Source organism: Enterococcus sp. S183_ASV_20, from assembly GCF_018919685.1.
Lineage (GTDB): Bacteria > Bacillota > Bacilli > Lactobacillales > Enterococcaceae > Enterococcus > Enterococcus faecalis.
Genome location: NZ_JAHLRI010000019.1, coordinates 1 through 50,261 on the forward strand (window position 1 = coordinate 1; position 50,261 = coordinate 50,261).

50 protein-coding genes, 4 pseudogenes and 1 other annotated feature are annotated in these 50,261 nt (G+C 37.1%); of the genes and pseudogenes, 35 read left to right on the top strand and 19 right to left on the bottom strand.

The window, feature by feature from the left end:
• Nucleotides 1-103: pseudogene (locus KQI94_RS08395) on the top strand (IS30 family transposase); the annotation flags it as partial.
• A 58-nt stretch (nt 104-161) separates the two neighbouring features.
• Here the strand turns inward: KQI94_RS08395 and KQI94_RS08400 are convergent.
• From KQI94_RS08400 to KQI94_RS08425, 6 genes are all read right to left on the bottom strand, one after another.
• Nucleotides 162-491, bottom strand: a complete 330-nt coding sequence (locus KQI94_RS08400; protein ID WP_002363104.1) for a TcpE family conjugal transfer membrane protein — start codon at nt 489-491, stop codon at nt 162-164.
• Between the two features lies 1 nt (nt 492).
• Nucleotides 493-711 carry a hypothetical protein gene (locus KQI94_RS08405; RefSeq protein WP_002363105.1) on the bottom strand — a complete coding sequence of 73 codons (219 nt, stop codon included), beginning with the start codon at nt 709-711 and terminating at the stop codon, nt 493-495.
• 521 nt (nt 712-1,232) lie between these two features.
• On the bottom strand, nt 1,233-2,213 hold the full coding sequence (locus tag KQI94_RS08410) for an ornithine cyclodeaminase family protein (protein ID WP_002363108.1): 981 nt from the start codon (nt 2,211-2,213) through the stop codon (nt 1,233-1,235).
• Between the two features lie 12 nt (nt 2,214-2,225).
• Complete coding sequence (locus tag KQI94_RS08415; protein WP_002381227.1) at nt 2,226-3,104, bottom strand: sulfite exporter TauE/SafE family protein; 879 nt, start codon at nt 3,102-3,104, stop codon at nt 2,226-2,228.
• A gap of 15 nt (nt 3,105-3,119) precedes the next feature.
• On the bottom strand, nt 3,120-3,920 hold the full coding sequence (locus KQI94_RS08420; protein ID WP_002363110.1) for a helix-turn-helix domain-containing protein: 801 nt from the start codon (nt 3,918-3,920) through the stop codon (nt 3,120-3,122).
• A gap of 254 nt (nt 3,921-4,174) precedes the next feature.
• Nucleotides 4,175-4,345, bottom strand: a complete 171-nt coding sequence (locus KQI94_RS08425) for a hypothetical protein (RefSeq protein WP_002392643.1) — start codon at nt 4,343-4,345, stop codon at nt 4,175-4,177.
• 560 nt (nt 4,346-4,905) lie between these two features.
• Between KQI94_RS08425 and KQI94_RS08430 the strand changes: the two genes are divergently transcribed.
• From KQI94_RS08430 to KQI94_RS08490, 12 genes and pseudogenes are all read left to right on the top strand, one after another.
• On the top strand, nt 4,906-5,076 hold the full coding sequence (locus KQI94_RS08430) for a hypothetical protein (protein ID WP_002384869.1): 171 nt from the start codon (nt 4,906-4,908) through the stop codon (nt 5,074-5,076).
• 116 nt (nt 5,077-5,192) lie between these two features.
• Nucleotides 5,193-5,967, top strand: a pseudogene (locus KQI94_RS16535) (PTS system mannose/fructose/sorbose family transporter subunit IID).
• Nucleotides 5,968-6,096: 129 nt separating this feature from the next.
• Nucleotides 6,097-6,723, top strand: coding sequence for a heparinase II/III family protein (locus KQI94_RS08445; RefSeq protein ID WP_002363114.1), 627 nt, complete (start codon nt 6,097-6,099; stop codon nt 6,721-6,723).
• Between the two features lie 70 nt (nt 6,724-6,793).
• Nucleotides 6,794-7,276 (top strand): heparinase II/III family protein, encoded by a 483-nt coding sequence (locus tag KQI94_RS08450; protein WP_010717298.1) that lies wholly within the window; start codon nt 6,794-6,796, stop codon nt 7,274-7,276.
• A gap of 1,086 nt (nt 7,277-8,362) precedes the next feature.
• Entirely contained in the window at nt 8,363-9,238 is an 876-nt protein-coding gene (locus tag KQI94_RS08455; protein ID WP_002404091.1) for an aldo/keto reductase, read from the top strand.
• 22 nt (nt 9,239-9,260) lie between these two features.
• Nucleotides 9,261-9,743, top strand: coding sequence for a VOC family protein (locus tag KQI94_RS08460; RefSeq protein WP_216454366.1), 483 nt, complete (start codon nt 9,261-9,263; stop codon nt 9,741-9,743).
• 165 nt (nt 9,744-9,908) lie between these two features.
• Nucleotides 9,909-11,354, top strand: a complete 1,446-nt coding sequence (gene cls / locus KQI94_RS08465; RefSeq protein ID WP_002361214.1) for a cardiolipin synthase — start codon at nt 9,909-9,911, stop codon at nt 11,352-11,354.
• Between the two features lie 291 nt (nt 11,355-11,645).
• Nucleotides 11,646-11,860 (top strand) — a binding site (T-box leader).
• Between the two features lie 191 nt (nt 11,861-12,051).
• Nucleotides 12,052-13,308, top strand: a complete 1,257-nt coding sequence (gene tyrS, locus KQI94_RS08470; RefSeq protein WP_002355444.1) for a tyrosine--tRNA ligase — start codon at nt 12,052-12,054, stop codon at nt 13,306-13,308.
• A 298-nt stretch (nt 13,309-13,606) separates the two neighbouring features.
• A complete protein-coding gene (gene tdc / locus KQI94_RS08475) occupies nt 13,607-15,469 on the top strand; it encodes a tyrosine decarboxylase (RefSeq protein ID WP_002355450.1) in 1,863 nt (620 codons plus the stop codon).
• A 202-nt stretch (nt 15,470-15,671) separates the two neighbouring features.
• A complete protein-coding gene (gene tyrP / locus KQI94_RS08480; protein WP_002355453.1) occupies nt 15,672-17,090 on the top strand; it encodes a tyrosine-tyramine antiporter in 1,419 nt (472 codons plus the stop codon).
• A 124-nt stretch (nt 17,091-17,214) separates the two neighbouring features.
• Nucleotides 17,215-18,621, top strand: a complete 1,407-nt coding sequence (gene nhaC, locus KQI94_RS08485; protein ID WP_002364855.1) for a Na+/H+ antiporter NhaC — start codon at nt 17,215-17,217, stop codon at nt 18,619-18,621.
• A gap of 356 nt (nt 18,622-18,977) precedes the next feature.
• Nucleotides 18,978-19,895 (top strand): hypothetical protein, encoded by a 918-nt coding sequence (locus tag KQI94_RS08490; RefSeq protein ID WP_002380063.1) that lies wholly within the window; start codon nt 18,978-18,980, stop codon nt 19,893-19,895.
• A gap of 51 nt (nt 19,896-19,946) precedes the next feature.
• Here the strand turns inward: KQI94_RS08490 and KQI94_RS08495 are convergent, their stop codons facing one another.
• The 3 genes from KQI94_RS08495 to KQI94_RS08505 form a co-directional block, all read right to left on the bottom strand.
• Complete coding sequence (locus tag KQI94_RS08495; RefSeq protein WP_002364853.1) at nt 19,947-20,396, bottom strand: YehR family protein; 450 nt, start codon at nt 20,394-20,396, stop codon at nt 19,947-19,949.
• Between the two features lie 138 nt (nt 20,397-20,534).
• Nucleotides 20,535-21,041 carry a phosphatidylglycerophosphatase A gene (locus KQI94_RS08500; protein WP_002355457.1) on the bottom strand — a complete coding sequence of 169 codons (507 nt, stop codon included), beginning with the start codon at nt 21,039-21,041 and terminating at the stop codon, nt 20,535-20,537.
• Between the two features lie 131 nt (nt 21,042-21,172).
• Nucleotides 21,173-22,126, bottom strand: a complete 954-nt coding sequence (locus KQI94_RS08505; RefSeq protein WP_002358635.1) for an L-lactate dehydrogenase — start codon at nt 22,124-22,126, stop codon at nt 21,173-21,175.
• A 167-nt stretch (nt 22,127-22,293) separates the two neighbouring features.
• On the opposite strand from KQI94_RS08505, the gene KQI94_RS08510 reads away from it, so the two are divergent.
• Both KQI94_RS08510 and KQI94_RS08515 read left to right on the top strand, forming a co-directional pair.
• The gene (locus tag KQI94_RS08510; RefSeq protein ID WP_002380064.1) at nt 22,294-22,656 is read left to right on the top strand and encodes a DUF4809 family protein; all 363 of its coding nucleotides are present in this window, start codon (nt 22,294-22,296) and stop codon (nt 22,654-22,656) included.
• Between the two features lie 15 nt (nt 22,657-22,671).
• A complete protein-coding gene (locus tag KQI94_RS08515) occupies nt 22,672-23,082 on the top strand; it encodes a DUF4809 family protein (RefSeq protein WP_002361221.1) in 411 nt (136 codons plus the stop codon).
• A gap of 46 nt (nt 23,083-23,128) precedes the next feature.
• Here KQI94_RS08515 and KQI94_RS08520 read toward each other — a convergent pair whose 3' ends face one another.
• The gene (locus KQI94_RS08520) at nt 23,129-23,956 is read right to left on the bottom strand and encodes a LysR family transcriptional regulator (protein ID WP_002358639.1); all 828 of its coding nucleotides are present in this window, start codon (nt 23,954-23,956) and stop codon (nt 23,129-23,131) included.
• 141 nt (nt 23,957-24,097) lie between these two features.
• Here KQI94_RS08520 and KQI94_RS08525 point away from each other — a divergent pair, with 141 nt between their 5' ends.
• Nucleotides 24,098-25,066: a TDT family transporter gene (locus KQI94_RS08525; protein ID WP_002380065.1), complete on the top strand. Its 969-nt coding sequence runs from the start codon at nt 24,098-24,100 to the stop codon at nt 25,064-25,066.
• 20 nt (nt 25,067-25,086) lie between these two features.
• Nucleotides 25,087-26,046, top strand: a complete 960-nt coding sequence (locus KQI94_RS08530; RefSeq protein WP_002380066.1) for a GDP-mannose 4,6-dehydratase — start codon at nt 25,087-25,089, stop codon at nt 26,044-26,046.
• 13 nt (nt 26,047-26,059) lie between these two features.
• On the opposite strand, the pseudogene KQI94_RS08535 reads toward KQI94_RS08530, so the two are convergent.
• A pseudogene (locus KQI94_RS08535) lies at nt 26,060-26,406 on the bottom strand (helix-turn-helix domain-containing protein).
• A 111-nt stretch (nt 26,407-26,517) separates the two neighbouring features.
• Here KQI94_RS08535 and KQI94_RS08540 point away from each other — a divergent pair.
• Nucleotides 26,518-27,135 carry a nitroreductase family protein gene (locus KQI94_RS08540; protein WP_216454367.1) on the top strand — a complete coding sequence of 206 codons (618 nt, stop codon included), beginning with the start codon at nt 26,518-26,520 and terminating at the stop codon, nt 27,133-27,135.
• Nucleotides 27,136-27,321: 186 nt separating this feature from the next.
• Nucleotides 27,322-28,335, top strand: a complete 1,014-nt coding sequence (locus KQI94_RS08545) for a lipoate--protein ligase (RefSeq protein WP_002381234.1) — start codon at nt 27,322-27,324, stop codon at nt 28,333-28,335.
• 70 nt (nt 28,336-28,405) lie between these two features.
• Here the strand turns inward: KQI94_RS08545 and KQI94_RS08550 are convergent, their stop codons facing one another.
• Both KQI94_RS08550 and KQI94_RS08555 read right to left on the bottom strand, forming a co-directional pair.
• Nucleotides 28,406-29,260: a M48 family metallopeptidase gene (locus KQI94_RS08550; protein WP_002384882.1), complete on the bottom strand. Its 855-nt coding sequence runs from the start codon at nt 29,258-29,260 to the stop codon at nt 28,406-28,408.
• Nucleotides 29,261-29,442: 182 nt separating this feature from the next.
• Complete coding sequence (locus KQI94_RS08555) at nt 29,443-29,778, bottom strand: hypothetical protein (protein WP_002355470.1); 336 nt, start codon at nt 29,776-29,778, stop codon at nt 29,443-29,445.
• A 114-nt stretch (nt 29,779-29,892) separates the two neighbouring features.
• Here KQI94_RS08555 and KQI94_RS08560 point away from each other — a divergent pair, with 114 nt between their 5' ends.
• The 8 genes from KQI94_RS08560 (at nt 29,893) to KQI94_RS08595 (ending at nt 37,327) form a co-directional block, all read left to right on the top strand.
• A complete protein-coding gene (locus KQI94_RS08560) occupies nt 29,893-30,177 on the top strand; it encodes a hypothetical protein (RefSeq protein WP_002380069.1) in 285 nt (94 codons plus the stop codon).
• Nucleotides 30,178-30,181: 4 nt separating this feature from the next.
• Nucleotides 30,182-31,117 carry a LacI family DNA-binding transcriptional regulator gene (locus KQI94_RS08565; protein ID WP_002361227.1) on the top strand — a complete coding sequence of 312 codons (936 nt, stop codon included), beginning with the start codon at nt 30,182-30,184 and terminating at the stop codon, nt 31,115-31,117.
• Nucleotides 31,118-31,287: 170 nt separating this feature from the next.
• The gene (locus tag KQI94_RS08570; RefSeq protein ID WP_002355475.1) at nt 31,288-31,884 is read left to right on the top strand and encodes a nitroreductase family protein; all 597 of its coding nucleotides are present in this window, start codon (nt 31,288-31,290) and stop codon (nt 31,882-31,884) included.
• A gap of 42 nt (nt 31,885-31,926) precedes the next feature.
• The gene (locus KQI94_RS08575) at nt 31,927-32,772 is read left to right on the top strand and encodes a VOC family protein (protein WP_002358647.1); all 846 of its coding nucleotides are present in this window, start codon (nt 31,927-31,929) and stop codon (nt 32,770-32,772) included.
• A gap of 128 nt (nt 32,773-32,900) precedes the next feature.
• Nucleotides 32,901-33,662 (top strand): DeoR/GlpR family DNA-binding transcription regulator, encoded by a 762-nt coding sequence (locus KQI94_RS08580; RefSeq protein WP_002375902.1) that lies wholly within the window; start codon nt 32,901-32,903, stop codon nt 33,660-33,662.
• Nucleotides 33,663-33,674: 12 nt separating this feature from the next.
• Nucleotides 33,675-35,075 (top strand): aminopeptidase P family protein, encoded by a 1,401-nt coding sequence (locus KQI94_RS08585; RefSeq protein ID WP_002384885.1) that lies wholly within the window; start codon nt 33,675-33,677, stop codon nt 35,073-35,075.
• Nucleotides 35,076-35,161: 86 nt separating this feature from the next.
• Entirely contained in the window at nt 35,162-35,812 is a 651-nt protein-coding gene (locus KQI94_RS08590) for a uracil-DNA glycosylase (protein ID WP_002361229.1), read from the top strand.
• 174 nt (nt 35,813-35,986) lie between these two features.
• Complete coding sequence (locus tag KQI94_RS08595; RefSeq protein ID WP_002404086.1) at nt 35,987-37,327, top strand: MATE family efflux transporter; 1,341 nt, start codon at nt 35,987-35,989, stop codon at nt 37,325-37,327.
• Nucleotides 37,328-37,351: 24 nt separating this feature from the next.
• Here the strand turns inward: KQI94_RS08595 and KQI94_RS08600 are convergent, their stop codons facing one another.
• Nucleotides 37,352-39,178, bottom strand: coding sequence for a M3 family oligoendopeptidase (locus KQI94_RS08600; RefSeq protein ID WP_002384889.1), 1,827 nt, complete (start codon nt 39,176-39,178; stop codon nt 37,352-37,354).
• Between the two features lie 127 nt (nt 39,179-39,305).
• Between KQI94_RS08600 and KQI94_RS08605 the strand changes: the two genes are divergently transcribed.
• The 3 genes from KQI94_RS08605 to KQI94_RS08615 all read left to right on the top strand — a co-directional run bounded on the left by KQI94_RS08605 (nt 39,306) and on the right by KQI94_RS08615 (nt 41,113).
• Nucleotides 39,306-39,815 (top strand): VanZ family protein, encoded by a 510-nt coding sequence (locus tag KQI94_RS08605; RefSeq protein ID WP_002366143.1) that lies wholly within the window; start codon nt 39,306-39,308, stop codon nt 39,813-39,815.
• A gap of 130 nt (nt 39,816-39,945) precedes the next feature.
• A complete protein-coding gene (locus KQI94_RS08610) occupies nt 39,946-40,674 on the top strand; it encodes a YebC/PmpR family DNA-binding transcriptional regulator (RefSeq protein WP_002361233.1) in 729 nt (242 codons plus the stop codon).
• A gap of 52 nt (nt 40,675-40,726) precedes the next feature.
• Complete coding sequence (locus tag KQI94_RS08615) at nt 40,727-41,113, top strand: C-GCAxxG-C-C family (seleno)protein (RefSeq protein ID WP_002404085.1); 387 nt, start codon at nt 40,727-40,729, stop codon at nt 41,111-41,113.
• A gap of 75 nt (nt 41,114-41,188) precedes the next feature.
• Here the strand turns inward: KQI94_RS08615 and KQI94_RS08620 are convergent, their stop codons facing one another.
• Both KQI94_RS08620 and KQI94_RS08625 read right to left on the bottom strand, forming a co-directional pair.
• Nucleotides 41,189-41,362, bottom strand: coding sequence for a hypothetical protein (locus KQI94_RS08620; RefSeq protein WP_002355495.1), 174 nt, complete (start codon nt 41,360-41,362; stop codon nt 41,189-41,191).
• 112 nt (nt 41,363-41,474) lie between these two features.
• Nucleotides 41,475-42,449, bottom strand: coding sequence for a ring-cleaving dioxygenase (locus KQI94_RS08625; RefSeq protein ID WP_002363135.1), 975 nt, complete (start codon nt 42,447-42,449; stop codon nt 41,475-41,477).
• 30 nt (nt 42,450-42,479) lie between these two features.
• Here KQI94_RS08625 and KQI94_RS08630 point away from each other — a divergent pair, with 30 nt between their 5' ends.
• The gene (locus KQI94_RS08630; RefSeq protein ID WP_115357838.1) at nt 42,480-43,052 is read left to right on the top strand and encodes a phospholipase; all 573 of its coding nucleotides are present in this window, start codon (nt 42,480-42,482) and stop codon (nt 43,050-43,052) included.
• Nucleotides 43,053-43,193: 141 nt separating this feature from the next.
• On the opposite strand, the gene KQI94_RS08635 is transcribed toward KQI94_RS08630, so the two are convergent.
• Together KQI94_RS08635 and KQI94_RS08640 are read right to left on the bottom strand one after the other, a co-directional pair.
• Nucleotides 43,194-43,616 (bottom strand): cytidine deaminase, encoded by a 423-nt coding sequence (locus tag KQI94_RS08635; protein WP_002380075.1) that lies wholly within the window; start codon nt 43,614-43,616, stop codon nt 43,194-43,196.
• A gap of 128 nt (nt 43,617-43,744) precedes the next feature.
• Nucleotides 43,745-45,265 (bottom strand): UDP-N-acetylmuramoyl-L-alanyl-D-glutamate--L-lysine ligase, encoded by a 1,521-nt coding sequence (locus KQI94_RS08640; protein ID WP_002380076.1) that lies wholly within the window; start codon nt 45,263-45,265, stop codon nt 43,745-43,747.
• A 203-nt stretch (nt 45,266-45,468) separates the two neighbouring features.
• Here KQI94_RS08640 and KQI94_RS08645 point away from each other — a divergent pair, with 203 nt between their 5' ends.
• The 4 genes from KQI94_RS08645 (at nt 45,469) to KQI94_RS08660 (ending at nt 49,888) form a co-directional block, all read left to right on the top strand.
• Nucleotides 45,469-47,118, top strand: coding sequence for a polysaccharide biosynthesis protein (locus tag KQI94_RS08645; protein ID WP_002364837.1), 1,650 nt, complete (start codon nt 45,469-45,471; stop codon nt 47,116-47,118).
• A 108-nt stretch (nt 47,119-47,226) separates the two neighbouring features.
• On the top strand, nt 47,227-47,961 hold the full coding sequence (locus KQI94_RS08650) for a pseudouridine synthase (RefSeq protein ID WP_002380077.1): 735 nt from the start codon (nt 47,227-47,229) through the stop codon (nt 47,959-47,961).
• Between the two features lie 133 nt (nt 47,962-48,094).
• A complete protein-coding gene (gene pepV, locus KQI94_RS08655; RefSeq protein ID WP_002358655.1) occupies nt 48,095-49,510 on the top strand; it encodes a dipeptidase PepV in 1,416 nt (471 codons plus the stop codon).
• 144 nt (nt 49,511-49,654) lie between these two features.
• Nucleotides 49,655-49,888: a hypothetical protein gene (locus tag KQI94_RS08660; RefSeq protein ID WP_002380079.1), complete on the top strand. Its 234-nt coding sequence runs from the start codon at nt 49,655-49,657 to the stop codon at nt 49,886-49,888.
• Nucleotides 49,889-50,070: 182 nt separating this feature from the next.
• On the opposite strand, the pseudogene KQI94_RS08665 reads toward KQI94_RS08660, so the two are convergent.
• Nucleotides 50,071-50,261: pseudogene (locus KQI94_RS08665) on the bottom strand (hypothetical protein); the annotation flags it as partial.

Below are 50,261 nucleotides of genomic sequence, written 5' to 3' on the forward strand. Positions count from 1 at the left end.
CAATCAACGTAATCATATTCCAAGAAAATCATTGAATTACAGAACACCAATTGAGATATTTTTGAGCTATGTACAAGAAGCATTTTATTCTAACTTAATTTGACAAATCATATTACGTGTATATATATTTGATTTATTATCATAGAATCCTCATGGCCAACTCAATCCATGATCGCTTTCAAAGGATAACCCTTTTCAGCAAGCCAAGAAATATGAGTGTGATGAAAAATATGAGAAGAAATATGAGAAGACAAACTTTGAAATTGTTTTCGTGTCATTAAAAAAGCAAATAACCACGGACAAAAAATTTGTCGAGTAATCGTATGTTCCATAACAAATGGAAAAATTCGAAAAATCCCCCCAAAAAAGCTAATCCCAAACCATATCGCAAATGTTTGTGTTACGGGACGAGGTAACGCGACCCTATCCCACAATTTATAAAACACTCGCTCTATATACCAAATCTTTGTCCAATTGCGTATATCGCTCATTTTATCGCCCCCATGACCGCATGCGATCCAAAATCCAATTGAATACGTCAGACGTATCTCCAACTAACCAAACAGCTACTGCCAGCACAAGAATCAATGGAATGGCTTTGCTTGCTTTCCGTTCAAAGGCAATATAGGCCGCACCATCAAGCATCGCCAACATAATCAAATACTTAAAATCCCCAACAAAATCGGTAAACACATTTTGAAAAAAATTCATTTGCTTTTTCCTCCCTGTTAATACACATTGAACTAATGACAATACACAACACCACAGAGCACAACTGATAAAAATTTCACTTGATATTCCTCATTATGCATTTGTTCTGTTCCTTGATTGCTGTTTTTTACGTAAGAATTATAAATAATTTCTCACACGGCGATACATTACTTTTACAGGAACATGCGTACAATAAATCCGGTGCTGCTTACTTTTCTTTGTTTTAGGATCAAGTTTCATAGAATAGAAATCATAAAAATATTTACCACTTTTTTTATCGTATGTTCCTTCAATCACCAGTGAAAAGCTAGGGTGGTAAATCCAACAAATACAATTGATACTTCCCTCTACTGGATAAAGGGACAAAACCAAGTACCTTTAAATGGTCCGATACAGTCATAAACACGATCTATCTCCTCCCAAATAAAACAAAAAAAGGCTGTAATCGCATTTTGATTACAGTCTTTTTTGTTCTCTTTTTGTAAATGTATTAATTAAAGGTTTACTTCCGGTCTTTTTATTTAATAAATCAATTTTCCCAAATTATTTTCTTTAGCTTTCTTAACGATTTCTGTCGCAACTACCACATCTAATACAGCCGAACCAACTGTTTTGAAGATCGTGATTTGTTCTCCACTTGTCCGACCGACCAATTCTTCATTGATCAGTTGGCCTAGTTCCCCATGATAGCTGTCTCTTTGAATATACCCATCTTGCAGCGGTGAAATGAAGTCCCCAGCTTCTTTTAGAACACCGTCCATGGTATCAAAAATAACAATATCTGCGGCTTTGATTATTTCTCGTGGAATTTCACACATTTCCGGTGTGTAAGCACCGACTCCATTGATGTGCGCACCTTTTTTGACCCACTCAGCAGAGAATGTCGCACGTTTTGAAGTGGTCACACTTGTGATGATGTCTGCTCCTTCAACGCATTCTTGATTGGTTTTTGTTGGGCGCATCGTTACAGAAAATTGTTGCATCATTTCTTCAGCAAATTGGCTGGCACGCTCAAAATCAATATCAAAAATCCGAACTTCTTCTAATTTACGAACGGTCAACATTGCTTCTAATTGTGACTGTGCTTGTCCGCCGGTTCCAATCAGCGCGCCGATTTTAGCATCTTCTTTTGCAAGAAGTTCTGTTGCTGCTCCTTGAACAGCGCCTGTTCTTAATTGTGTCAAATAAGTACCATCTAAACAAGCGGATACCATACCCGTTTCTGGATCCAATACGATCATCGTTGCTGGTACACTTGGTAAGTTTTTCTTGATGTTTTCAGGATACACGGAAACGATTTTGACACCTAGCGCGCCTTCGCCACCTTCTACATAAGCTGGCATATATAAGCTTTGTCCGTTGCTTTTTGGCACATCGATATTGGTGCGAAGAGGCACACTTGCCTTTCCTGCTGAATACAATGACAATGCTTTTTTGTCCGCATCGATGGCTTCTCTCATTGAAAAACTTTTGATAATATCTTCTTTTTTAAGAAATAACATTTGAATCGCTCCTTAATTAGTTGCTGTAGCTTTTTTTAATTGACTGCTCAACATCGTATATGCACTGTATAGTAAGACCAAAATCACGATCCATTTCAGAATATAGGTATCTAAAGATTTGACTAGGAATACAGCGACCAATACCCCTAATACACCGAAGGTTGAAGTGAAAAGTGTGATTTTTCTGCTGTATTCATCAAATTTAATGAATTGAACACTGCCGATCGGTACTGAGAATGTACAAGCCCCCATCATAATAGGAAAGGCTGCAACTGGATTCAAGCCTAGCAAGTAGACAGTTACCATTGTTAACGCATAAGAACCAATGCCGATATTGTTCAATGCGCCATAGACAAAGAGTAAAAATCCTGCCAAGATTAATTTTCCGCCATACAATTCACTGGCTGTTCCGTTTGAGGGAATCCAATTCATTTGTCCCATAAAAATTAAGAATGCAGCAATGACCAATCCTATGCCGACAAACAGTTTGATCGTTTTCTCTGGTAACTTCACGACAAATCTTGGTCCTAAATATGCACCGATAATTTGGCAGATAATACAAACAGCTAATGTCTTGATCCCTACGTTGATAGCAGTGATATAAGACAATGCCATGACGGCTACCGGTACTACACATTGGGTATTCAACGTTCCGGGTAGTTTTTTCATGCTGACCCATTTCAACTTTGGATAAAGGACGGTTCCGATAGCAAAGTCGGAAACGCCAAATGTTGAAAGAAAGAAGGTGATAAATGACGTGAAGGGCAACAGACGCATATCCCCTGGTTCTTCTTTGAAATTTTGTTTGTTTTTGAAAAGGTCTCTTAGAAAGTAAATAATAAAATATAGATTGATTGCGACAATTAGTGCCAGCAAAATATTCCGAATCATAAAAATTTCCTCCTACTAGTAAATCTTTCTGATTCCCTCAAAGTCCTCACCATATTTTGCTTTAAGTTCTTCAGAAGATTCTGCAATCACTTTTAGTGTATATGCATCATGTTTGACATATTCTTTTGCTAGATTGACCATGGCGTGGTTTTTTGTCCAAGTGACATCGGTTGATTGCAGTTCTTCATTAATGGTGCCAAACACGACTTCTTGCTCATCAGCGACGATGTTGATCCATCTTGCCCCAAAGTCAGCGAGTTTGTCTGTTTCAAAACCATGAATGTAATACTTTTCTAAGGGAAGATCATATTCATGGGTAGAACTGAATAAAATCAGTACAAATTTATCGACTCTTTTTTCGGCCTGCTGCAACGCCTTTAGCAGTGAATCCGTGAGATTCTCATGCCAAACTTGGATGAGCAAACTTTCTTTTGCGTTTTTCACCAAATGCTCTGCTTTATCCAGAACATACTCGATGCCATCAACTTTCCACAGCATGTCTTCTTCATCTTTTTCTTTTATCATCCCTAAATTCTTGGTAAGAAAAGAAAGATCATTTTTAACACTTTTTTCTAATTTCTCTAAAAACTCATTTGCCGAGATGGCATGATAAAGTTTAGGTTCTGATTTATTGACGACAATCAAATTCTTTTTTAATAGTTTTTCCAAAATGTTATATACTTTCGAGCGTGGCACACCTGAGATTTTACTTACTTCATATCCTGTAAGATTACCTTTTTCTAATAGGGTGGTATACACTCTTGTTTCCATCTCTGAAAAATCATATTTTTTCATGATTTGAATAATCGTTTCCATTGATTAATCCTCACTTTTATTTTTAGTAGCTACTACGGTAACAACTATAAATTCTTTTTGATTATCTGTCAAGAGTTAGTTCAATAAAACACATATAAGAATTAGCTTAAAAACAATCTTTTTATTAAAAAGAAATATTATAATATAAATATTTGTGAAAAAAATACTAAAACTTAGTTATTCTTTACAACGATTTATAGAAAAACAACCTCTTTAAATATAAAAGATACGGGATACAGATTACTTGAAAATCTTTACGTTCCAGTTTTATTCTTTCTAAAAAACGTACTCACTTTTTTCTTAGACTTCTTTTTTTGATTCTCCTCTTTTAGGTCTTGTCCTTTTTTGCCTTCAAAATATTTAAATAAACCCCTTTCAAAAGTATTTCTAGGTTTTGGACAATAAGGAATCCCTTTTTTCTTCATATAAACACCTCATTAAACTATTTTATATCATCACATTATCAAATTAACAAATGTATTAAAAGAAAGTTTTTTATTAAAACCATCTTGTCCTTTTGGGAGATTTCAGTGTGATTTCTTTTTATTCCAATACTTTTTTGTTGGTCACTTTCGTATACCCAATCTAAGCGATCATCGGCGACAATGTTTTTACAACGAATGGTAGGACAAAACAATGGGCGAAAAAACTTTTTTGCCCATTTCATAAAAAACTTTTTCTACAGCAATCCCTTGTTTTCACCTACCACACGTTGTGAACCCAAAGCACGCCGACGAACGCTTAGTTATACGAAAATGACCTACCAAAAACAAAAAAAGTGAGGTGAATAGAAACAAAAAGAAATTGAAATCTCCCAAAAGGTCGTCCACCTCGGAGACAACTTGCTGCCGAAAATAGTAGTTGGGGCTATGAACAAACCAACGTTACTTTTTGGCAAATTATTAAATTAACCGAAAAAACAGCATGGTTTCGCCCCATCAAAAAGCAAACTGTAAAAACATATACTTCTATGAGTGGAGAAACTATGCCAATACCAAATCAATTTATCGATTATCCACTTGCACGAATCAAAGACAGCATTGTTAGAAAACAAATTAATCCAGCCTTATATCCCAATAAATTATACGGTAATCGCAGTTGGGATACATTTTACCGCTATGATAATCAACTGGTTTATGAAAGCAGTTATTACTAAGAGGGAATTTCCCTCTTAGTTAGCGTTAAAAATAACAAAAATAAAAGGAACAAGAACAATGAAAACAATAACTCTATATGAAATCTTAGGTGAAGAAGGGTCTGACAAATACATTTCTGTATTCAAATCTTTAATTGTTTCCAATTTTACAGAGAATGAAGACATTTTATCAAGGTGTCAGCTATTTATACACAATAATGCCAGCGCTGAAGAAAATTTATAAAGATGAACCAGAAAAACTGAAAGAGACGGCAAGCGCAAACTTAGAATTTTATAACACGAATCCACAAATGTTGCCATTTATTACCAGCATGCAGTTGGCGATGTATGATAATGATCAAAGTGTCTCAGATACACGCAGCATTAAGATGGCACTTATGGGACCCCTATCAGGAATCGTAGACTCGATTGCTTAATTTGGGATTGCCCCCTTATTTTCAACAATATTTGCAGGATTAGCGATGGACGGTCTGGGATTTGCTCCGATGGGTTTTTGGTTATCGATGTTAATCTCAATGCTAGTCATCAAATTATTAATGGGATATTTAGGATTTAAACTTGGAACGAGTGTGATCGAAACCTTAAGTGATAAAATTGGTAAAATTTCTTCAGCAGCAAATATTGTCGGAGTGACTGTTATTGCGGCATTAGCTACTTCTTTTGTTAAGGCAAATATCGCCATTAAGTATTCACATAATGTAGAATCTGGTGAAAAACAAGTAATTGCTATTCAAGATATTTTAGATAAGATTACGCCCAAAATGCTTCCAGTCATTTTAACTATTTTAGTTTTTTATTTGATCAAGAAAAGAAAATGGAACACGTATCAATTATTAATTTTTTTTATTTGTGATTGGGATTCTAGCCTCTGTCTTAGGGATTTTAGCATAGTAAGTGAGCGTAGTAAGGGGCAGGGTTTTCGATTTCGAGTAAACCTTGTTTCCTTATTTATAAGTTTTCTGAGTGATGGGCATAATATTTTTTCAGTTAACGGAAATAAAATTTGAAAGCGAGAACACGATGAATCTTCAAAAAATCGAAAACTATCAACTAAAGTTTTATCAGCAAGATTGGCTTTCAGGATATTTGGAAAAACATTCAAAACTTTTGGAACCACTTTTTGAACGTACTTATTTTCTATTAAAAGATCAGATTATTTACAATGATGCGATGGATATGGAAGCCTGTTCTATTCCGTATTCTCTAAAAGAATATACATGGAATCGATATCCTGGAGATGACCCAGAATGGCTCTTTATGTTGAGTCGACAAAGTTTTCTTCTAGATTTATCACAGGCATACGCGTTAACAAAAGAAAAATGCTATTTACAAAAATGGCGCAGTCTGCTTCTTGATTTTATTCAAGAGGAAGGCGAACCAAATTCTACTAATAGGAATGTTTGGCGACCCCTTGATGTTGGAATTCGAGTGATGAACTGGCTGAAGAGTTTGACTTATATTTCTATTGCTGATTATAAACAATTGGGAATTGATAAAGTGTTGCGAAACGCTTTGCTGGTTCATCTCGAGTATTTGGAGAGGAGCTATATCGATAAGTACAGACTTAGTAATTGGGGAGTATTGGTAACTGGTGGAATGGCTGCTATGGATCTATTTCTTCCAGAACTAGTGAACAGAGTAAACTAATATGGGACCGGTTAACTGAGCAACTGACTTACAATTTTATTCAGATGGCATTCATTAGGAACAGAGCGCATTGTATCAATATGAAGTTTTGATGACGTATGTATATCTATTACAGATTTCTGAATATCTTGAAATATCATTGCCATTGGATCTTCGAACGAAATTGAAGATACCTATCTTATCTACCTACTATATAGCGGATAATCAAGATGTTCTGAATCCTATCAACGATAGCGATCATGTCAATTTTCGATATGTATATGATAGCTATCGTAATATGAAGAAAGAACTTGGAAAACACTGCAGCCAGAGAAACTTTTTTCGTGGTGAATCAAGTGGTTTAATGTTTTATAAAACAGAGGATATTTATTTTACGCTTTTTAATGGATTGTATGGAAGCTCACATGGTCATGTTTCTACAGGGAGTTTTACGCTACAATTACAGGGTGATGATTTGATATCTGATAGTGGTTGTTACAGTTATGTCAACAAAGCAGAGTGGCTTCAACCGAAGGAGTGTGATTCGCATAATACAATGTTTATTAAGGATTGATGATGCGGAATTCTGGTATTGAGCCGTTTGAACTTGCCAAATCAGTGGTAAAAGTTGGAAAAAGTAATATTGTGCTTTTTGAAAAAAATAATGAAGCTGAAGAACTATCAGAAGAGGGAATATAAAATAATAGTTGTATAGCGATTATCTAAAGTGACTGGTCAAACGTTTCTAATCGTATATCAGTCATTCAGTGAGTATAATTTAAACCATAACCTACCAATTGCCAAGGAAATATAGCGTATTTTACTCTTGTCAATTGACAGTTTATAGTTTAGAGATGGCTATGCCAAACAACTAATATATGAAAAAGGGAACTAAACATCATTCCTCTATTGGAGCAATTTCTTCTTTGATGGCTTATAAAATGTACTAATACTTCATTTGAGGCAGTAGAAAGTTGAGAAATAGTTGTTTCTTGTGCTGTTTTTGTCGTTATTAAGTTTGCCAAAAAGCAACTTTCAACCAACATTTTTGTTTCTTATCATATCAAGAACCTGTTTTTTATTTTTCTATAAAAAATGTCGACATTATTAAGTTATCGACATGATTTTGTTATATTTAAGATAAATTAGTCAAAATTTTTGCCAATATTTTTTCCAAATTTTTCTTTATTTTTTTCTTTCCTTACCTTTTTCAATTAATATCATTTGGTGTTAATATATCTCTGATAATACAAAAAAACATTGACCTATCATAAGATAAAGAGTGATAGTTTAATACTAAAAGAGGTATATTAATTTTATTTAAAAATTGACATTAATGACTCTTAATCAGAGGGTCTAGGGTTCGAATCCCTATGCCCCCATTGGGTGCCAAACCCACGAGAACGGTATTCTGTCGGCGTCTTAGGACGTTTCGAAGACGGAGTACGCGTTCTCTTTTTTTGCATAAAATGTCGTGTGTCGTGAGGGATACACTAGTTAAATCATTTAAAGAATGCTACGCTTAGAAGAGAGAAAAAGTATGTTATATAAAAAAAGTTAAAAATTTTTTAGGCTAAAAAAGCGAATTTAACAAAAAGCGCACTTTTTGGTTCCTATGAAACGAAAAAGTACGTACTATACAGCATGTACGGCACGGTATATGATGATATCAGAAAACGTTAAAGGAGCGAATCAAATGATTACATCACTAGCAGATACAGTAACATTAAACAACGGCACTAAAATTCCAGGAATGGGTCTCGGGGTATTCCAAATACCAGATGAAGAGACAGCAAAAGTGGTCGAAGAAGGGATTATCAATGATTATCGTTTAATCGATACAGCGCAAATCTATGGCAATGAATCTGGCACAGGAGCGGGAATTAAAGCAGGCTTAGCGGCAACTGGTTTGAACCGTGAGGACTTATTTGTTACTTCGAAAGTTTGGAACGCACATATTTCCTATGATGAAACAATTCAAGCTTTCAATGATAGTTTGGAACGTTTAGGTTTAGATTATTTAGATTTGTATTTAATTCATTGGCCAGGAAATAATTCTTACAAAGAATCATGGCAAGCTTTAGAAACTTTATACGCCGAAGGAAAAGTGAAAGCAATTGGTGTCAGCAACTTCCAAGTTCATCATTTAGAAGATTTACTTTCTTATGCAAAAGTTGTTCCGGTAATTAACCAAGTGGAACTACATCCAAAATTGGATCAAAAAGAAGTGCGTGATTTCTGTGAAAAACATGATATCAAAGTCCAAGCTTGGTCACCATTGATGCAAGGCCAATTATTATCTAATGAAACCATTTTGGCGATTGCTGAGAACCATAATAAATCAGCAGCCCAAGTGATTTTACGTTGGGATATTCAACAAGATATCTTATTAGCCGTGAAATCTGTCCACAAAGAACGGATGATTAGCAATGCAGCGGTCTTTGATTTTGAACTAAGTGCAGAAGAAATGGCACAAATCAACCAATTGAATGAATCGTTACGTGTGGGACCAGATCCAGACACGTTTGATTTCTAAAAATTAACTAGGAGGAGATACAATGAGTGAAGCAGTTAAAGGTTTTTCAGTAGTCAACCACGTGGGGATTACAGTCAGTAATTTGGATGAATCAGTGAAGTTTTATGAAGCATTAACAGGAACAAAAATCGCAAATCGTGATGAAATTGGTGGAAAACGGATGGCCCAAACACAAGGGTTAGATGATACATTAATCAAGTATGCCAATGTGCATCTAGAAAACATCAATATTGATTTATTAGAATATGTTAAACCAAAATCAGAAAAAGCTTCTTATTCCAACGAACAAATTAGTGCAATTCATATGTGTTTCGAAGTGGAAGATATTGATGCAGCTGTTGCACGTTTAAGAGCGATTGGCGTAGAACCTGATGGAGAGCCGATTACATTCCAAGAAGAAGATGGCTTGAAGAGCGGTTTTGGTACAGGGGTTGCTTACTTTACCGATCCAGATGGTACAAATTTAGAATTGATTGCTCCTAAAGGTCCATTTACACGAAATTAAGTTAAAAGACTTTCAAACAAACATCAAAAAGAACCCCTCATTCTAGTATCACTAACTAGGATGGGGGCTCTTTTTATTTTTTGAGACAGAAGCAGCTAAAGAAAAGATATTCCAAATCCGTAATTGATGGTATACTAAAACGTAACAAATAAAGGAGGAAGACAATTGATTCTTAGTGTCTTAACAGTTATTTATTTTATTAATGCAATTATTGCGGGAATTACCATTTTGTTAAAACCTCGAGATGTAGCAGCAATTTGGGCATGGCTACTCGTACTGATTGCTCTACCCGTTTTTGGTTTTTTCTTATATTTATTCTTTGGGCGCGGTTTAACCGACAAAAAGAAATTTTATTTGCAACAAAGTGATTTGCGGGAATTAGAGAATTTTCAGAATTTCCAAGAAGAAAGTTTTGAACTTTATAGTCAAAAGATGCCGACGGAGGAGCAACAACAGTTTACAGACTTTTTTTCCTCATTAAATAGGATGCCTCTGACTAAGAAAAATGATGTTGAAATTTTTACGGATGGTACGGAAAAATTCAATGCGTTGATGGCGGACATAAAAAAAGCTCAGCACTCCATTCATATTGAATATTATGCCTTTGTAACGGATCATATCGGCACCAAAATTTTGAACTTATTAGAAGAAAAGGCGGCTGAAGGGGTTGAAGTGCGGTTGCTTTACGATGCCTTTGGCTCAAAGGGCACCAAGGTTCATCATTTGAATGAATTGAAAAAAAACGGCGGTTTTGTCCAAACATTTATTACTTCTCAAAAAGCACTTTTGAAGTTTCGTTTGAATTATCATGATCACCGGAAAATTGTTGTTATTGACGGAAAAGTAGGCTACATTGGCGGCTTTAATGTTGCCGATCAATATGCCGGAACGACTAAAAAGTTTGGCTATTGGCGGGATACGCATTTACGGATTCAAGGGCCAGCAGCCTCATTACTGCAAATGCGTTTTTTAATGGATTGGAACGTCTCTTCCCCCGAGAAAAATCGTGTGGCGTATCAATTGGATTATTTCTTTAAACTTGAAGCATTGGTGCCAGAGGCAAATACATCCATTCAGATGATTGCCAGTGGTCCTAACAGTGACCGTGAACAAATTAAATTGGCCTTTATTAAATTGATTACTTCTGCCAAGAAAAGAGTCTGGATTCAAACGCCGTATTTAGTTCCTGATGATAGTGTCTTGGCTGCTTTAAAGGTTGCTGCGGCTTCAGGAGTAGATGTTAAAATTATGATTCCAGATAAGCCCGACCATCCGTTTATTTATCGAGCAACACAGTATTACGGCCGCTTATTGATGAAAGAAAATATTGAAATTTTAATTTATAACGGTGGTTTCTTACATGCGAAAACAATGATTATGGATGATGAAGTCTGCACAGTTGGTTCAGCCAATCAAGATATCCGAAGTTACAAATTAAACTTTGAAGCAAATGCTGTGTTATATGATAAAAAAATCATTGATCAATTAGAAGCAATTTTCTTAGAAGATCGAAAAAAATGTACAACAATGACTCCAGAAGTTGTTCGCGACATGTCAAAATGGTTGATTTTTAAACAACAAATTTCACGATTATTTTCACCAATTCTTTAAAACTGTTTTTCACAAAATGACGAACTTCTGATCCGAAGTTCGTCATTTTTCTTCGGGAATTTTATAAAAGTATAGAAAATCACAAAAAAAGTCAAAAAATTTTTAAAGAATATTTTTTAAATTTTTTCGTTATTTTTTTATCTGTAGTTGCTGTTAAAATAAATAAATCTTATTGTGAATTCGTTATTTTATTTTTGTGAAAAAGGGACATCTTTTATAAAAGTAAAAAAAATTAAGCAAAGAGTGTTGACAAAAAAAACGAAAAGGAATATGCTACATGTACAAGTTAAATACAAAGCAATGACAGAAAAGCAGTAGAGAAATAACCACTGTTACAGAAAGCTAGTGGCGCTGGAAACTAGTACACGTTATTTATCGAATTACATTCTTGAGCTTCTGCCTACAGGGCACGGGTAACAGCGTTATTTGTTAAGAGGTATATAGTATTTTAAATAAACTAAACTATGTATAAATTTGGGTGGTACCACGAGAAATTCGTCCCTAAGTCGTTTTGACGGCTTAGGGATTTTTTGTATTCTTTTTTTGAATACGTGGCAGACCAAAGAAAATTTCGTGAACCCGTGTATACATAGAAATAAACACGGGATATCGTGTAAAAACAAGTGTGTTAATCGTTTATTTCGTTAAATGAACGATTTCCTATAAAGAGATAATTATAAATATGGAGGGTGATAACATGAATATCATTGACGAGCTAGCATGGCGTGATGCAATCAATCAACAAACAAACGAAGAAGGACTAAGAGAACTTACAGAAAATACGAGCATTTCGCTATATTGCGGTGTCGATCCAACTGGAGATAGCATGCATATTGGACATTTAATTCCTTTTATGATGATGAAACGATTCCAATTAGCAGGTCATCACCCATACATTTTAATTGGTGGCGGAACTGGAACAATTGGTGACCCAAGTGGACGAACAACTGAACGTGTTTTACAAACGATGGAAGCTGTGCAACATAATGTGGACAGTCTTTCAAACCAAATGAAAAAATTATTTGGTAAAGATGCTGAGGTAACAATGGTGAACAACTACGATTGGTTATCAGAACTATCTTTATTAGATTTTTTAAGAGATTACGGGAAAAACTTTAATGTCAACACGATGTTGGCAAAAGACATTGTCGCTAGTCGTTTAGAAAGTGGCATTTCCTTTACAGAATTCACATACCAAATTCTTCAATCAATTGACTTTTACACATTGCATAAAAAACATAATATTCAATTGCAAATTGGTGGCGCTGATCAATGGGGCAATATCACTGCAGGATTAGATTTGATTCGTAAAAAAGAAGGACCAGAAGCCAAAGTATTCGGGTTAACCATTCCTTTAATGCTAAAAGCAGATGGTACAAAATTTGGGAAAACAGCGGGTGGCGCTATCTGGTTAGATCCTAAGAAAACCTCACCATTTGAATTCTACCAATTCTGGTTAAACCAAGATGATCGTGATGTCATCAAATACTTGAAATTCTTTACTTTCTTAGATAAAGAAGAAATCGATGCGTTAGCTGAAAAAGTTGAAAAAGAACCAGGTAAACGTGAAGCACAAAGACGCTTAGCTGAAGAAGTGACACGATTTGTTCACGATGATGCAGCATTAGAAGAAGCGCAAAAAATTTCAGAAGCTCTTTTCTCAGGCAATATTAAAGACTTAACGATTGAGGAAATCGAGCAAGGGTTAGAACATGTGCCAACTGTTGAAATTACCAAAGATGCTAAAAACATCGTAGATTGGTTAGTTGACACAGAAATCGAACCATCAAAACGTCAAGCTCGCGAAGATGTGAGCGGAGGAGCTATAAGTATTAACGGTGACCGAGTTACCGATTTAGATTTTGCAGTCGATCCAACACAACATTTCGATGGGAAATTCGTTGTTGTACGGAAAGGGAAGAAAAATTACTTTTTAGCAAAAGTAATGGATTAGAAATTGATAATAATTTCACGAAGAGAAGACGTGTGATTATTTGATCAAAGTTAAAATTCTATTTCTCCTTACAGGTAGTGGTGAAACCGTTAATACACCTAATAAGAGTGGGATTGTACACACAATCCCACTCTTATTTTTTTATATAATGGTTCTGACAAGACACCTTGTGAAAAAATTATAAAATTAAAGAGCTATGATAACCATTGTTATTTTTCTTCTTTACACTTTAGCCGTTTGGGTGTAAGTTGTGAATGCAAAATCTAATTCATTAAAATTTGTAAGGAGGAATTTTCGTATGAAAAACGAAAAATTAGCAAAAGGCGAAATGAACCTTAATGCACTATTCATTGGGGACAAAGCCGAAAACGGACAATTATATAAAGACTTGTTGATCGACTTAGTAGATGAACATTTAGGATGGCGTCAAAACTACATGCCACAAGACATGCCAGTTATCTCTTCTCAAGAACGCACATCTGAAAGCTACGAAAAAACTGTCAACCATATGAAAGATGTATTGAATGAAATCTCTTCTCGCATGCGTACACATTCAGTTCCATGGCATACAGCAGGTAGATATTGGGGACATATGAACTCAGAAACATTAATGCCTTCTCTATTAGCTTACAACTTTGCAATGCTATGGAACGGGAACAACGTTGCCTATGAATCTTCTCCAGCAACTTCTCAAATGGAAGAAGAAGTAGGACATGAATTTGCTCACTTGATGAGCTACAAAAATGGTTGGGGACACATCGTTGCTGATGGTTCTTTAGCTAACTTAGAAGGCTTATGGTATGCCCGTAACATTAAATCATTACCATTTGCTATGAAAGAAGTAAAACCAGAATTAGTTGCTGGCAAATCAGATTGGGAACTATTGAACATGCCAACAAAAGAAATTATGGACTTATTAGAATCAGCTGAAGATGAAATTGATGAAATCAAAGCTCATTCAGCTCGTTCAGGTAAACATTTACAAGCAATCGGTAAATGGTTAGTTCCACAAACTAAACACTATTCTTGGTTAAAAGCTGCTGATATTATCGGTATCGGTTTAGATCAAGTTATCCCAGTACCAGTTGACCATAACTACCGTATGGATATCAACGAATTAGAAAAAATCGTTCGTGGCTTAGCAGAAGAACAAATTCCAGTGCTAGGTGTTGTCGGTGTAGTTGGTTCTACTGAAGAAGGTGCCGTTGACTCAATCGATAAAATTATTGCTTTACGCGATGAATTAATGAAAGACGGTATTTACTATTATGTACACGTGGATGCTGCTTATGGTGGTTATGGACGTGCCATCTTCTTAGACGAAGACAACAACTTCATCCCTTACGAAGATTTACAAGATGTTCACGAAGAATACGGTGTCTTCAAAGAGAAAAAAGAACACATTTCAAGAGAAGTGTATGATGCATATAAAGCAATCGAATTAGCAGAATCAGTAACAATTGACCCTCATAAAATGGGTTATATCCCTTATTCAGCTGGTGGTATCGTTATCCAAGATATCCGTATGCGCGACGTTATTTCTTACTTCGCAACTTACGTATTTGAAAAAGGTGCCGATATTCCTGCGTTACTAGGTGCTTATATCCTTGAAGGTTCAAAAGCTGGTGCAACAGCTGCTTCTGTATGGGCTGCACATCACGTTTTACCTTTAAACGTTGCAGGTTATGGTAAATTAATTGGTGCTTCAATTGAAGGCTCACATCATTTCTATAACTTCTTGAATGATTTAACATTCAAAGTTGGCGACAAAGAAATCGAAGTCCACACATTAACTCATCCAGACTTCAACATGGTTGACTATGTGTTTAAAGAAAAAGGCAACGATGATTTAGTAGCAATGAACAAATTAAACCATGATGTATATGACTATGCATCATACGTTAAAGGAAATATTTACAACAACGAATTCATTACTTCACATACTGACTTTGCTATTCCAGATTATGGCAACAGCCCATTAAAATTTGTAAACAGCTTAGGATTTAGTGACGAAGAATGGAACCGTGCAGGTAAAGTAACTGTGTTACGTGCTGCTGTAATGACTCCATACATGAACGATAAAGAAGAATTTGATGTTTACGCTCCTAAGATTCAAGCTGCTTTACAAGAAAAATTAGAACAAATTTACGACGTAAAATAATTGAATCTTAAACGGAAAAAAGAAATGGTAACCGAATGAGGGAACGTTCGTCTGATTGATTTATTTAAGAGATAAATCAACCAGACGGCTAACCTCTTAACCAATTCTTTGTCTGGGTAAGAGGCAGTCGAATGACTGTTTTACTCAGCGTATAACAGTCATTCATGCTCCTTATCCAAAATCTTATAAGGAGTGTACAAAATTGGATAAACAACAAGTTAAAAAAATTGAATTAGGTACTTTTATCGGTTTAACAATGGCATTGTGTGCAACTGTACGTAGTATCCCAACACTTGCTGCTGTTGGTTGGACATTAATTTCTTACACAATTTTCGCGGTCTTATTCTTTGCTGGTCCAATCGCATTGATATCTGGTGAATTATCTACGATGCTTCCTCAAGAAGGTGGCCCTCAACTTTGGGTTAAAACTGCCTTAGGTAGCAAATGGGGTTTTGTTGTCGCTTGGTTACTATGGGTGCAAATGTTCCCAGGAATGGTAATGGTTGCTTCTACATTAGGCCCTTTGCTAGGTAATACATTTGGTAATGTTCATTTAGGTGAAAATCATTGGTTCGTATTAGGTTGTATCTTAGTGATTTACTGGATTATTACAATCTTGAACTTGAAATTTGACATGGCGAAAGTTGGCGGAAATATTGGTGTTTGGCTAGGTGTTTACATCCCAGTATTAGTTATGTTTGTTTTAGGTCTTCTTTCAATGATTAAAGTAGGCTTAACACCTGGCGGCTATTTAGGTGCCTTCTCTTGGTCAAAAGTTTTACCAAACTTAGAAAATATGGACACATTTAAATATCTAGCAGGGATTGCATTTATCTTTGTTGGGATTGAAATGTCTTCTGTTTATATTCCTCGTTTGAAAGATGCAACAAAAAATTATACAAAAGGCGTTTTCATTTCATTAATTGGTTTAGTTTTATTAAACGTTATTAATGCAATGTTTGTTGCTAATATTGTTCCAAATGGCAAAATGGAATTGTCTAACATTACACAACCAATTTTGCTTTATTGTGACGTTTTAGGTTTACCAACAATTATTGGTAATATCTTTAGTTTCATGGTCTTCTTAGGTGTGTTATTACAATTATCTGCTTGGGTTACTGGACCATCAAAAACAATTATTCAAGTTGCTCGTGATGGCTTATTGCCACCAAAATTTGGTTTCCATCGCGAAAATAAATATGGCGTTTCTCGTAACGTTGTGTTAACACAATCTGTGGTTATCTCATTATTCGCTTTACTTTATGGGGTAATGGATGATGTCAACGCTGTATTCTTAACTTTAACAAATGCAACAACAATTATTTATAGTATTGTGTATGTATTGATTGCGATTTCCCTAATTAAATTACGTAAATCTCAACCAGATACACTACGTCCTTACCGAATTGGTAAAAAAGGTAATGGCTTAGCTTATTTAGTGGCAGCAATGTTAATTTTTAGTGTTATCATTGTTATTTTCGCCACATTAGGTACAACAACCGTGACTGATGCAGTCTTAGTTGCATTAATCACTATTGTTATGTTTGTGATTCCGTTAATCATTAATCGCTTTAAAAAAGCAAGTTGGGCAACGGAAGTAAAAGAAGATTTAGGTGAATAAAAAGGCCAGCAATTATTTTGCTGAGTGCCTCTTCATCTGATGACTATAGTAAATTGTCGTTTGGAAACTGAAGCAAGTTCGATTATTGCTTCAGTTTTCGCTTTCCATAAAAGGAGGTTTTCATATGAAATCAACGAAACCCACTGTTTCGTTCGCTGAAAGTTTAGGCATTTTGGTTGCCTTGTTAGCGATTCTCGGGTACTTAATTATTGGTCAAAAATTAACCCCTCACATACCGATTCTTTTTGTATTCATGTTGTTGTTGCTTTATGGCAAATGGAAAGGATTTTCTTGGGATGAGATCCACGAAGGCATTGTGGAAGGGATTAAACCAGGGATCATTCCGATTATTATTTTCTTGTTGATAGGTGTCTTAGTTGCTACTTGGATCTTGTCTGGGACGATTCCAACAATTATGGTCTATGGTTTTAAAATTATCTCAGTGAAGTTCTTCTTACCAACCGTTTTTGTGGTCTGTGCACTAGTTGGTGTGACGGTAGGGAGCTCCTTTACGACTGTTTCAACTATGGGGATTGCCTTTCTAGGTATTGGACATATTCTTGGATTCGACAATGCGATGACAGCTGGTGCAGTTGTTTCAGGTGCCTTTTTAGGGAACAACATTTCACCGTTATCTGATACAACAAACTTAGCTGCTGGAATTGGTGGCGTGAACCTTTTTGAACATATACTAAACATGATGTACACTGTTATTCCGGCGTTTATTATTTCGATTGTCGGCTATATCTTCTTGGGGCATCAATCTGGTTCAGCGGATTTACAATCGGTTGATGCAATGGTCCAAACGTTACATCAAGGATTCTGGATTTCACCGATTACATTGTTGCCAGTAGCGGTTTTATTCTTATTCGCCTGGAAAAAGGTACCGGCTATTCCAACGTTACTAGTCGGCTCTACAGTGGCGGTCATCTTAGCTTTTATAAATGATCATCACCTAAGTTTAGCGAAAGTTTCTACCATCTTAATGAGTGGTTATGTGGCAGATACAGGGGATCAAAGTATTGATACACTTTTATCTCGTGGTGGGATTGAAAGCATGTTAGGTTCTGCTGCGTTGATTATTTTGGCATTAGGTTTGGGCGGCTTGTTGATTAAGTTTAACATCGTGGCTACTTTAATTGATAAAATTAAAGGCTATGTGAATAATCCAGCCAAATTAATCGCTTTAACTGCCTTAAGTTCTGTGGGAATTAACTTACTAGTTGGCGAACAATATTTGTCAATTATTTTACCAGGGGAAACATTTAAATCCTCATTTACTCGTTTAGGTATTGATAAAAAATATTTAACTCGTACTTTGGCAGATGCTGGGGCGGCAGTCAACTCGTTAATTCCTTGGGGAGTTAGTGGTACCTTCATTATGGGAACGTTAAAAGTTGGTGCACTAGAATACTTACCATATGCCTTTTTCCCATTGCTTTGTCCCGTTATCACCGTCATTTTGGGGATATTCTTAAAAAAACAACAAGGGGAAAACAAAAAAGCACCAGGGACTAACGTTGAATTGTGAGTTTTTTCAGATAATTAAACAATTGGTTACGATTGAACCTCAGTGTATCTACTGATTGGTTCAATCGTTTTTTCGTCACAGATTTTTTACAATTCTTCATATAATCTTTGAAGCTCCTTAAAGGCAATTTAATTATTCTAAGTTATGATACAAAGGATCAATCAAATAGGTGGATGAACGTGGTGTTAAACTCATAGAGACTAACAGTAGTTTATTCTTGCTCAATGTTGAGGTGTAGGTTCGAATCCTACCGTCCACTTTCTGTTATTTAAACCAACTTAGAACGAAACACAAACAAGTGACGGATACACATGATTAAGGTACAATAAGGGCAGGGAAAACAAGGAGGAATTCTTATGAAAAAGATAGGGCTTATTTCTAGTGCTTTTCTTTTAACCCTTGCTTTAGCAGCATGCGGCGGCGGAAAAAGTACAGAAAATACGGATAGTCGTTCCAGTGCTGCGGAAAGTACCACAGTCGAGAGTACAAAAGCATCTGCTACAAAAGAATCAAGTAGCAAAGCAGCAACAAAATCTAGTGATGCGAAACCGTCAGGAACAACAACAGCTGATTCGAAAGCAACAGCTTCTTCTACGAAGGAAGCGGCAAATAATGGCTCAGCAGAGAAGCAATCACCAGCGAAAAATGCGAATCCAGATGACCAAGCCAACCAAGTGCTTAACCAGCTAGCAAACATGTTTCCTGGTCAAGGCTTACCGCAGGCAATTTTAACGAGTCAAACGAATAACTTTTTAACTGCAGCGACAACATCACAAGCGGATCAAAACAATTTCCGTGTTTTATATTATGCAGAAAAAGAAGCGATTCCAGTGAATGATGCACGTGTTAATCAGTTAACGCCAATTAGTTCTTTTGAGAAAAAAACATATGGCTCTGATGCCGAAGCAAAAAATGCAGTGAACCAAATCATTGACAATGGCGGTCAACCAGTAGATTTAGGTTACAATATTACTGGGTATAAACAAGGGGCGGCAGGTTCTAGTTACTTATCTTGGCAAGAAGGCAATTGGAGTTTAGTCGTACGGGCCTCAAATATCAATGGTGAATCGCCTGATGATTTAGCGAAAAATGTTGTCAACATTTTGGAACAAGAAACGTTGCCAGCACCGAATACCGTTGGTCAAATCACACTGAACGTGGCAGGAACAACTGACTATAATCGCAACTCAGTAGTTTGGCAAGCCGGTACAGTCGTTTACTCTGTCCATCATTTTGACCCAATTCAGGCAGTGAAGATGGCAACATCGATTTAAATAATCAAAAGAAAGCGTGCAACAATGCCCATTGTCGCACGCTTTCTTTTATTATTTTTGTTCTGTATAACCTTCTGACTCCACCAATTCTTGGCTTTTCTTCATGCTAATTCCCTTAGAAGAATCTCCATCAATCTGGATACCATCCACTTTTTTTGCTTTATCATAATCAAGTTTTTCATAATTAATCGTCAATTTTTCGATGGCTTGTTTGTCCTCATAGGTCAGTTTGTAATCAAGCCCTTTGATGTCCTCGTATTGTTTAGAAACGGGTTCCAACGCTGTTTTTGCCTCTTCTTTTGTAATCCCCAATTTGTCATAAGAAACAATGTTTTTAGCCGTTTGCGTTAAGACTTTATCTCCTTGGTACGTATAGGTTAAGGTGGAATCAATCCCATCTTGTGGCGAACCTACAAAGGTTTTTGTCTCTATTTTTGAACCGCAACTTGCAAGAAAGAATACCCCAATAAAAATTAAAAATACGCGTAAAAACTTTTTCATTTCTAGATAACCTCCTTTAGCTGTTTATTCTTGACTGTAACATAACACGGCAAATAATTACTGTTAAGTAGAAAGCTTGTGAGAAGTCCAGCAAATAAAAAACTTGCCTCTTCTCATAAAAATGAAGAGGCAAGTTTTTTATTTAGTAATATCACTTAAATCTGGTTGTGAGTGGGCCAACCGACTGGCAGCCGCAGCCGCAATTGCGCCCACGATATCATCCAAGAATGTGTGGACATGTTCGCCATCATGCGCATTTAACTCTTTTAAAATGCCTGGTTTTACCTTGTCGATATACCCATAGTTCGTAAAACCGATAGATCCATAAACATTTACAATGGAGAGCGCCATAATTTCATCAATGCCATAAAGCCCTTCATCTTCCGTTAAAATTTCTTGTAACGGTGAAAGTAGCTTGTTTTCTTCCGCCAGAATATCCAGTTGGACACCTGTAATAATCGCGTTGTGTACTTCACGCTTTGTTAACACGGCATCAACACTTTCTAAACAAGTATCTAATGTTAAATTGTCAATATAATCTTTTTGTAAAAATAACACAAGTTCAGCTAAATCATTCATTGTTACGCCACGTTCTTGCAATAAACGACGTGCGCTATTTTCTAACGTATCTCCTTGGATTACCATTTTTTGTCCTCCTAATTTCTGCTTTAGTTGAAGTTCTTCTTTCATGGTACCAAAAAGAACGATAAAGGGGAATTAGAATCTATTTTGGTAGAGAATAATTTAGTTGAAGTGTTATTTTTAGTTAAAAATTACTAAGCGTTCGGTTGTAACGATGCCATCACTTGTTTTAATTGTGTCACTGATTTTTGGAAGAGTTCTTTTTCAGCGGCATTCAGATTCAATTCAATAATGTCAGTCACACCTTGATTGCCAACGACTGCAGGAATCCCTGTAAATACATCTTGTTGCCCATATTGCCCATCTAAGTAAGCTGAGACAGGTAAAATAGCTTGTTCATTATTTAAAATGGCTTTAACAATGCGTGCAGTACTCATACCAATCCCATAATAGGTCGCTTGTTTGCGATCGATAATTTCATAAGCTGTATTTTTCACTTTATCAGAAATGATTGGTAAATCGTCACTAGTTAAGCGCTCTGTCGTATCCACAATTTCTAAAATAGGTTTGGTACCAATCATGGTATGAGACCAGACAGCCACTTCAGAATCCCCGTGTTCGCCAATAATATAGCCGTGAACATTGCGTGGATCAATCGCTAAACGTTGAGACAGTTCTTTGCGGAAACGAGTTGTGTCCAAAGTTGTACCAGTTCCAATTACTCTTGAAACAGGTAAACCAGAAGCTTGCCAGGCCACATAAGTCAGTACATCGACAGGATTTGAGGCAATCACTAAAATTCCATCAAAACCAGATTTCATGATATTGTTAACAATTGTTTTCATAATTTCTGCATTGATTGAAACCAAATCTAGACGACTTTGCCCAGGTTTTTGATTAGCGCCAGCTGTAATCACGACGATATCGGCATCTTGGCAGTCTTGATAGTCGCCAGCCCAGACGTTTACATTTTCTTGACCCCAAGACACACCATCTAATAAGTCAATTGCTTCGCCTTCAGATTTGGCTTTGTCAATATCAACTAAGATTAATTCATTCGCAATCCCTTGGTTGATCATGGAATAGGCAATACTTGTGCCAACAAAACCAGTACCAATAATTGCGACTTTTTTGTTAAATACTTTCATCGTTCATCTCTTCTTTCTGTAATATTTCTTTCTTAGTGAATTATATCACGAATTTTTCAGGTGTGGTTATACTAATCTGTAATAGTCTTTATTAACAATTTAAATAAGGGAAGCGTGCTTTTTTTGTTATGATAAGAGTAGGAAAATAGAGGAGATAAGGAGGCAAAATGACAACGACAACAGTGTATTATGCAAGCAATAATGAAAAACAGCCGAACTGTTTTCAACTAGTTATCGGTAGCTGTAGCTATGAACTTCCAAAAATAGAAATCTACGAAATCCTGGAATGTGTCGCTTCAGCATATGGCTATCAAAAAGAACCATGCATTGAAGAACAAACAGAATGTTTTGTTAAAGGCAACCGTTGTATACATGTTTCCCAACAAGCGATGACGTTGACTTTTGTTGTGAATGATCTGCGTTTAGTAATGGAAAAACAATGCCGAAATCACGAAGAAGTCTTTCAAGAAGTCAATCATATTTTATTGAATATTTTTGAGGAGACCCCTTGTGTTTTTCTCGAAAAGTAGGAAAGAAGGATTAAGATGAAACAGGTGAAAATAACAACTACCTCAGACTTGATTAATGGCGGCTGCAATGCCTGTCCGAATGTGAAGTGTACGAATTATCTTGTTCATGTAGAAGATGAAACAATTGCGTTAGAAACGCTAACCGTTGCAGATTTAGTAACCTTATTAGCACTCAAAGAAGGGTTTCGTCAAAAATTAGTTATGGAAATGTTCGAAGAATATACGATGTTTGAAAGGGAAACTCATCAAGTTGTATTTAAGGAAGAGGAAACGAGAATTCTTTTTCAATCAAAAAAACAGACCATTCAAAGCACTCTTTTGTCTAAAGAACCACAACAAGTGTTCCAAGAAACCCAGCAAATTTTACACCAACTATTTGAGTTAGAACCTTTTGAATTTGAATTGGTAGAGGAAACTGATAAATAAAAAACAGGAAAACGATTTAGCGAAAGCTAAGTCGTTCTCCTGTTTTTTAGGTTTGTCGTTCACGAATTTTTTCAACGATTCGGTTATAAACTTCAGAGAAGGAAGTATTGGCATGGTGATCGGTCTGGACAATGAAAATTTTTCGAGAAGCAAAGGACTGATCAATTGGTTGCCAAGGGATCTCATCGGAAATAGATAATCGAGAAACAATTGATTGCCCAATGTTATTTTTTAGCAATTGTAACAGGACTTCGTTGTTGTTTAATTCGATAATTGGTAAGTTGATACTGTGTTCATTGAGATAAAGCTCATTGAAAAAACGTAAGCCAGAGTTCTTTTCTCTTAAGAGCCAAAATTTTGAAGCGGCATCTCCTGCTAGAACTAGTTGATCTTCATAAACAATTTCTTTGTGTAAATTTTTGGTTTCAATGGGTTTTTCAATTAGTCCAATGTGGGCATGATTATTTTGAACCATATCCACGACTTCGTTTGAATTCATCAGTTGAATCGAAAAGTTGATGAGTGGAAAAGCGGTAACCAAACTCTCCATAATATCTGGCAGTAAATAAATAGCAACTGTATTTGAAGAGGCTATAATGCAGTCTTCTTTAAAATTCTCTTTTTCTGCAGCTTGCGCAAAAGAAGTAGTTAAGCTTTCAATAATCGAGAGCATTTTTGGATATAAAAAATCAGCTTCTTTGGTAGGAATAACCGATTGTTTTCCATTACGATAGAACAGCTTGATCGAAAAGTGTTGCTCTAATTTCTTGATTTGCAAAGAAACAGTTGGCTGAGAAATATACAATTGTTTGGCCGCCGCACTAAAATTTTTGGTTTCATACACAGCAATAAATGTTTTGATCCATTCGAACATAAAATCGCCTCTTTCTATTTACTATCTTAATAGTTGTTATTGCAAATATTTATTTTACAAATATAAATATTTCATTTAGTATAATAACATACTTTTGATTAATATCAATAATAATAAATAAAGACGGAGTGTGACTACATAATGGTAGAAAGTGCGAAAAAATTCTTGCGGAAAGTCCCGATTCCCATTTGCGGACTAATTTTAGGGATAGTTTCTTTGGGGAATTTACTTTATTCCTTGGGATATGCAACAATTGGGACCATTTATTGTGTACTTGGCAGTCTCTTAATGATTTTAGTTATTTTAAAAATTATTTTTACAATGAAACATGCATTAAGCACCTTAGATGATCCAATTATTGCTTCGGTATCACCAACATTTACAATGGCTTTAATGGTTATCTGTGTTTTCTTAGATCGGATATTTACCAATGCTGCTTGGATTAACGTGTTGTGGATTGGCGCAGTGATTTTACATTTTATTTTAATGATTTATTTTGTAGCGGTGCATATTTTTCCAACAAAAATCGAACTGGAACATATTTATCCAAGCTGGTTTATTACGTTTGTCGGCATTGGCGTTATTCCTAATACTTCTCAATTGTTTATCAATGAGTTGGGAAAAATTGTTTTTTGGGTAGCGTTGTTCTTTTATTTACTCTTGTTACCAATTTTAATCAAGAGAATTACGAAGTCGAAAGAAATGCCTGAATCGACCATTCCTTTATTGACGATTATGACAGCGCCAGGTTCGTTATGTTTAGCTGGCTATATTTCAATGGGTGGTCATTTGTATATGCCATTAGTTGTTTTCTTGCTAATTTTATCTCAATGTATTTATGGGATTGTAGTAGTGAATCTATATAAAATTATGCAAGTGACATTCTATCCAAGTTATGCTGCCTTTACATTCCCATTAGTGATTTCTGCGACAGCATTAGTCAAAGTTAAACCTTTATTTGCAGAAAAGGTAGGCCTAACGAGTCTGTTAAATATTTTGTCTACTTTTGAACTCTTATTAGCTGTGGCTATTGTAAGTTATGTGTTCATTCGATATTGCATTTTTTTATTCCAAAGAGAAAATAACACGAAAAAAGTGGAATTAAATTAAAAAAGAGAGGAAGCAAAGAGGTGAAGAAACTATTAATTACTGGAGGAGCTGGCTTTATTGGTTCTAATTTGGCTAATTTTTATAGTCAACAGTATCAAGTTTTTGTGATTGATGATTTGTCCATGGGGCGAGTGTCAAATTTGCAACAAACTGAGCAGTTGGTTTTTATTAAAGGAAGTGTGACGGATCAGCAATTATTGGACGAAGTACTTTCAAAGCATTCGTTTGAGTATATCTTTCATCTTGCGGCCGTGGCAAGCGTGGCAAGTTCTGTGGCACAGCCTCTAGAGACACATGAGGTCAATTTTTTAAGTGTATTGAAAATATTGGAATCAATAAAAAAATATCAAAAAGAGCTCAAACGTTTTGTTTTTGCTTCGTCGGCAGCCGTTTACGGTGCAGAGCCAACGTTGCCTAAAAGAGAAACTTCGGTGATTTGCCCTTTGAGTCCCTATGCTATTGATAAGTTTGCTGCTGAACGTTATGTTCTCAATGAATACCATTTACATGGGGTACCTACAAGCGCAGTTCGCTTCTTTAACGTCTATGGTCCCAATCAAAATCCTGCTTCCCCCTATTCTGGTGTCCTGTCCATTTTGATGGATCGTTATATCCAATTAGAGCAAGGGCAAGCGAGCCAATTTCAAATATTTGGAGATGGTCAGCAAACACGTGACTTTATCTACATTGAGGATGTCCTAACTGCATTAGATTTAGTAGCAACCAAAAGTGAAGCGTTGGGACATGTTTATAATGTGGGTACCGAAGTTGCCATTTCCCTTAATCAATTAATTGAAGAAATGAACCAATTAGTGGGACTTTCTTTGCCAGTTTCTTATCAAAAGGAACGAGATGGCGATATAAAATATTCTCTTTCAGATAGTTCTGCTTTGAAAGGCTTAGGTTTTTCACCCGTTTATTCAATTCAAGAAGGACTTCAAAAATATCTTAAGTTTACCCATAATACCCAAAATAGATAAAAAAAGACGAGACTTATTTGTTAAGTCTCGCCTTTTTTTGTGCAAATGTTTCGCCCCAATGGCAAAGTGAAGAGAGGGCATCGTAAAGAGCATATCCTTCCGGAGTGAGCGTATATTCCACACGAGGGGCAGTTCGTTAAAGGATTCTCGATGGACTAGGCCATCTTTTTCCATTTCTCTCAAGCGATCTGTCAGGACGCGCTGAGTGATTCCGTCGAGCGCACGCATCAATTCACCGTTGCGCTTGGTCCCTTGGAATAATTCATCCATTAATGATAATTTCCATTTGCCGTTAATGGTGGAAAGGGCTAAGTTGATACTGGTTTGTTTATCAGTTGTCATAGTTTCTCCTTGTGACACGTAATGGTTACTTTTTTCTTCCTAGGTGAATAAAAAGTGCGTACTTTTTTTCTCCATCATAGTGAGTAATAATAACTATGTCAAGTAAGGCAAGAGGAAGGAAGAAGAAATATGATGTATCAAGATGTTGTTCGCAGCCGCCGCTCAGTTCGGGATTTTATGCCAGATGTTGAGATTCCTAAAGAGGAATTAATGGCCATAATTGAGGAAGCGATGTTCGCGCCAAATAGTACCAATTTAAATTCATGGCGTTTTTTAATTGTCACAGAAAAAGAACAAAAAGAGGCCCTTTACGAAGTTTCGATGCAACAACCAGCAGTTAAAGGGGCAGCGGCGGTGATTATTTTATTAGGTGATTTGACTGCTTATACAGTGGCCAATGCAGATGAAATCAGTGCTAAAGCTGTCGCACAAGGAACGATGACGGAAGAAATTCGTCAAGGAATTAATGAAAATGTTTCTTGGTACTATGATGTTAGCGAAGAACAAAAAAGAGAGTGGCTAATGTTAGACCAAGGCTTAGTTGCGATGCAGCTGATGCTTTCTGCAAAAGATCGAGGCTATGATACTGTGGAGATGTCTGGTTTTAAAACAGAAGCGGTTCGCAAGTTATTTAATATTGAGGATCATTTAGTGAACGGACTGATTATTCCGATTGGCAAAGCTCAAACACCCGGCTTTGAAACAGTCCGACGAGATGTTTCAGAAGTAGTAACTTGGTTAGATTAAAAAGCTAAACAGTTCTGCAATTGCTGTTTATTAGATTTTGAGCGTGGAACAAACATCCAAAGTGATTGTTGTCCCACGTTCTTTTTTTGTTGATCATCCGCTTTTGAGAATGGCCAGAGAAGACGTTTAGTGAACCAATTTTGAAAGAAAGTGATACACTAGAAGAAAAAGAAGTGGGGCGACCTTATGCGTTATGTCATAATGCAGTCACGAGATATTCGTGAAAATTTAGCAACGGAAGATTATCTATTAAACACTCTCTCTTTTGAAGAGCCCTTAGTGTTGTTCTATATTCAGGAACCCTGTGTTATTTTAGGCCGAAATCAAAATGCTTATGAAGAAATTGACTTAGCTTATGCTAGAGAGAAGGGAATCGTTATTACTCGCCGTTTATCGGGCGGTGGTGCTGTTTATGATGATCTCGGGAATGTCAGCTTTAGTTTTGTTGTTCAGGAAGGACATCAAGCTTTTGGGGATTTTAAAGCGTTCACTAAACCAATTATTGAAGCATTACATAAAATGGGCGCAACGGGGGCCGAGATTAGCGGTCGCAATGATTTATTAATTGATGGGAAAAAATTTTCTGGCAATGCCATGTATACAAAAAAGGGGAAGATGTATACTCATGGTACCTTGATGTATGATGTTGATTTGGCAGAAGTTCAACGTGTTTTAACTGTTTCTAAGAAAAAAATTGAATCAAAAGGGACAAAATCTGTTCGGGGACGCGTAACCAATTTACGGCCGTACTTAGACGAAAAATATCAAAAATTAACCATTGAGGAATTTCGCAATCGTTTACTGATGGAGCTCTTTGATGTCGAATCTCTAACTGAAATTGCGGAGAAAGAATATGTCCTAACTAAAACAGATCAACAGGAAATTAGGAAATTGGTCGCTGAAGTGTATGGCAATGAAGCTTGGATTTTTGGTGAAGCGCCTAAATTTACAATCAAAAAAGAAGAAAAGTTTAAAGGCGGCATTGTGGATGCACGTTTGACTGTTGAAAAAGGTAAAATAATTGAGTTAACGATTTATGGTGATTACTTTGCCAAAAAAGAAACAGCGGAAATCGTTGCGGCTTTATTAGGTGTGGACTATCAGTATTCATCAATTTGGCAAGCATTAGCAGCGTTTAACTTTGAAGACTACTTTGTAAATATCACCAAAGAAGAATTTGTTCATTTATTGGTGGATTAATAAACGTGCTGGGACAAAAGTTAAAGAATCTTTTGTCCCAGCACGTTTATTTAATGATGGTTGGCTCTTGCTAGAAAAATTTTCCATGAACGTCCCAATTGCCAGTATCTTTGGCTTTTTTCAATGTTTGCATTCGACGGAAGCCAACAGGATGATCGGATAAGAAGTTACTCAATTTAAGCCAGATGGTATCATCATGTAAATCAATACTGTGAAAGTATTCTTCTAAATCCACACGACTGCCCATATATTTTCCTGAAAATAAATAAATCATGCTTAAAGCACCTTCTTCTGCGTAGTATAAACCTGCGCGATCAGCGGTATATTCTTGCGTTCTTGTAAAACTTTTATCTAACGCAACTGGTTTCAAAATAATGGATAACATTAGCCGCCATAAATTAGTGTGCCCACATTTATGGTGTCCTAGCTCGTGTGCCAAAATAAAGCGAATCAGCGAAAAATCGCCTGTATTGTACGCGATGTCCAACAAATCACTGTGAATGACAACATAGCGTCTGTGTAAAGAGCATTTTGCCGCAAAAGCGTTTAAGACACCATTCCCGTTGATTAAATAAAGACGTGGCATCCTTAATTTTTTAGTGCCAAAGCCCATTTCTTTTGCCAAATCAATATATAAAGAATAAATTTCTGGTAACTGATTTTCTGTAATTTCCACTCCGTTAGAAGCAGTATCCATGTACATATAACGAATGGTAAAAAAAGCAATGACTGGCGCAATTGGTGCAATTAAGACAATTAATAACCAGTCAGGAATCGGCAAATCACTCAATATCAATAAAGCAACTAACCCCAATGCTAAAAACAATAAAACAAAACCAATGATAATCATTGGTAATTCAAAACGATAACGTAACTTAGCAACAGAAATTTCTTTCTTTTTTTCCTGCGGTTGACACATAAACATTCCTCCCCAAACATTTCCCAAACACTTTTTCAAATAAAATGACTTATCTGTTACTTCTAATATACCATTGGTTAATCGATAATGACAATGGTGGGAACTTGAATAAAGGTAATTATATCAAGTGATTAATGAAAGGGACTCGTTGTACGCGGGGAATTGGTCTATCTTGATTAAATAAAATTTTAATAATCTAACTGTTTTAGACGTAATAAAGTAGTTTCTGGAGTTAATTTTTTAATAACATACAAACGCAAAATCGCATGTTCAATTTTTTGTTCTTCTGGCGATAGCTCCGAATTTATATAGGATAACTTCTCGATTAAATAGGTTAAAAATGAGCCAGCACCTTGGCTGCCCACTAAAAAGCCCATTTCTTCCGTTTCGGTTAATTGTTGTTTTTTTAAGTGGTAAATTTCTTGTGCAAGTGCCCCCGAGATAATGATTTCATCTGTTTGCTTGTTCAAATTTGTTAGTAAGTCGCTTTTTGTTGCTACTGTAACCGTTTCCATTGCACTCATCCTTTGCTTTTATATGATACATCTAGTATAACATGGCCTCACTTTTTTTATTTTTCCTCTTGCTCTGGTACGCGTTTCATAAGGTAAGCTAGGTGTATCAAAATATTGGAGGGCATGAAAATGAATGTTATAGTGGAGATAAGCGATAGACTTGGTATGGATTACTATTTTGTCTCGGTGACTACGACGGCCAAAAGTCTGCAGTTAAATAGTCCCAAAAAATACTATAAGATTTGGCATCAAGAAATTCCGTACCATCAGATAACGGAGTGGCACTTGACACAGCAGGAGGATATTCAGGAAATTTCTTTTGCTTGGCAGGAGACCTTTTATCGTTTTATTGATTACGGGACAGGGATTGTGCCTTATTTAACTCAATTTTGTAAAGTAATGGGGTGAAAGTATGACAACAATTCGAGAAATTGCGCGCCTTTCAGGATCTTCAGTCACGACTGTTTCGCGTGTGATTAATCATCATCCGTATGTTTCTGAAGAAAAACGACTGAAAATCCAAGCAATTATCGATGAGTTGGGCTATAAGCCCAATATATTAGCGAGAAATCTTAGCTTTGGGAAAAGTAATACATTAGGTGTCATGGTTCCTTATACGAATCAACCTTATTTTGATGCTATTTTAAGTGGGATTATCCACCAAGCATTTCAGCAAGGGATGATGGTCAGTTTATTACCAACGGATTATGATAAAGAAGTTGAAAAAAGTTACTTGGAAAAAATGGCCACGGGTGCGTTTGATGGCATGATTGTTTTGTCAAAGGCAAATCCTTTAAGTGTGTTTGCTCCATATAAAGAGCAAGTTGTTTTTTGTGAAAAAATAGAAGACCCTAGTTATGCTAGTATCTATATCGATCGTTTAACCGTTTATCGGCGGGTCTTCCAAGCATTGAAACAACAAGGATGTAGTGAAGTGGCAATTACGATTAACCGTGCACCAGAAAAAAGTACAAGCGCACGCTATTTAGTTGACGCATATCAGGAAATTTATGGAGCGATTCCTGAAAATCGGTTATTTAAGGACTGTTTAACCTATGAAGATGGGTGTGAAGTAGGACGTCACTGTGGGCAAGATCCAACGCTCCAAGCGGTTGTGACCAACGGTGATGAAATTGCCGCAGGGATTCAAGCCGTTATTGAAAGACCACTCTTTTTAGTGGGACAGGAACAAACTTTATTAAGTGAAATTTTAAATTTTTCAACAATCTGTCATCCATTAATGGAATTAGGGGAAAAAGCCACACACTTATTTCAAGAAAAACGGCCGAAAACGATTCAATTGACTTCTACATTTATTAATCGACAACCAGATTTTTCTTTTTCTTAGAAAAAAGCTGGTTGTTTTTTCTTTGGTAGAATAAGGTTTTTCACTAAAAAATAAAAAAACTTACAAAAAGTAAGACAAAAAGCTTTGCTTACTTTTAGTAAGGTAGTATAGTAAGCATGTAAACAAAATTAAATGAATTTACTGAGGAAATTCGAAAGGATGAACATATTATGTCAAAATTTACTGAAATGATGAAAAACCGTCGTTCAATCTATGCTTTAGGAGAAAACTTACCAATTTCAAAAGAAGAAGTAACTGCTTTAGTAAAAGAAGTTGTTAGAGAAAGTCCAACAGCTTTTAACTCTCAAACACAACGTGTTGTGTTCTTATTCGGCGATGCTCACAAAAAATTATGGGCAATGACTGAAGACGCCTTAAAACCATTAACTCCAGCAGAAGCATTTCCAAACACACAAGCTAAATTACAAGGTTTTGCAGCTGGTGCGGGCACAATTTTATTCTTTGAAGATACAGATATCGTGAAAAACTTACAAGATAGCTTCCCATTATATGCGGATAACTTTCCTGTTTGGTCTGAACAAGCAACTGGTTTAACACAAGCGAACGTTTGGACTGCCTTAGCGCAAGAAAATATCGGCGCAAACTTACAACACTACAACCCAGTCATTGACGAAGCGGTTGCTGCAGAATGGTCAATTCCTGCAAACTGGAATTTACGTGCACAAATGGTCATTGGTTCCATTGAAGCGCCAGCTGGCGAAAAAGAATACATGGAAGATAGTGCTCGTTTTAAAGAATTCAACTAAATCATTGCTTTAGTAAAACGAAGAGGAAAGGAGTGAAAGCAAATGGTTCAAGCATTACCAAGTAATATTGGGATTCAACAAGTCACTTTGAAAGTGGCTGATTTAGATAAAATGGTAAACTTTTATACGAAAACAATTGGCTTAAAACTTTTAAAACAAGGAGAGGGACGTGCTTGGCTAGCGCCACAAGGCACCAACGATGCAATTCTTGTCTTAAAAGAACTAACAGCTGGGGAAGAAAATCAGGGGACCACTGGCTTGTACCATATTGCTTTCCTGCTACCAACCCGCAAAGATTTAGGCAATATGTTGCTGTGGCTTTTGCAGGAAAATGTGCAAATTGGCGCAGCAGATCATGGCTATAGTGAAGCCCTTTACTTAAGTGATCCAGAAAATAATGGCATCGAAATTTATTGGGATAAACCAGAAGAAGTCTGGGATATTCGTCCAAATGGTGAAATTATCGGTGTGACAGAAGAATTAGACGGTGATAGTTTAGCTGCAGAAGCTGACGGTCACTGGCTAGGAATTTCCGAAGGTTCTAAAATTGGGCACATTCATTTGAAAGTGGCCGATTTAGATGCCACTGAAACGTTCTATAAAAACTTAGGGTTTGGCTTAAAGTCTAACTTTGGTCAACAAGCGAAGTTTTTTGCAGCGGGTCAGTACCATCATCATATTGGGACAAATACATGGAGCGGCAAACAGCTGCCAACGATTCAAGAAAATCAATTTGGCTTAGAAAATTACACCTTCCGTTTACCAACTGCGGCAGATTTAGAGATCGTCCAAGCCAATGCGGAAGAAGCAAAGTTACATTTTATTGCCAAAGATCATTTACTTGCGTTAGAAGATCCTAGCGGCATGATTATTCAATTTACCTATTAAAACCACTCTCAAACTAGCCCTTCGTTAGAAAATGAAGGACTAGTTTTTTTGTCTTGTTTGCATTATTTTGCATTTGTTTGCAAAATAATGCAAAAGATGCTATCTTTACTTAGAAGAGGTGAGGAAATATGTTGATTGAAGAACGTTTAGCCAAGATTCAAAAAATAGTGAATGAACAAAAAAGTATTTCCATGGAAGCTTTAGCGGAGCAAGTCTCCGTTTCAAAAGATACTATTCGACGAGATTTAATTCGTTTAGAAAAGGAAGGACATTTAAAGAGAACGCACGGTGGCGCTATCTCAGTGCAGTCTGAAGCAACTATTTATGATTATGCTCAACGAATAATGAAGCATCCAGAGAAAAAACAAGCCATTGCCCAAAAAGTTTGGGCAAATATTCCCAAACAAGCGTCCATTTTTTTTGATTCATCAACCACGGTGGAAGCAGCTATTCGAGCGATGGAAAATAGTCCGATTCACGCGATAACGAACTCTCTCAGTCATGCGCTACTTCTAGCGCAAATGGATCAGACAAAAATTACAGTATTACCTGGGCAACTGCATAAACAACAACTCTTTTTGTTTGGGGCAGAAACAGTCGCTAAGGTTGGGGAATTTGCCCCCGACTATACATTATTAGGTGTGTTTGCGTTATCTGAACAAGGATTATTTATTCACACAGAAGAAGAAGGTCAAGTCAAACGGCGAATGATTCAACAAGGCAAACAAGTCATTGCCTTAGCAGACCAAACGAAATTAAACAAAACGGGTTTATTTAAAATTTGCGAATTAACAGAAATTGATTGTTTAGTGACAGATACACGACCTGATGAAAAATTCTGTGAACAGTTAGCGCAAGCAGGCGTAACGTTGATTGTCGCAGATGAATAATGGAGGATAATAATGAAGCGAAAAATTAATTATACACATATTGCTGAACCTACTGTTTTTGAGAATGTTTTTCCAACGTATTTGACGAATGAAACGATGATGGCGCGCAAGCAGAAAGTATTACAACGAATGGAAACAGAAAAATTCGATCAATTAGTTTTCTATGCAGACAAAGAGCATGGCAGTAATTTTGAATACTTAACTGGCTTTATTCCGAGGTTTGAAGAAGGACTCCTTGTGTTAAATAAGGATGGTATGGCGACACTTATTTTAGGTAATGAAAATTTAAAACTGTGCCAACATGCACGCATCTCAGCCGATTTAATTCATTATCCAGCTTTTTCGCTACCTAATCAACCAATGGATGGAGAACAAAAGTTGTCGCAGATTTTTGAAACGCTTCTCGATGAAACTGCTCAAAAAATAGGTATCGTTGGTTGGAAAATGTTTACGACACAACAGCAAGAACCCGCTACTATGTTTGATGTGCCACATTTTATTGTCGAAGCACTGAAAAAAGCGCTGCCGAAAGAAGCTCGTTTACTAAATGGGACCCACTTATTGATTGGAGCAAAGGGGGCCCGCACAACAAATAATGCTAATGAATTGGCGCACTATGAATATGGGGCGAATTTGGCTTCTCGCAGTATGTTAAAGGCCTTAAATGCAATTGAAGTAGGACAGCGTGAAACGGACATTGGGGCTTTGTTAAATGATGAAGGTCAAATGCCGACGGTAGTAACCATTGCGGCAACTGGTCAACGTTTTGAATATGCAAACATGTATCCGACTGCCAAAGAAATTCAGTTAGGTGATGCCTTATCATTAACTACAGGCTACAAAGGCGGCTTGTCTAGCCGAACAGGTTTTGTTATTGAAAACGAGCAGCAATTGCCAGAAGCGCAACGTGATTATTTAGAGCGCGTAGCAAAACCCTATTTTCAAGCTGTCGTTCACTGGCTTGAAACCATTCGAATCGGATTGTTAGGGCGAGAAATGTACCAAGCGATTGAAGAACAGTTACCAAAAGAAATCTATCACTGGCATTTGAATCCTGGGCATTTAGTTTCGGATGATGAATGGATGTCGTCGCCTATTTATCCAGATTCAGCCATTCGCTTGGAAAGTGGCATGCTCTTTCAAGTGGATATTATTCCTTCTGTACCTGGTTATACAGGGGTGAGTGCAGAAGAATGTGTGGCTTTGGCTAATGAAACATTGCAAAAAGAGATTCAGCAAACTTATCCAGACATGTGGCAACGGATTGCGACACGCAAAGCCTATTTAAAGGAGACATTAAAGATCGATTTACCATCGGAGGTTTTACCAATGTCTAATTTAGTTGGTTACTTACGGCCTTTTTATCTAGCTAAAGACAAAGCTTTGTGTGTAGAAAAACCAGCTCCTAAATGAGTAGGCTCCTTTTTTGAGTTTCTTTTGGGCCTTATTTATAATCAATATAGCAAAGGAAGAACACCAGAAGAGAGGCGTGATGGTAAATGCACTATCCTGAACATCTGAAACAAGCAGTTTTAGCTAAAGCGAAAGACTTACCATTAGAAGGTTTTGTAGAAGGACAAGGCCCGCAACAGCCAAAAGTGATGCTGATTGGGGAAGCCCCTGGAAAAGAAGAAATTAAAGAAAACGTACCATTTATAGGGCGTTCAGGTCAATTGTTGATGGAACAATTACAACAAGTTGGCTTAAGTCGTGAAACGGTGTATATCACCAGTGCGGTTAGGAGTCGACCTTTTTCTGTAAAAACGAAGCAGATTGCAAAAACGGGAGAAAGAGTAACCAAATTTCCTAATCGAACGCCAACCAAAGAAGAAATCAAAATTTTTGCGCCTTTGCTTGATTGGGAAATCGCTGTTTGCCAACCTGAACTAATTTTGACACTGGGGAATATTGGGTTGCAACGACTTTTAGGACCAAAGCCAACAATCACTGCAGTGCACGGAACGGTCATTCAGTCGCCCATTCAAACATTTGATGAGCAATCACAAAACTATCATTGGACGCAGAAAACCTATCAAATCATTCCACTCTTCCATCCAGCGGCTGTCTTTTATAATTATCGTTTAAAAGAAGTCGTGAAAGAAGATTGGCAAGTGGTTCAAAAACAACTGCAACTGCTTAAGAAAGTTTAAAATGAGAAAAATAAAAGGATGGTTGTTTTTTCGAAGAGAGAATGCTACCCTAGAAGTATCAATAAATAGACAGATTATTTAATCGCTGGGTTGAATAATTGAAGGATTCTGATTTTTGCGTAAGCCTTGAAGCAAAAAGAATGAGTCCTTTTTTTGTTAGAAGGAGATTTGGGTATGGAGCAAACACAGCAAAACCATTTTACTGCGTTGTTTTATAAAAATGTTCTGTTAGGAATTTTAAGTATGGCGGCGCAATCAATTTTTATTTTGGCGGACACATTTTTCATTGCAAATGGGATCGGCACCGAGGCATTGGCGGGGCTTAACATTGTCTTACCACTCGTTAATATTATTAATGGATTAGGTTGGATGTTTGGCGTTGGCGGCGCTACGTTGTTTTCGACCACGGTTGCGCAAAAAGAAATCAAAAAAGCCAATCAGTATTTTAGTTTAACGATTGGGTTAGTTTTCGTTATAGGGAGTCTCTTTACTTTAGCGAGCTTGATTTTTTCCGATCAAATTATTCGGGGACTTCAGGGGACCGGTGTCTTGTTTGGTTTGGCAAAGGAATATTATATGATTTACCTTAGCTGTTCATTATTATTTATTTTAAACAATTGCCTGATTACTTTTTTAAGAAATGACCATAATCCTCGTTTGGCAACGATTGCTTTTGTCAGTGGGGGAATTGTCAACATTATTTTGGATTATGTCTTTATTTATCAATTTGGGTGGGGTATGGCAGGTGCGGCCATTGCAACGGTGATGTCACCGTTAACAAGCTTAATCCTGATTACGTTGCATAAGTGGTCGCCGCAACGAGTTTTACGTTTTGAAAAGTTTAAAGTGAAATTTCAGGATGTTCGAGAAATTATGTCGATTGGTTTTTCCTCCTTTTTAAATGAATTTTCTTCGGCCTTTGTCATGTTTTTATTTAATATTGTTTTGTTAAACTTAGTTGGTCATGTGGCGATTTCAGCTTATGCGATTGTTGCCAACCTCAATATTATTGTGATTGCCATTTTTACAGGGATTGGGCAAGGGGCGCAACCATTACTCAGCCGATACTATGGTTTAGGGGAAACGAAGGTGTTGCGTAAATTTGTTAAACTTAGCTTTATTACGTACTTGGTCGCCGGCTTCCTGTTCTTTTTAATCAGTCAAGTATTTACGGGACAAATCATTGTGGGCTGTGGTAGCGAAGGGAACGACCAGTTGGCGCAAATTGCTAGGACAGCCATCCGCTTATATGCGATTTCCTTCTTGTTTACAGGATTGAATTTTATGGGGATTTATTACTTTTCGGCAGTTCGTAAACCGAAAATGGCGCTAATGATTTCCTCTTTGCGTGGGTTCTTTTTAATTGTGCCAGTTTTATTTATTTTGGTGAAATTACTAGGATTAACCGGTGTTTGGTTAGCCATGCCAGTAGTTGAATTTGTTACGTTTGGACTAATGCTTGTGGGCTACCTTGCATATCGAAACTATTTGAAAAAAAGAGAAGCAGTAACCTGATGTTGGTTACTGCTTCTTTTTTGCTTAGTTTACATAGTTTTCAGTTAAGGTCATGAATTGTTCCACATCTTTTAGGACTTGATCAATGCCGGCTTGCCAGAAATCAGGTTTTGTTAAGTCAACATTTAAATGTTTTTTCGCTAATTCTTCGCTTGTCATCGAAGCAGTGTCTCTTAATAACGCAATGTATTGGTCTTCAAAAGAGCTGCCTTGTTGATTGGCATACGCATAGATACCCATGCTGAATAGATAGCCAAAAGTATATGGGAAATTATAGAAAGGCACATCATCAATAAAGAAGTGCAATTTGCTCGCCCAGAAATGAGGATGATAACTGCCAAGACTATCTTTGTAGCTTTCTTTTTGCGCCGCTAACATTAATTCAGTAATATCTTCTTCCGCTACTAAACCTTTTTGGCGCGCTAGATAAAAATTATTTTCAAAGATAAAACGCGCATGAATGTTCATAAACATAGCAATGGCATTTTGCATTTTTGTGTCTAAAAGGTTAATCTTTTCAACGTCTGATTTGGCCTCTTTTAAGGTGGCGTCAGCAACAATCAATTCTGCAAAGGTACTAGCCGTTTCTGCTACGTTCATGGCATACTCTCGATTCAATGAAGGTAAATCCCACATCACGCTACTATGGAAAGCGTGACCTAATTCATGGGCTAAAGTAGCTACTTCGTTGATTGAATTGCCAAAGGTCATGAAAATACGCGACTCTTGTGTTTCAGGTAATTCTGTACAATAACCCCCAGGACGTTTGCCTGGACGATCTTCAGCTTCAATCCAACTTTTTTCAAAAGCCATTTGGGCAAAATCGGCCATTTTCGGACTGAATTTACGGAAATTTTCTAAAATAAAGGCAGCGGCTTGATCAAAGGAATACGTTTTTTCTTCTAAATCACCTAAAATAATTGGTGCATCTTGGTCTTGCCAATCCATTTTTTCTTTACCGAATAATTGCGCTTTGCGCGTTAGAAAGTCGACGAATGGTTGTTTATTTTTTTGGATGGTTTCCCACATAACCGTTAATGTTTCTTGACTCATTCGATTATAGTTTAAGGGATTTTCTAAATAATCTGTAGTGCCATGCAATTTGTAATCAGATAAACGGAACCCATCCAAGTGATTTAGGGTGTCTGCTAAAATTGAAGCTTTGCCACTCCAAGCTTTCTCCCAGGCTGTAAACAAACGTTGACGAACCTCTTTGTCAGGATCTCCCATCATGCGGTTAAAGGCTTGGCCTGCAGATAGTTCTGTCACAGAGCCATCTTTTTCTTCAAAAGGAATCACAATGGAAGCAACAATCGTATCGTAATGTGTACTCCAAGCATTTAACCCATCTAGAGAAAGCGTATTGATGATATTTTCTTCTTGTTCGGAAAGCAGTTTTTTTCCATCACGTCGTAATTCATTTAAGCGAAAAGCCATTGTTTTAAACGGTTCTTCGGCTAACAGGTCTTGCCAATGTTCTGCTGAAATCTCGGTGATTTTTTTAGTAAAAATGGTTTCAGCTAATTGAATCGCTGGCAACAGATTGTATAAATCGCCTGATAAAATTTTGGCCTTGGTATCATTAGTATTAGCAGAAATTAAAGCAGTTAAAAAACTATTACATTGTGAAAAGCCATTTGAGATTTTCCCTTGTAACGTTAAAATTTCAGCAAATTGTTCTTTGCCTTGGGCACTTTCTGGTGTCCATTCTGTGATTAATTGATGGTACTCTTTTGTCTGTTCGGTTAATTGAGTCATTCGTTGGCTAAGTTCTTTGGACTCGCTCCCATTGGGGAAAATACTGTCTAAATCCCATGTAATAGAATAGGTCATATCCAATCCTTCTTTCATTTTTTTCTTTTCAGTATATCATAAGACCTAAGAGAAGTTGTTTCTTTTTCCCTCGAAACCGACTATAATAAAAAAGAATTTTCCGTGGCAGGCACGGGGCAACTTGAAACCAAGAAAAGAGGATTATATGAAAAATTATTTGAAAGATAGTAATTTATATTTAGTCATTGCGTTTGTTATTATGGCCATTTTATTTTTCAGTTCATCACAGACGTATGAACAGCAATCACAAGTTGGTCTTTTAGATAAACTTCTGAGCAGTCATCCTTTTGAAGAACAATTAAAAAATATTTCTTTTCAATATGCTGGCAGTGAAGTGAGCATTCAAGCTAGTGGTTATAGTAAATTTGTTGAATTTTTTATTCGTAAGGGAGCCCATTTTGGTACGTATTTTCTATTAGGTGGTAGTTGGTTTATTGGATTAGTGCCAAGAATCAAAGGTCTGTTTTTAACAGCTGTTGTTTCCTGGCTAGCTGCTACTGGCTATGCAGGTTTAGATGAATTTCATCAAATGATCACAGGCGGAAGGACCCCTCTTTTTCAAGATGTTATGTTGGATGCCATGGGTGCTTTGACAGCCATCGTCATTTGTTTGGTGGTTCATGGTTTGAAGAAAAATAAAAAAAGAAGACGCTAATTTAGAAGAGCTTCGTTTATTCGTCAGAAAGGTGGGTAAGCGAGGGTCTTTTTTTGGTAGCGCTTGTTCCTAACTGAAAAGAAGAGTAGAATAAAGGAGAATAGTAACGAAAAGTCAGGAGGAATCAAGGATGTCAGGACACAGCAAATGGAGCAACATTCAAGGGCGTAAAAATGCGCAAGATGCCAAACGTGGGAAAATTTTCCAAAAAGTTTCAAGGGAAATCTATATGGCGGCAAAAGCAGGTGGCCCTGACCCCGCAATGAATCCTGCTTTACGTTTAGCAGTCGATAAAGCTAAGTCAGCCAATATGCCCAATGATAATATTGCTCGCGCCATAAAAAAAGCCAGTAGTGCTGGTGAAGGGGAACATTATGACGAGGTAACTTATGAAGGATACGGGCCAGGTGGCGTGGCAGTTTTAGTTCATGCACTAACAGATAACCGCAACCGAACGGCCACCAATGTTCGCGTCGCGTTTACTCGAAATGGTGGCTCTTTAGGTGAAACGGGTTCGGTGAATTATATGTTTGATCGTAAAGGCTATATTGTCATTAAGCGAGAAGACCATGCAATTGAGGAAGACGACATGCTAGAAGTCGTTTTGGAAGCAGGCGGCGAGGATTTAGAAACATCACCAGAAGTATTTGAAATTTACACAGCACCAGAAGATTTTACAGCGGTTCGCGATGCTTTAGAACAAGCAGGTTATTCATTAGCACAAGCTGAATTAACAATGGTTCCGCAAACCTTACTAACCTTGAACGATGAACAAAAAGCGCAATTAGAGCGCTTGGTTGACAAGTTAGAAGACGATGATGATGTGTCAGAAGTATTTACCTCTGCAGAAAATCTATAAAATAAAGGGATGCTTGGCGTCCTTTTATTCATAAAATGAAAGCGGATACATAATGGAGGGCATTTTGAAAAAGAGAATTTGTTTACAAGCAATCAGGGAAGAAGCGGAAGCCTATTATCGTAACGGTGATTTTTATTGCTCGGAAGCGATTGTGGCGACCATTCGGCAACACTTTGATGCGGAGATTCCCATTGAAGCTGTGGCCATGGCTTCTGGGTTTCCTGTAGGTGTTGGAGGAGCGAAGTGTATTTGTGGTGCTCTTTCAGGCGGGGTTATGTGTCTGGGCTACTTTTTTGGTCGGACAGAAGCCAAAGGAGAACAAGTAAATAAAACGATGGGTTCACCTGAACATATGGAACAATGCATTGGCTTTACTGGGGAAATCGCTGAAACAACCGCAAAAATTATTGCACGAGAACTTGCTTACGAATTAGTCTAGTAAAAAATGAGAGAGGAGCAACCAGATTCATTCACCTGAATCTGGTTGCTCCTCTCTCATTTAATGCGTAATCAATTAACCAAGTACTTTTTCATAAGCTTCCACTTGAGATAAGACACGTTGGAGCTGTAATTCATTTTCAATATAGTTGATTGAATTACCTAAATCTTCTTGGCGGTTTGTTTCTAAACGATCGACTTCTTTTTTTGCTTCGTTCAATAAGTGTAGAACTTCTTCCTTAGATAACATGTACTCACCTCCTTGCGCAGTTCATCTACTATTAGTGTACTCCTTTTTTTCAAAAAAGGGCAATAATAGGATATTAAAAAACAAAAATAGCGGTCCTAACCGCTATTTTTGTTTACTCATGGCGTTGTTGTGCTAAAATCGCTTCGATTCGTTCTCTTTGATCTGCCAAAAAGTGAGGCAAATAAAGGGGGATTTCATCAAAGTTTGAACTTTGATTTTCATAGGCTTCGGCATCTAGCAGGCCTTTTTGTGTGGCTATTTCAAATAATAAGTGGTTCGGTTCTCTAAAATACAATGATTTGAAAAATTCACGGTCTTTAATCCCTGAGTTTGTAAAATTCTTTTCATCCAACAGGCTGTCAACTTGCGTTAATTCTTGCGTATCTTCCACCCCAAAGGCGACGTGATGAACGCCACCAATCCCTTCAATGGCAAGCGGATTGGTACGGTCATCAATGATATGCACCTCTTGATAAAACTGTGGATGATGATTTTCCAGAACAGTTACTTCATGCGCAGTTTCAAAAAAAGGTACTGTTTCTTTTTCATGCCAATGTAAATAATCCACTAAAGGTTGTTTGGTAGCTGCGGCATATTGGACGCGTAATTGAATTGCATCAATGCCTAAAATTGCATGTTCTACTGGAATTTCAGAATGCTCAGCTGGAAAATAATCTTCCGCATTTTCAAATTCACGTAACGGAACAAGCGCCATTTGCGTATTATCGGGCGCTTCAAAACGCAAGATTGGGTGTTGGTTAAATGTTTCCACACCATAGTGGCAGATACCCGCTTGCTCAAGACGTTCTGCCCAAAAATCCAAAGAGGCGCGCGTTGGTACTTTTAAAATAGTTCGTTCAATTGTATTTGTCCCAAATGATTGATCTTGGCCATCATTCAATTCAAAAAAAGTTAATTCGGTACCTGTTCGTTGCTCATTATCTGAGAAAAATAAGTGATACATGGTGTGGTCATCTTGGTTGATCGTTTTCATTAGTAATTTTAATCCCAGTGTATTATGATAGAAGTCAAATGTAGGCTTTATCAATCGATTTAAAATAGAGATGTGATGAATTTGTGCATACATAGTAAAATTCCTTTCTTGGAGGTTTATTAAATGAAACAATTTTTTCAAAAAGGGTCGAAACCTAATCAATTAGTTGTCGCTTTCCATGGTACTGGTGGCAATGAATATCAATTATTAACCACCATCGCAACCCTTTATCCAGAAGCGAGTGTTCTAAGTTACTTAGGGACAGAAGGTGTAGGCGAACAGCGACGCTTTTTTGCGCCATTAGTCAATGGAGCATTACCTCGTGCTAACTTTGATGAGCGAGTGACTGCGTTTCTAGAAGAAGTTTGGCAACCGCAAAAGTTATACGATGAAGTTATTTTTATAGGGTACTCTAACGGTGCCAATTTTATTTTAGGCCTGTTAGAAAAGAACCCGACTATTGCTAACACTGTTATTTTACTGCATCCAAGCAATTTAGGCTATCAATATGTATCTGGTGAGTTTGCGACAAAAGTGATTGTCACAACAGGGGCTCAGGATGAGTTGAGTATTCCGAGACAAGTTCTTTCTTTAGCTAACCAATTAAAGAAACATTTTCCAGTTGACTTTTTACTAGTGGATGGCGGTCATGGGTTATCGGAAGAAGAAGTAACGAAAATAAAAGAAGTTCTTTAAAAAACAAGCTGCAACCTTTGCTGATAAGTGGTTGCAGCTTGTTTTTTTCATGTGTGTAACTAAAAATGAATGCCAGTAATTGATAATAGAGAGGACTACAAAATTAACATCTTATTATCTTGAAATAGCTAATTTTATTCTTTAGTCATTAGTATAACGTGACCAACCCCACCACTTAGGCATTAACTCTTTTAACCGAACTATTTCTCGTTTTTGATAATCAACTAAGATTTCTGTATCAGCATTTTTAGGAGAAAGCTGGAGCAATAATTCTCTACAAGCACCACAAGGCATACCAGAAATTCCATTAGGAACATCGTCCCGAAAAGTAATAATTCGTTTAATCACTGTCTGTTCACTATCGGCATACATATTCAAAGCGGCAACTCGTTCTGCACATAAATCTAGAACACCACAACAGCTTTCAAAACAAAAGCCGGTAAATAATTGTCCATCTTCTGCCTCTAGGGCACAGACGACATGGTGTGTGTAAATAAATGGTGTTACTTCTTGAGGATGGTATTCTTTCTTTGCGTATTCATACATTTTTTTCCAAATATCCATGAATAAATTCTCCTTTATTTTTAGTTAGAATTATTATAGCAAATGTTCACACACAAAGAATAAAAAATAGAAGCATAAGAATGGATCATACTGAGATAGTAAGTGATAATCCTTATGCTTCTAAAAAATTATTTGTCAATAATCATTTTCGCAAGGGCAAAGTCTCCTGCGTAAGGTTCATCTACGCCGTTTACTTTTTGATAAAGGTCGGCGCCTTTACCAGCTAAGACAATCGCATCATCAGCCGTTGTGCTTAAAGATAATGCGTGAGCAATTGCTTCGCCACGATCTAAAACGGTGTAAACAGGCATTTCTTTGGTAATATGGGCTTGAATTTCTTGGCAAATTTTTGCTGGATCTTCACTGGCTGGGTCATCGGTTGTTAGGACTGCAACATCAGCCAATTCAGAAAGAACCGTACCAAAGTCTTTGCGGCGAGAAATCGCTTTGTCTCCCGTGCTACCAACAAGAACAATTAAGCGGCCGTCAGGATGTTCTTCACGGACAAAGGTTAAAAGATTCTTCAAACTGTCATAGTTATGAGCGTAATCAACATAGACGGTTGCACCGTTGGTATTCGTTAAAGATTCCATCCGGCCAGGGACGGTGGTTGCTGCGATCCCTTGTTGACACTCTTCTTTTGAAGCTCCCACAAGGACACTAGCAATCGCCGCACTTAACGCATTACCTTTGTTAAAATCACCACCTAAACGAAGGTGATAAGAGCCGGCCAATCCTAACGCATCTGCAGGACTTTCAACGATAAAACGTAAGGAATCCTCTGAAGAAACAGCGAATGAATAGTCAACTTCTGGAGCTGGCTGACTGCCATAGACAATGGCAGGGACTTTTTGCTGTTGTGCGGTTTCTTTAAGTAATGGAAAATAATCAGCTTCGTGATTCAACACAATGACTTTAGAATGTGTAATCAATTGACGTTTGCAATAAAAGTAATCGTCAAAGGTTGGATGTTCAATTGGACTGATATGGTCGGGGGTAATGTTTAAAAAAATGCCGACATCAAAAAATAACTTGTAGACACGATTAGTTTTGTAGGCTTGGGAAGAAACTTCCATAATAAAATGAGTCATCCCGTTAGCAACAGCGGTTGCCATCATTCGATACAAGTCCAAAGATTCGGGTGTAGTCAATGCAGATTTAAAGAATGTTTTGCCATCTAATGTCGAATTCATGGTAGAAAGCAAGGCTGTTTTTTGTTGTGTAGCAACATCTAAAATATATTTGGTGAAATAAGCCGCTGTTGTTTTACCTTTGGTTCCAGTAAAGCCAATCAGTTTTAATTTATTTTGTGGATAATCATAAAAAGCCATGCTTAACACAGCCATTGCTTTTTTAATGTCAGTCACGATAATTCCTAGTTGTGCTGGAACCTCATAAGGCACCTCAGAAACATAGATTTCTAGGCCGTCTTTTACAGCATTTTCTAAATAGATTTCTTTAAAGTTTAATCCTTTACAAAAAAAGAGTGTTTCTGCTGTTACGTCTCTCGAATCGTAAGAAAGAGCCGTTACTTCTCGTTGACCTAACGTGTCGGAAAGAGTCAAGTGCCAGCCTTCTGGTGAAATAAATTCTTTTAATAAATCTTCTTTTTCTAAGCAATCGCGAATTGCGAATAATGAAATCGTCACTTTTTTTGCCTCCAAACGTTTCAACGAAATTTCAAAACTGATGTCATTATAGCATTATTTTTCTTTTAAAAAAACCATCTCGTTAGCGTGAGAAAATCCATGAGAAATGTTAAAATAGGATAATTCTTCGAGAAAGTCGTTGCATATCCCAAGATGAACAATTAAAATAAAGAAAGCATACTCAAAGAATATTGGAGGACAAAATGATCAATCAACCAAATTCAGTTGATCAACCAATCCTGACGAACCAAGAAAAAATGGTCAAAGGCTCAGCTTGGATGACAGCTAGTAATATTATCTCCCGCATGTTAGGGGCGATTTACATCATCCCCTGGTACGCTTGGATGGGCGAGCACGGAAACGAAGCGAACAGTTTGTTTTCAATGGGGTATACGATTTATGCCTTATTCCTAATGATCTCTACCGCCGGAATTCCAGGTGCGATTGCCAAGCAGACCTCGCATTATAATTCATTGAACGAATATAAAATTAGTCGACAGCTTTTTTATCGTGCCTTACAACTAATGGGTGGCTTAGGTGTGGTTTTTGCTATTGTGATGTATTTGGCATCTCCGGCATTAGCAGCTTTGTCTGGCGGAGGACCTGAATTAGTTCCAACGATGCGTTCATTAAGTTTAGCCGTTTTAGTTTTCCCAAGCATGAGTGTCATTCGCGGTTATTTCCAAGGAAATCAAGAAATGATGCCCTTTGCTTTATCACAAATTGTTGAACAAGTAGCACGAGTTTTTTACATGTTATTAACTGCTTTTATTATCATGAAAGTCTTTGAAGGTAATTACGTTACAGCGGTGACCCAAGCCACTTTTGCGGCATTTATTGGGATGCTCGCAAGTTTTGCGGTTTTAGGTTATTACATGTACAAACAAAAACCATTATTTGATTATTTAGAAGAACACAGCGCCAATGAACATGAAATTGCTCCAAAAGAGTTATTGATTGAAACTTTTAAAGAGGCGATTCCTTTTATCGTAGTTGGCTCAGGGGTAACTGTCTTTAAACTTGTCGATCAGTTTACTTTCTCAAACTTTATGCGTTTGTTTACGGATTATTCAGATACCCAATTACGAGAGCTTTTCGGTATTTTTAATGCCAATCCGGACAAATTAACCATGATTGTCGTGGCTTTAGCGACTTCGATTTCGGCTACTGGATTACCGTTAATTACAGAAGCGGTCACCTTAAAAAATCATCGTGAGTTAGCGCGTTTGATTAGTAATAATTTACAACTTTTTGTGTTTGTAATGTTGCCAGCAACGTTCGGTATGATTGTTTTAGCGCAACCACTATACACTGTTTTTTACATGCCAGATGCTTTAGGCACTTCTTTATTAGTGCAAGCTTGTTACGCTAGTTTATTCTTGGGCTTGTATATGTTAGTGTCAAATATGTTGATGGGGATGTATGAAAATCGTGACGCAATGCGTTATTTAGGAATTGGTTTAGCTGTGAAATTAATCGTGCAATTCCCCGCAATCCGTTTATTTGAAGTTTACGGTCCGTTATTAGCAACGATGATTGGCTTTACGGTTTCTTGCGTATTGATTCTAAGAAGAATTCGTCAAGTGACACGTTTTAATTACAAATTAACCTTACGGCGAACATTGTTAATGTTCTGTATTACAGTCATCATGATGATTATCGCTTTGATTTTCCGTCAGTTCTTGTATCTATTTTTAGATCCAACTAGACGTTTCCAAGCTTTCATTATCGTTGTAATTGTGGCTGCTGCAGGAGGCGCTTTTTATGGCTATTCGGTCTTGAAGATTCGCTTAGCTGATCGTTTATTAGGGAAAAATGCCGCAAAATTACGTGCAAAATTCAATATTAAATAATAGCTGATTGAACTCCTTTCAGCAGATTCTCTTAAGAGACAAGGCTTGAGACATCGATCGATTCGATTTATGTCCCAAGCTATTTTTTTAAAGGAAAGAGGAATGACGATGCGTTTAGATAAATTTTTAGCCGATGTTGGTATCGGTAGTCGTAAAGAAATCAAACAATTGTTAAAGAAAAAAGTCGTTACGGTGAATGGTGACGTCGTAAAAGAAGCCAAAACACAAGTAAACGAAGAAACAGATCAAATTGCCTTGATGGGAGAAATTCTTACGTATCAGAAATTCTTTTATTACATGTTGCATAAACCACAAGGTGTCATTTCTGCGACGGAAGATCAGCGAGATGAAACGGTAATTGACTTGTTAACTGATCAGGATTACCGTGCCGACTTGTTCCCAGTTGGTCGCTTGGATAAAGATACCGAAGGCTTGCTTCTATTAACAAATGATGGCCAGTTAGCGCATCAATTATTATCACCCAAAAAGCATGTGGATAAAGAATATTTAGCTGAAGTTGAGGGACTTGTGACAGTGGAAGATTGTCAACTGTTTGCGCAAGGATTTGCCTTGAAAGATGGAGAAATGGTTAAACCAAGTCGTTTAGTCATTGAGACGATCAATGAGGAAGAAGGGACTTCCGTAGTCCGTTTAGTGATTCAAGAGGGAAAATTCCATCAAGTCAAACGGATGTTAGCCACTGTAGGCAAACCTGTGACGTATTTAAAACGATTACGAATGGGCGAACTATGGTTGGATGAAACGTTAGAACTAGGGGAATATCGGCCCTTAACAGAAGCCGAATTGCAACAACTACAACCTAAACAATCATACCTCAATTAAAATAAACAAAAACCCAGCCCTTTCTGCGGAAAAGATAAAAAATTTCTCGAAAAATAGTGTCGGGTTTCTTTCTTTTTCTGCATAAAATGGTATGATTGACTATGTAGAACTTTATGAATAGGAGTGACAACAAATGACAATTGATTGGACAAAAGAAGTCGAAGCACGTAAAGACGACTTATTAGAAGATTTACAAAACTTATTACGGATCAACAGTGAACGTGATGATGCACAAGCAACACCTGAAGCGCCCTTTGGACCTGGGCCAGTTGCTGGCTTAAAACACATGTTAGCGTATGGTGAACGTGATGGCTTTACGGTGAAAAATGTCGACAATTACGCTGGACACATTGAATATGGTGAAGGCGACGAAACGTTAGGGATTTTTGGTCATATGGACGTTGTTCCTGCGGGTGATGGTTGGGAAACAGATCCTTATGAACCAGTCATTAAAGATGGCAAAATTTATGCACGTGGTGCAAGCGATGATAAAGGCCCAAGTATGGCTGCTTATTACGCAATGAAAATTATCAAAGAATTAGGCTTACCCGTGTCTAAAAAAATCCGTTTCGTAGTAGGAAGTGACGAAGAAAGCGGCTGGGGCGATATGGATTACTATTTCCAACATGAAGAAGCGCCAGACTTTGGTTTCTCACCAGATGCTGAGTTCCCAATTATCAATGGGGAAAAAGGAAATGTGACGATTCGTTTAACTTTCCGAGGCGGTAACGGTGCTGATTATAAATTAGAAAGCTTCAAATCTGGTTTACGTGAAAACATGGTTCCGGGAACAGCAGATGCTGTTGTAACGGCTGCTTCAGCAGACGAAGCGGCTTCACTAGCTGCTAGCTTTGAAACATTCATCAAACAAGAAGCAAAAATTTCAGGTAACGCAGAACTTTCAGATAAAACAGTGACTTTCCATGTAGTTGGTAAAGGTGCTCACGGTGCTAGCCCACAATCTGGAATTAACGCAGCGACTTTCTTGGCAACTTTCTTAAATGATTACAGCTTTGCAGAAGGCGCATACAGCTTTATTAATACCATTGCTGAATTTATCCATGAAGATTTTTATGGCGAAAAATTAGGTGTGGCTTTTGAAGACGAAAAAATGGGTAAATTGACAATGAACGCTGGGATTGTTAACTTTGATCCAGAAAATCCTGAAAATAGCTTAGTAACATTAAACTTCCGCTATCCAAAAGGAACTTCAGCAGAAGAATTACAAGCAAAAGTTCAAGCAACAGTCGGTGAAACGGTCACTGCAACACAAGGAGATCGCAACCAAGAACCGCATTATGTACCAGTTGATGATCCATTGGTGGCAACGTTACTACAAGTTTACGAAGACCATACAGGCGAAAAAGGCCAAGAACAAATCATTGGTGGCGGTACTTATGGCCGCTTATTAAAACGTGGTGTTGCCTATGGCGCAATGTTCCCTGGCTACACAGACACAATGCACCAAGCCAACGAATTTATGGAATTAGATGACTTATTCCGAGCAGCTGCTATTTATGCAGATGCGATTTATCGTTTAGCGAAGTAAAGTAAAAAAGCTGTTTTCGATTTTCGAAAACAGCTTTTTTTTGCAATTTTTGCCTTTTAAAAACCCAAAATCAGAACCGTCAATTTACTGAAAATTTCTTGCAAATCAACGGATCCCACGATACGATAAATAGGAGAAAACGCAATGAGTGAAACACTTATTGTTAACTATTTAATCAAAGGACGTGTGAAAATGAACGTAGAAGAATTAGTTCAAAAAGCAAAAGATTTAATTGGAGAAGGTAACGTGGAACATGCGCAACAATTCATTGAAGAACATAAAGATGAATTAGGCGAACACTATCATAAAATTACAGCGATGTTAGCTGATACAACGACCGATGATTTGTTTGATAAAATTAAAGGATTGTTTCAATAGTTGAAAAAAATCTGAGATAAAAGTGGAGGCTGAGACAAAAGTGTTTAGCTCCAAGAACCAAGTAGGTACGATGATTTCATCTGTTCATGCTTCACAGTGAAACATTGCAACTCTCGCCGTTTAACAGTTTTTGAGCGTGGAGCAAAAATCCAAAGTGATTTTTGTCCCACGCTCTTCTTTTTTTATTTAACTTTTAACCATTGTTTTGGCAACACATACGCAATTGGATTAAAAAGATAATCCGCTCCCCGTTTCACCACAGGCATATTCGTAATAGCTAAAATGAAGAGGGCTAAGAAGAAGAGTGCCAGGATTCGGAAAGTAAACCATTCTTTAAAGAGTGTGTCTAATTGCAAACCACTTTCCAACAGAA

Excerpts from the sequence above, each read along its gene's own strand:
- KQI94_RS08400 (WP_002363104.1), bottom strand. The coding sequence starts at position 491 with ATGAGCGATATACGCAATTGGACAAAGATTTGGTATATAGAGCGAGTG.
- KQI94_RS08405 (WP_002363105.1), bottom strand. The coding sequence starts at position 711 with ATGAATTTTTTTCAAAATGTGTTTACCGATTTTGTTGGGGATTTTAAG.
- KQI94_RS08410 (WP_002363108.1), bottom strand. The coding sequence starts at position 2,213 with ATGTTATTTCTTAAAAAAGAAGATATTATCAAAAGTTTTTCAATGAGA.
- KQI94_RS08415 (WP_002381227.1), bottom strand. The coding sequence starts at position 3,104 with ATGATTCGGAATATTTTGCTGGCACTAATTGTCGCAATCAATCTATAT.
- KQI94_RS08420 (WP_002363110.1), bottom strand. The coding sequence starts at position 3,920 with ATGGAAACGATTATTCAAATCATGAAAAAATATGATTTTTCAGAGATG.
- KQI94_RS08425 (WP_002392643.1), bottom strand. The coding sequence starts at position 4,345 with ATGAAGAAAAAAGGGATTCCTTATTGTCCAAAACCTAGAAATACTTTT.
- KQI94_RS08430 (WP_002384869.1), top strand. The coding sequence starts at position 4,906 with ATGCCAATACCAAATCAATTTATCGATTATCCACTTGCACGAATCAAA.
- KQI94_RS08445 (WP_002363114.1), top strand. The coding sequence starts at position 6,097 with ATGAATCTTCAAAAAATCGAAAACTATCAACTAAAGTTTTATCAGCAA.
- KQI94_RS08455 (WP_002404091.1), top strand. The coding sequence starts at position 8,363 with ATGATGATATCAGAAAACGTTAAAGGAGCGAATCAAATGATTACATCA.
- KQI94_RS08460 (WP_216454366.1), top strand. The coding sequence starts at position 9,261 with ATGAGTGAAGCAGTTAAAGGTTTTTCAGTAGTCAACCACGTGGGGATT.
- tyrS (WP_002355444.1), top strand. The coding sequence starts at position 12,052 with ATGAATATCATTGACGAGCTAGCATGGCGTGATGCAATCAATCAACAA.
- tdc (WP_002355450.1), top strand. The coding sequence starts at position 13,607 with ATGAAAAACGAAAAATTAGCAAAAGGCGAAATGAACCTTAATGCACTA.
- nhaC (WP_002364855.1), top strand. The coding sequence starts at position 17,215 with ATGAAATCAACGAAACCCACTGTTTCGTTCGCTGAAAGTTTAGGCATT.
- KQI94_RS08490 (WP_002380063.1), top strand. The coding sequence starts at position 18,978 with ATGAAAAAGATAGGGCTTATTTCTAGTGCTTTTCTTTTAACCCTTGCT.
- KQI94_RS08495 (WP_002364853.1), bottom strand. The coding sequence starts at position 20,396 with ATGAAAAAGTTTTTACGCGTATTTTTAATTTTTATTGGGGTATTCTTT.
- KQI94_RS08500 (WP_002355457.1), bottom strand. The coding sequence starts at position 21,041 with ATGGTAATCCAAGGAGATACGTTAGAAAATAGCGCACGTCGTTTATTG.
- KQI94_RS08505 (WP_002358635.1), bottom strand. The coding sequence starts at position 22,126 with ATGAAAGTATTTAACAAAAAAGTCGCAATTATTGGTACTGGTTTTGTT.
- KQI94_RS08510 (WP_002380064.1), top strand. The coding sequence starts at position 22,294 with ATGACAACGACAACAGTGTATTATGCAAGCAATAATGAAAAACAGCCG.
- KQI94_RS08515 (WP_002361221.1), top strand. The coding sequence starts at position 22,672 with ATGAAACAGGTGAAAATAACAACTACCTCAGACTTGATTAATGGCGGC.
- KQI94_RS08520 (WP_002358639.1), bottom strand. The coding sequence starts at position 23,956 with ATGTTCGAATGGATCAAAACATTTATTGCTGTGTATGAAACCAAAAAT.
- KQI94_RS08525 (WP_002380065.1), top strand. The coding sequence starts at position 24,098 with ATGGTAGAAAGTGCGAAAAAATTCTTGCGGAAAGTCCCGATTCCCATT.
- KQI94_RS08540 (WP_216454367.1), top strand. The coding sequence starts at position 26,518 with ATGATGTATCAAGATGTTGTTCGCAGCCGCCGCTCAGTTCGGGATTTT.
- KQI94_RS08545 (WP_002381234.1), top strand. The coding sequence starts at position 27,322 with ATGCGTTATGTCATAATGCAGTCACGAGATATTCGTGAAAATTTAGCA.
- KQI94_RS08550 (WP_002384882.1), bottom strand. The coding sequence starts at position 29,260 with ATGTTTATGTGTCAACCGCAGGAAAAAAAGAAAGAAATTTCTGTTGCT.
- KQI94_RS08555 (WP_002355470.1), bottom strand. The coding sequence starts at position 29,778 with ATGAGTGCAATGGAAACGGTTACAGTAGCAACAAAAAGCGACTTACTA.
- KQI94_RS08560 (WP_002380069.1), top strand. The coding sequence starts at position 29,893 with ATGAAAATGAATGTTATAGTGGAGATAAGCGATAGACTTGGTATGGAT.
- KQI94_RS08565 (WP_002361227.1), top strand. The coding sequence starts at position 30,182 with ATGACAACAATTCGAGAAATTGCGCGCCTTTCAGGATCTTCAGTCACG.
- KQI94_RS08570 (WP_002355475.1), top strand. The coding sequence starts at position 31,288 with ATGTCAAAATTTACTGAAATGATGAAAAACCGTCGTTCAATCTATGCT.
- KQI94_RS08575 (WP_002358647.1), top strand. The coding sequence starts at position 31,927 with ATGGTTCAAGCATTACCAAGTAATATTGGGATTCAACAAGTCACTTTG.
- KQI94_RS08580 (WP_002375902.1), top strand. The coding sequence starts at position 32,901 with ATGTTGATTGAAGAACGTTTAGCCAAGATTCAAAAAATAGTGAATGAA.
- KQI94_RS08585 (WP_002384885.1), top strand. The coding sequence starts at position 33,675 with ATGAAGCGAAAAATTAATTATACACATATTGCTGAACCTACTGTTTTT.
- KQI94_RS08590 (WP_002361229.1), top strand. The coding sequence starts at position 35,162 with ATGCACTATCCTGAACATCTGAAACAAGCAGTTTTAGCTAAAGCGAAA.
- KQI94_RS08595 (WP_002404086.1), top strand. The coding sequence starts at position 35,987 with ATGGAGCAAACACAGCAAAACCATTTTACTGCGTTGTTTTATAAAAAT.
- KQI94_RS08600 (WP_002384889.1), bottom strand. The coding sequence starts at position 39,178 with ATGAAAGAAGGATTGGATATGACCTATTCTATTACATGGGATTTAGAC.
- KQI94_RS08605 (WP_002366143.1), top strand. The coding sequence starts at position 39,306 with ATGAAAAATTATTTGAAAGATAGTAATTTATATTTAGTCATTGCGTTT.
- KQI94_RS08610 (WP_002361233.1), top strand. The coding sequence starts at position 39,946 with ATGTCAGGACACAGCAAATGGAGCAACATTCAAGGGCGTAAAAATGCG.
- KQI94_RS08615 (WP_002404085.1), top strand. The coding sequence starts at position 40,727 with ATGGAGGGCATTTTGAAAAAGAGAATTTGTTTACAAGCAATCAGGGAA.
- KQI94_RS08620 (WP_002355495.1), bottom strand. The coding sequence starts at position 41,362 with ATGTTATCTAAGGAAGAAGTTCTACACTTATTGAACGAAGCAAAAAAA.
- KQI94_RS08625 (WP_002363135.1), bottom strand. The coding sequence starts at position 42,449 with ATGTATGCACAAATTCATCACATCTCTATTTTAAATCGATTGATAAAG.
- KQI94_RS08630 (WP_115357838.1), top strand. The coding sequence starts at position 42,480 with ATGAAACAATTTTTTCAAAAAGGGTCGAAACCTAATCAATTAGTTGTC.
- KQI94_RS08635 (WP_002380075.1), bottom strand. The coding sequence starts at position 43,616 with ATGGATATTTGGAAAAAAATGTATGAATACGCAAAGAAAGAATACCAT.
- KQI94_RS08645 (WP_002364837.1), top strand. The coding sequence starts at position 45,469 with ATGATCAATCAACCAAATTCAGTTGATCAACCAATCCTGACGAACCAA.
- KQI94_RS08650 (WP_002380077.1), top strand. The coding sequence starts at position 47,227 with ATGCGTTTAGATAAATTTTTAGCCGATGTTGGTATCGGTAGTCGTAAA.
- pepV (WP_002358655.1), top strand. The coding sequence starts at position 48,095 with ATGACAATTGATTGGACAAAAGAAGTCGAAGCACGTAAAGACGACTTA.
- KQI94_RS08660 (WP_002380079.1), top strand. The coding sequence starts at position 49,655 with ATGAGTGAAACACTTATTGTTAACTATTTAATCAAAGGACGTGTGAAA.